General features: G+C 74.1%; 50 protein-coding genes, 1 tRNA gene and 2 pseudogenes (1 of these 53 running past the window's edge). 35 read left to right on the plus strand and 18 right to left on the minus strand.

Annotated elements, in window-relative coordinates; all coding sequences use genetic code 11:
- From G1H19_RS11745 to G1H19_RS11770, 7 genes and pseudogenes are all read left to right on the plus strand, one after another.
- Nucleotides 1-853, plus strand: an 853-nt coding sequence (locus G1H19_RS11745) for a zinc-ribbon domain-containing protein (RefSeq protein ID WP_163638816.1), incomplete at its 5' end; no start/stop codon positions are given.
- 157 nt (nt 854-1,010) lie between these two features.
- Complete coding sequence (locus tag G1H19_RS11750; protein ID WP_152731084.1) at nt 1,011-1,634, plus strand: hypothetical protein; 624 nt, start codon at nt 1,011-1,013, stop codon at nt 1,632-1,634.
- A gap of 162 nt (nt 1,635-1,796) precedes the next feature.
- Nucleotides 1,797-1,976, plus strand: a pseudogene (locus tag G1H19_RS24885) (DUF3375 family protein); the annotation flags it as partial.
- A 32-nt stretch (nt 1,977-2,008) separates the two neighbouring features.
- Nucleotides 2,009-3,325, plus strand: a pseudogene (locus G1H19_RS23225) (DUF3375 domain-containing protein); the annotation flags it as partial.
- Nucleotide 3,326: 1 nt separating this feature from the next.
- A complete protein-coding gene (locus G1H19_RS11760) occupies nt 3,327-3,956 on the plus strand; it encodes a DUF4194 domain-containing protein (protein ID WP_092201325.1) in 630 nt (209 codons plus the stop codon).
- Nucleotides 3,953-7,465, plus strand: a complete 3,513-nt coding sequence (locus G1H19_RS11765) for an ATP-binding protein (RefSeq protein WP_152731085.1) — start codon at nt 3,953-3,955, stop codon at nt 7,463-7,465. Before G1H19_RS11760 ends, G1H19_RS11765 begins: the two co-directional genes overlap by 4 nt.
- Nucleotides 7,462-8,673 (plus strand): Wadjet anti-phage system protein JetD domain-containing protein, encoded by a 1,212-nt coding sequence (locus G1H19_RS11770; RefSeq protein WP_152731086.1) that lies wholly within the window; start codon nt 7,462-7,464, stop codon nt 8,671-8,673. Before G1H19_RS11765 ends, G1H19_RS11770 begins: the two co-directional genes overlap by 4 nt.
- 38 nt (nt 8,674-8,711) lie before the next feature.
- On the opposite strand, the gene G1H19_RS11775 is transcribed toward G1H19_RS11770, so the two are convergent.
- The 4 genes from G1H19_RS11775 to G1H19_RS11790 all read right to left on the minus strand — a co-directional run bounded on the left by G1H19_RS11775 (nt 8,712) and on the right by G1H19_RS11790 (nt 12,254).
- Entirely contained in the window at nt 8,712-9,302 is a 591-nt protein-coding gene (locus G1H19_RS11775) for a hypothetical protein (RefSeq protein ID WP_152731087.1), read from the minus strand.
- 516 nt (nt 9,303-9,818) lie between these two features.
- Entirely contained in the window at nt 9,819-11,147 is a 1,329-nt protein-coding gene (locus G1H19_RS11780; protein WP_152731088.1) for a site-specific integrase, read from the minus strand.
- A gap of 63 nt (nt 11,148-11,210) precedes the next feature.
- Entirely contained in the window at nt 11,211-11,840 is a 630-nt protein-coding gene (locus tag G1H19_RS11785; RefSeq protein ID WP_152731089.1) for a hypothetical protein, read from the minus strand.
- A gap of 326 nt (nt 11,841-12,166) precedes the next feature.
- A tRNA-Leu gene (locus tag G1H19_RS11790) sits at nt 12,167-12,254 on the minus strand.
- A 115-nt stretch (nt 12,255-12,369) separates the two neighbouring features.
- On the opposite strand from G1H19_RS11790, the gene G1H19_RS11795 reads away from it, so the two are divergent.
- The 4 genes from G1H19_RS11795 to G1H19_RS11810 all read left to right on the plus strand — a co-directional run bounded on the left by G1H19_RS11795 (nt 12,370) and on the right by G1H19_RS11810 (nt 16,219).
- Complete coding sequence (locus G1H19_RS11795) at nt 12,370-13,698, plus strand: M20/M25/M40 family metallo-hydrolase (RefSeq protein WP_152731090.1); 1,329 nt, start codon at nt 12,370-12,372, stop codon at nt 13,696-13,698.
- A gap of 19 nt (nt 13,699-13,717) precedes the next feature.
- Entirely contained in the window at nt 13,718-14,524 is an 807-nt protein-coding gene (locus G1H19_RS11800) for an SDR family oxidoreductase (RefSeq protein WP_162392158.1), read from the plus strand.
- 192 nt (nt 14,525-14,716) lie between these two features.
- Nucleotides 14,717-15,220 (plus strand): hypothetical protein, encoded by a 504-nt coding sequence (locus tag G1H19_RS11805; protein ID WP_152731091.1) that lies wholly within the window; start codon nt 14,717-14,719, stop codon nt 15,218-15,220.
- Between the two features lie 42 nt (nt 15,221-15,262).
- Complete coding sequence (locus G1H19_RS11810; protein WP_152731092.1) at nt 15,263-16,219, plus strand: NADPH:quinone oxidoreductase family protein; 957 nt, start codon at nt 15,263-15,265, stop codon at nt 16,217-16,219.
- 10 nt (nt 16,220-16,229) lie between these two features.
- Here the strand turns inward: G1H19_RS11810 and G1H19_RS11815 are convergent, their stop codons facing one another.
- A complete protein-coding gene (locus G1H19_RS11815; protein ID WP_152731093.1) occupies nt 16,230-16,436 on the minus strand; it encodes a DUF5703 family protein in 207 nt (68 codons plus the stop codon).
- 150 nt (nt 16,437-16,586) lie between these two features.
- On the opposite strand from G1H19_RS11815, the gene G1H19_RS11820 reads away from it, so the two are divergent.
- Nucleotides 16,587-16,838, plus strand: a complete 252-nt coding sequence (locus G1H19_RS11820; protein ID WP_152731094.1) for a hypothetical protein — start codon at nt 16,587-16,589, stop codon at nt 16,836-16,838.
- Nucleotides 16,839-16,843: 5 nt separating this feature from the next.
- On the opposite strand, the gene G1H19_RS11825 is transcribed toward G1H19_RS11820, so the two are convergent.
- Together G1H19_RS11825 and G1H19_RS11830 are read right to left on the minus strand one after the other, a co-directional pair.
- Nucleotides 16,844-17,410 carry a dihydrofolate reductase family protein gene (locus G1H19_RS11825; RefSeq protein ID WP_162392156.1) on the minus strand — a complete coding sequence of 189 codons (567 nt, stop codon included), beginning with the start codon at nt 17,408-17,410 and terminating at the stop codon, nt 16,844-16,846.
- A gap of 18 nt (nt 17,411-17,428) precedes the next feature.
- A complete protein-coding gene (locus G1H19_RS11830) occupies nt 17,429-18,421 on the minus strand; it encodes a YncE family protein (RefSeq protein WP_152731095.1) in 993 nt (330 codons plus the stop codon).
- A 129-nt stretch (nt 18,422-18,550) separates the two neighbouring features.
- Here G1H19_RS11830 and G1H19_RS11835 point away from each other — a divergent pair, with 129 nt between their 5' ends.
- From G1H19_RS11835 to G1H19_RS11845, 3 genes are read left to right on the plus strand one after another with little or no spacing between them, the layout of a single operon-like run.
- Nucleotides 18,551-19,057, plus strand: coding sequence for a hypothetical protein (locus G1H19_RS11835; RefSeq protein ID WP_152731096.1), 507 nt, complete (start codon nt 18,551-18,553; stop codon nt 19,055-19,057).
- A 49-nt stretch (nt 19,058-19,106) separates the two neighbouring features.
- On the plus strand, nt 19,107-19,628 hold the full coding sequence (locus G1H19_RS11840; protein WP_152731097.1) for a hypothetical protein: 522 nt from the start codon (nt 19,107-19,109) through the stop codon (nt 19,626-19,628).
- 36 nt (nt 19,629-19,664) lie between these two features.
- Complete coding sequence (locus G1H19_RS11845) at nt 19,665-20,171, plus strand: hypothetical protein (RefSeq protein ID WP_152731098.1); 507 nt, start codon at nt 19,665-19,667, stop codon at nt 20,169-20,171.
- On the opposite strand, the gene rpsD is transcribed toward G1H19_RS11845, so the two are convergent.
- On the minus strand, nt 20,159-20,761 hold the full coding sequence (gene rpsD / locus G1H19_RS11850) for a 30S ribosomal protein S4 (RefSeq protein ID WP_162392155.1): 603 nt from the start codon (nt 20,759-20,761) through the stop codon (nt 20,159-20,161). The genes G1H19_RS11845 and rpsD overlap by 13 nt on opposite strands.
- A gap of 87 nt (nt 20,762-20,848) precedes the next feature.
- Between rpsD and G1H19_RS11855 the strand changes: the two genes are divergently transcribed.
- Entirely contained in the window at nt 20,849-21,610 is a 762-nt protein-coding gene (locus G1H19_RS11855) for a DUF2470 domain-containing protein (protein ID WP_152731100.1), read from the plus strand.
- A 38-nt stretch (nt 21,611-21,648) separates the two neighbouring features.
- On the opposite strand, the gene G1H19_RS11860 is transcribed toward G1H19_RS11855, so the two are convergent.
- Complete coding sequence (locus G1H19_RS11860; protein WP_162392154.1) at nt 21,649-23,613, minus strand: AAA family ATPase; 1,965 nt, start codon at nt 23,611-23,613, stop codon at nt 21,649-21,651.
- A complete protein-coding gene (locus G1H19_RS11865) occupies nt 23,610-24,605 on the minus strand; it encodes an aldo/keto reductase (RefSeq protein WP_162392153.1) in 996 nt (331 codons plus the stop codon). Before G1H19_RS11865 ends, G1H19_RS11860 begins: the two co-directional genes overlap by 4 nt.
- A gap of 178 nt (nt 24,606-24,783) precedes the next feature.
- Here G1H19_RS11865 and G1H19_RS11870 point away from each other — a divergent pair, with 178 nt between their 5' ends.
- From G1H19_RS11870 to G1H19_RS11895, 6 genes are all read left to right on the plus strand, one after another.
- A complete protein-coding gene (locus tag G1H19_RS11870; RefSeq protein WP_152731101.1) occupies nt 24,784-25,602 on the plus strand; it encodes an undecaprenyl-diphosphate phosphatase in 819 nt (272 codons plus the stop codon).
- Nucleotides 25,603-25,647: 45 nt separating this feature from the next.
- Entirely contained in the window at nt 25,648-26,346 is a 699-nt protein-coding gene (locus G1H19_RS11875; protein WP_162392152.1) for a histidine phosphatase family protein, read from the plus strand.
- Between the two features lie 44 nt (nt 26,347-26,390).
- Nucleotides 26,391-26,942: a DUF3090 family protein gene (locus G1H19_RS11880; protein ID WP_162392151.1), complete on the plus strand. Its 552-nt coding sequence runs from the start codon at nt 26,391-26,393 to the stop codon at nt 26,940-26,942.
- A gap of 19 nt (nt 26,943-26,961) precedes the next feature.
- Nucleotides 26,962-27,831: an SCO1664 family protein gene (locus G1H19_RS11885; RefSeq protein ID WP_235927847.1), complete on the plus strand. Its 870-nt coding sequence runs from the start codon at nt 26,962-26,964 to the stop codon at nt 27,829-27,831.
- Between the two features lie 79 nt (nt 27,832-27,910).
- Nucleotides 27,911-29,161 (plus strand): cysteine--1-D-myo-inosityl 2-amino-2-deoxy-alpha-D-glucopyranoside ligase, encoded by a 1,251-nt coding sequence (gene mshC, locus G1H19_RS11890; protein ID WP_162392150.1) that lies wholly within the window; start codon nt 27,911-27,913, stop codon nt 29,159-29,161.
- Nucleotides 29,162-29,186: 25 nt separating this feature from the next.
- Nucleotides 29,187-30,230, plus strand: coding sequence for an HD domain-containing protein (locus tag G1H19_RS11895; protein ID WP_162392149.1), 1,044 nt, complete (start codon nt 29,187-29,189; stop codon nt 30,228-30,230).
- 376 nt (nt 30,231-30,606) lie between these two features.
- On the opposite strand, the gene G1H19_RS11900 is transcribed toward G1H19_RS11895, so the two are convergent.
- Nucleotides 30,607-31,470 carry a PAC2 family protein gene (locus G1H19_RS11900; RefSeq protein ID WP_162392148.1) on the minus strand — a complete coding sequence of 288 codons (864 nt, stop codon included), beginning with the start codon at nt 31,468-31,470 and terminating at the stop codon, nt 30,607-30,609.
- 179 nt (nt 31,471-31,649) lie between these two features.
- On the opposite strand from G1H19_RS11900, the gene metH reads away from it, so the two are divergent.
- The gene (gene metH, locus G1H19_RS11905) at nt 31,650-35,447 is read left to right on the plus strand and encodes a methionine synthase (RefSeq protein ID WP_162392147.1); all 3,798 of its coding nucleotides are present in this window, start codon (nt 31,650-31,652) and stop codon (nt 35,445-35,447) included.
- 68 nt (nt 35,448-35,515) lie between these two features.
- Here metH and G1H19_RS11910 read toward each other — a convergent pair whose 3' ends face one another.
- Nucleotides 35,516-37,297 carry an alkaline phosphatase gene (locus G1H19_RS11910; protein WP_152731102.1) on the minus strand — a complete coding sequence of 594 codons (1,782 nt, stop codon included), beginning with the start codon at nt 37,295-37,297 and terminating at the stop codon, nt 35,516-35,518.
- 260 nt (nt 37,298-37,557) lie between these two features.
- Between G1H19_RS11910 and G1H19_RS11915 the strand changes: the two genes are divergently transcribed.
- Nucleotides 37,558-38,283: an HAD family hydrolase gene (locus G1H19_RS11915; RefSeq protein WP_235927846.1), complete on the plus strand. Its 726-nt coding sequence runs from the start codon at nt 37,558-37,560 to the stop codon at nt 38,281-38,283.
- Between the two features lie 45 nt (nt 38,284-38,328).
- On the opposite strand, the gene G1H19_RS11920 is transcribed toward G1H19_RS11915, so the two are convergent.
- A complete protein-coding gene (locus G1H19_RS11920) occupies nt 38,329-39,222 on the minus strand; it encodes a sensor histidine kinase (RefSeq protein WP_152731103.1) in 894 nt (297 codons plus the stop codon).
- A gap of 275 nt (nt 39,223-39,497) precedes the next feature.
- Nucleotides 39,498-40,490, minus strand: a complete 993-nt coding sequence (locus tag G1H19_RS11925; protein ID WP_152731104.1) for a RecB family exonuclease — start codon at nt 40,488-40,490, stop codon at nt 39,498-39,500.
- 86 nt (nt 40,491-40,576) lie between these two features.
- Between G1H19_RS11925 and G1H19_RS11930 the strand changes: the two genes are divergently transcribed.
- On the plus strand, nt 40,577-41,674 hold the full coding sequence (locus tag G1H19_RS11930) for a tRNA (adenine-N1)-methyltransferase (protein WP_407647064.1): 1,098 nt from the start codon (nt 40,577-40,579) through the stop codon (nt 41,672-41,674).
- Between the two features lie 138 nt (nt 41,675-41,812).
- Complete coding sequence (gene arc, locus G1H19_RS11935; protein WP_152731105.1) at nt 41,813-43,591, plus strand: proteasome ATPase; 1,779 nt, start codon at nt 41,813-41,815, stop codon at nt 43,589-43,591.
- Between the two features lie 48 nt (nt 43,592-43,639).
- Here arc and G1H19_RS11940 read toward each other — a convergent pair whose 3' ends face one another.
- Complete coding sequence (locus G1H19_RS11940) at nt 43,640-44,506, minus strand: hypothetical protein (RefSeq protein WP_152731106.1); 867 nt, start codon at nt 44,504-44,506, stop codon at nt 43,640-43,642.
- Between the two features lie 50 nt (nt 44,507-44,556).
- On the opposite strand from G1H19_RS11940, the gene dop reads away from it, so the two are divergent.
- From dop to prcA, 5 genes are all read left to right on the plus strand, one after another.
- Nucleotides 44,557-46,062: a depupylase/deamidase Dop gene (gene dop / locus G1H19_RS11945; protein WP_152731107.1), complete on the plus strand. Its 1,506-nt coding sequence runs from the start codon at nt 44,557-44,559 to the stop codon at nt 46,060-46,062.
- Nucleotides 46,063-46,165: 103 nt separating this feature from the next.
- Nucleotides 46,166-46,375 carry a ubiquitin-like protein Pup gene (locus G1H19_RS11950; protein WP_152731108.1) on the plus strand — a complete coding sequence of 70 codons (210 nt, stop codon included), beginning with the start codon at nt 46,166-46,168 and terminating at the stop codon, nt 46,373-46,375.
- Between the two features lie 30 nt (nt 46,376-46,405).
- Nucleotides 46,406-47,155, plus strand: coding sequence for an endonuclease VII domain-containing protein (locus G1H19_RS11955; RefSeq protein ID WP_152731109.1), 750 nt, complete (start codon nt 46,406-46,408; stop codon nt 47,153-47,155).
- Nucleotides 47,156-47,207: 52 nt separating this feature from the next.
- Nucleotides 47,208-48,053 (plus strand): proteasome subunit beta, encoded by an 846-nt coding sequence (gene prcB, locus G1H19_RS11960; protein WP_162392146.1) that lies wholly within the window; start codon nt 47,208-47,210, stop codon nt 48,051-48,053.
- Nucleotides 48,054-48,056: 3 nt separating this feature from the next.
- A complete protein-coding gene (gene prcA, locus G1H19_RS11965) occupies nt 48,057-48,980 on the plus strand; it encodes a proteasome subunit alpha (protein ID WP_152731110.1) in 924 nt (307 codons plus the stop codon).
- Nucleotides 48,981-49,104: 124 nt separating this feature from the next.
- Here prcA and G1H19_RS11970 read toward each other — a convergent pair whose 3' ends face one another.
- On the minus strand, nt 49,105-50,376 hold the full coding sequence (locus tag G1H19_RS11970) for an FAD-binding domain-containing protein (RefSeq protein ID WP_162392145.1): 1,272 nt from the start codon (nt 50,374-50,376) through the stop codon (nt 49,105-49,107).
- A gap of 76 nt (nt 50,377-50,452) precedes the next feature.
- A complete protein-coding gene (locus tag G1H19_RS11975) occupies nt 50,453-51,004 on the minus strand; it encodes a GNAT family N-acetyltransferase (protein WP_162392144.1) in 552 nt (183 codons plus the stop codon).
- Nucleotides 51,005-51,088: 84 nt separating this feature from the next.
- On the opposite strand from G1H19_RS11975, the gene pafA reads away from it, so the two are divergent.
- Entirely contained in the window at nt 51,089-52,447 is a 1,359-nt protein-coding gene (gene pafA, locus G1H19_RS11980; RefSeq protein WP_162392143.1) for a Pup--protein ligase, read from the plus strand.
- Between the two features lie 127 nt (nt 52,448-52,574).
- Nucleotides 52,575-53,657: a threonine aldolase family protein gene (locus G1H19_RS11985; protein ID WP_162392142.1), complete on the plus strand. Its 1,083-nt coding sequence runs from the start codon at nt 52,575-52,577 to the stop codon at nt 53,655-53,657.
- A gap of 857 nt (nt 53,658-54,514) precedes the next feature.
- Here the strand turns inward: G1H19_RS11985 and G1H19_RS11990 are convergent.
- A complete protein-coding gene (locus tag G1H19_RS11990) occupies nt 54,515-55,615 on the minus strand; it encodes a DUF3866 family protein (protein WP_202925708.1) in 1,101 nt (366 codons plus the stop codon).
- Between the two features lie 72 nt (nt 55,616-55,687).
- Here G1H19_RS11990 and G1H19_RS11995 point away from each other — a divergent pair, with 72 nt between their 5' ends.
- Both G1H19_RS11995 and G1H19_RS12000 read left to right on the plus strand, forming a co-directional pair.
- Entirely contained in the window at nt 55,688-56,686 is a 999-nt protein-coding gene (locus G1H19_RS11995; RefSeq protein ID WP_162392141.1) for a helix-turn-helix transcriptional regulator, read from the plus strand.
- Nucleotides 56,683-57,671: the 5' portion of a helix-turn-helix transcriptional regulator gene (locus G1H19_RS12000; protein ID WP_202925707.1), read on the plus strand. 13 nt of this gene lie beyond the right edge of the window; the window shows 989 of its 1,002 coding nt (coding positions 1-989); its start codon is at nt 56,683-56,685; its stop codon lies off the right edge, out of view. Before G1H19_RS11995 ends, G1H19_RS12000 begins: the two co-directional genes overlap by 4 nt.

The raw sequence follows: 57,671 nt of genomic DNA on the forward strand, positions 1-57,671 counted from the left end.
ACGCACTCCCGACCAGATCGTTGCCGGCACTCCCGAGAAGCTCTGGTGGACGTGTCCAGTCGCGCCCGACCACCGCTGGCAGGCATCCGGCGACAGCCGGGTGCGCATCGGCTCCGGCTGCCCGGCCTGCGCGGGACTGCAGGTCTCAGTGACCAACAGCCTCGCCCGGTTCCCGGAGCTGGCCGCGCAGTTCGACGTCGACGCCAACGACGGCCTGACCCCCGAGCAGGTCGTCGCGGGCACCAACCGCAAGCTGTGGTGGGCCTGCCCGGTCGCACCCGACCACCGTTGGGCCGCGTCCGGCGCCAACCGGCTCAAGGGCCGTGGCTGCCCAGCGTGCGCGTTGGTCGCCGTCTCCATCCGGGAGGTCCGGCTGGCCGCCGAGCTGGCCGCCGCTCTACCCGGGCTGGACGTCGAAGCGCGGCGCATTGTGATGCCCGGGAGTCGGGCCCTCGAGGCGGACATCCTCGACCGGGAGCGTCGCCTGGTTGTCGAGTATGACGGCAGCTACTGGCACGCCGGGGAGGACATGGAGCGCCGGGACCGGGTCAAGACCGCTCGGTTGACCGAGGCCGGGTACACCGTCATCCGGGTCCGGGAGGCGCCCCTGGCGCCCATCACCGCCGCCGATGTGACCTGCAGCGAAGAGGACCCGATCCACCTCGTCGCCGCCGCCGTCCTGGACCGCATCGCCGCGTTGCGCCCCGACCTGCTCGCCGTCCACGAGGCCGCCGTCTACCGACGGCACGGCCGTCCCCTCGGCAACGTGGACGCGGAAACCCGGCTGGCGGAGCTGCGCCGCCGAGCCGCCCGCACTGCAGCGGAGCTCGGCAGCGACCCGACCCTGTGGTGAGCAACGCTTCCGGGCGACGGGCTGCGGAAGGCCGTCGGTGGCGCTCCCGCCTCCCCTCTTGGAGGCAGCCGGCCCGCACACGCGACGGCGAAATGGTCCTACCGCGGCACGCTGACGACGGAGATCGCCGGCAGACGGCCGGCGCGAGGAAGGCAAGGTGAGTGCGCTGGCGCGGCAGACCTGGATCGACCAGCACGTCGACATCATGGTGAACGAGCTGGCGGAGCTCGGCCTCACGGCCCGCCGGGAACCGCTCGCTGACTTGCTGCGCGAGCGCGTCCGCAGCGTCGCCGCGCAGATGGGCGTCAGCGAGCAGACCGCCCGTGGCTACCTGACCACCGACCTGCTGCGTCAGCTCGCCCGAGAGATGGCGGTGCAGCTCGTCGACGAGCATCCCGGCGCCAACCTGCGCGCCCTGCGCCGCACCGTCTCCCTCGACCGGACCGGGCTCGGCCGCCTCCTACGTGGCCTCGCCACGTCGGCCCGCATCCTCGCCGCCGGCGAGGATCACGACCGCAGCGACGAGTGCCTGGGGCTGCTGTTCGACGTCGGGATCTTCGTCCCCGACACCCCCGCGGACGATTCCGCCGCAGTCCTCGTCCCGCCCGCCGCAATGACCCGGGCCGCCCGACTGCTGAACACCGCCGCCGACGCGCTGCTGACCGGCAGCAACCCGGACCAGCTGACCGCAGCCGAGGCTGCGGACCTCAGTGCCGGGATCACGGTGGACGTGCGGTGGATGAGGGAGCTGGCTGCGACCCAGTCGCAAGGCGACGTCTGACGCGAGGCGCACTGCAGCTCAGATGACTGCCCCGTGGCGTGGCATGCGCACCATTTGCGGGACCGGCGGCCGACGGCGTGTCGGTTCCGTCACAGGGTGACGACACACTACGCAGACACACCGGGTGCGGGGGCGCCCGACGAGACGGGGACGGGGAACGGCATGGACGTGGTGCAGCAGCACGACGACCTGCTCGCGCAACGCCGCAACCACTCCGCGTGGAAGCTGCTCGTGGCCGACAACGCGCCGCTCGTGATCGGCTTCCTCGACCGCGTGTTCCTCACCCCGAACGTGCGTCAGCTGCCGGGCCCGGAGCTCACCGAGGCGCTCGAGGACCACCTGCACCCGTTGCGTGGCGCGACACGGCCGCGTACCCGAAGGCCGCCGAGGCGTACCTGGCGGACTGGGCCGACGCCCGCAACGGCTGGCTGCGCCGGTTCTACCCGACGGGCAGCGACGTCGCCCACTACGCGCCGACCTCGGCGGTGGAGACGGCCGCGGCGTTCGTCCGCTCGCTGGGCCGCCGGGAGTTCCTCGGCACGGCGAGCCGGCTGCTCACCGTCCGCGACCTGCTCCGGCAGATCACCGCCGGTGCGGCCACGGACCCCGAGGTGCGGCTGGGCGCGCTGGAGCGGCAGCGGGCCGAGATCGACGCGCAGATCGAGGCCATACGCAGCGGCGCCGACACCGGCCTGGACGACACCGCCATCAGGGAGCGGTACGCGCAGGCGGTCACCACCGCCCGGGAGCTGCTGGCCGACCTGCGCGAGGTGGAGGAGAACTTCCGCGCACTCGACCGCGACGTCCGCCGGCGCGCCACCACTTGGGACGGGCCGCGCGGGGAGTTCCTCAAGACGGTGTTCGGCACTACCGCCGAGATCGGCGCGTCCGATCAGGGTCGCTCCTGGCGGGCGTTCTGGGAGCACATGCTCTCGGCCGCCCAGCAGGACGAGCTGGCCGAGCTCCTGGCTGCGGTGCGCTCGGTGCCGGCGCTGACCGGCGCCGGGGAACAGGTCACCCAGCTGCTGCGCGAGGAGCTGTTCGTCGCCGCCGAGGCCACCCAGCGCACCGTCGCCTCGCTGTCGGCACAGCTGCGTCGCTTCCTCGACGAACGCTCCTGGAGCGAAGGCCGTCGCATCCACGAGGTCATCCGCGGCACCCTCGCGGCGGCGCTGGCCGCGCACGACGGCGACGTTCGCGGTCTGGGCAGCGACCTGGCCGGCCTGCGCGCCGAGTTCGCCCTGCCGCTCGAGCGGCCGCTGTACACGCCGCGGACCGAGACCCGTCTGGAGTCGACCGCCGCCGAGGATCCCGGCGTCGACCCCGGCGGCGACGATGCCCTCGCCGACCTGCTCGACATCAGTCACATCGACCTCGATGCCCTGCGCGCCGCGGTCGGCAGCACCGTCGCCGCGCACGGGGGCCAGGCCACCCTCGGCCAGGTCGTCCGCGCCCATCCGCTCACCGAGGGCCTGGCCGAGCTCGTCGGGTACCTGCAGGTCTCCGACGACGGCGGCCTGGTGTTCCCGGACCACCGTGAACGCATCGGCTGGACCGATCCCGACGGTCGCCGCCGGCAGGCCGACGTCCCCCTCGTCCTCTTCGGCGACGCTCCGCGGTCGCCGGTGCCGAGCACCCCCGATCGCGCGTCGACGCCGCAGCCGCGCACCGCCGAGCAGGAGAGCCGCTGAGATGGCCGCCCCCGAACTGTCCATCGCCCTGGCCCACCTGCTCCGCGGGCCGGTTCACGCCGAGGACGTCCCGGCCGTCTGGACGTCCATCACCTCGCTGGGGCCGCAGCTACGCGAGCACCTGGAAGTTCTGGGCATGCGGCTGGTCGTCGACGACGTCGAGAACTACGCCTACCTCCGCCAGCTCGACGAGCTGCCCGAGGGCATGCCCCGCCTGGTCCGCCGGCACGCGCTGACCTTCACCGCGACCGTGCTCCTGATCCTGCTGCGCCAGCAGCTGGCCACCGCCGAGTCCGACGGCGACACGCCCCGCCTGATCGTGACCACCGAGGAGATGGTCGAGTCGATGCGGCTCTACCACCGCGACGGCACCAGCGACGAGAAGATCGCCTACGACATCACCGCGCTGGTCAACCTCGGCTACCTGCGGCGGCTGCGGGGCGAGACCGACGTGTTCGAGGTCCGCCGAATCATCAAGGCGCTGGTCACGGCCGACTGGATCGCCGAGTTCGGCGACCGGCTGCTACAGCTAATCCCGTCCGGCGAGAACGCCGCCGACCACGCCCCAGACCCCATGCCTGACGACGCGGACGCCCAGGCCGCCGCGGCCACCGAAGGAGCGCCGGCATGAGTGCCACGCCCGCCCGTCCGCCGGTCTCCCTGGCGCCGGACGAAGGGTTCCTGCCGCTGGAGGTGCCCGGCCGCCACGGCGTGCGCCTCGAGCAGTTCCAGATGCTCAACTGGGGCACCTTCGATACCACCGTCGCGCGCCTCGACGTCGATGGCAGCAACGCGCTGCTCACCGGCAACGTCGGCGCCGGCAAGTCGACCATCGTCGACGGTCTGACGACGCTGTTCGCCTCCGCGCACAAGGTCACCTACAACCGGGCCGCCGGGGCCGACCGCAGCGAGCGGACGCTGGCCACCTATGTGCTGGGCCACTACAGCAACGTCTACGACGAGGCCACCGGCAGCACCCGCCCTCAGTCACTGCGGGAGCGCAAGAGCGCCTACAGCGTGCTGCTGGCCCGCTTCACCGGGCTGCCCGGGCCGACCGGCACCCTCTCCGCGGGCGCGGTGTTCTGGTTCGAGGCCACCGGTGTGGTGCACCGCCTGTACTTCACCGCCCCGGCCGCGCTGGACATCGCCGAGCACCTGGCCGGCCACGGCGACACGAGAGCAGTCCGGGCGGCGCTGCGCGCGGCTGGCGGCGACCTGTTCGACGACAACTTCCGCAACTACCAGCGCTCCCTGTGCCGGCACCTCGGCATCAGCCCCGCCGCGCTGGACCTGCTGGTGCAGACGGTGTCGATGAAGTCCGTCGGCAACCTCACCGACTTCGTCCGCGCGCACATGCTCGACGCCGTCGACGCCCGTGAGCGCATCGGCAAGGTCCTCGACCACTACAGCGACCTCACCCGCGCGCATGAGCTGGTTCAGACCGCCCGCCGACAGCTGGACGCGCTCACACCGGTCGCCGAAGCGGCCGCCGCCTACGACCGCGCCGTGGCCCGCACCCAGGCCAGCACCGAAGCCGCTGCCGCCGTTCCGGCCCGCGTCGAGCAGCACCGGGTCACCCTGCTCGCCGCCGCGATCGCCGAGCTGGCCGGGCAGATGCCCGCCCGCGAGGCCGCGGTCAAGGCCAAGCGGAGCGAGTTGACCGGTCAGGAGACCCGGCGCACGCAGCTGGCCCTCGCCCTGCAGGCCGGCGGTGGCGCGGAGCTCACCGAGGCTCGGCTGCGCATGGAGGCCGCCGAGACGCGGCTCGGTGACGTCCGCCGCGCGCACGTCGAGCTCGTCGCCCTGGCCGCCCAGGCCGGCGTCTCTGCCCCGGAGCGCACCGCCGACCACCCGCGGTTCCTCACCGCTGTCAAGGACGTCGCCGCCCGGCTCGCCGCCGCGGAGCGGGATCTGCGCAAGCGTGACTTCGAGGCTCAGTCGAAGCTGGCCGGCGCCCGCGAGGAGCTGCGGACCCTGCGCGAGGAGCTCGCCGCGGCCGGCAGCCGCGACAGCAACGTCCCCCTTGACGACGCCCGGCTGCGCGGCCGCATCGCCGAGGCGCTCGGACTGGCCGCCGACACCCTGCCGTTCGCGGCCGAGCTCATCGCCGTGGCCCCGGAGTCGGCCGAGTGGGAGCCGGCGGCCGAACGCCTCGTCCGCCCGTTCGCGCTGTCCCTGCTCGTGCCCGAGGAGCACTACGCCCGCGTCGCCGCCTGGGTCGACCGCGAGCACCTCGGCCGCCGGCTGGTGTACTTCCGCGTGCCCAACGTGGTGGCCGCGCCCGGCGCGCCCCGCGCCGGAACGATGGCTGCGCACCTCCACATCCGCCCCGGCACCCCGGTGAGCGCATGGCTGCGCGCCGAGATCAACCGCCGCTTCGACCACGTGTGCGTCAACGACGCGACCGAGCTGAGCGGGCACACCCGGGCGGTCACCCGCGCCGGGCAGGTCAAGGACAACGCCCGGCACGAGAAGGACGACCGCCGGCGCGCCGACGACCGCCGCCACTACGTGCTCGGGTGGGACACCGCCGCCCGGCGTGCGCACCTGACCGCGGCCATCCCGGGCGCTCAGCGCGCCGTCGAGGAGGCCGAGCGCGCACAGGAGGCCGTCGGCAAGGAGCGGAGCGGCAACGGCGACCGGGAGTACGCCGTTCGCCAGCTCACCGAGCGGTTCACCGACCCTTCCACCGTGGACGTCACCACCGCGGTGCAGGGCGCTGCCGCCGCCCGCGAACTGCACGAGAAGCTCGCCTCCCGCCCGGACATCGCCGAGCTGCTGGACCAGCACGCCGACTGCGAGCAGCAGATCAGCACGCTGGGCAACGAGTTGTCCCGGCTGGACCGGGCCCTGGGCGCTGCCACGGAGCGGCTCGAGCAGCACCGCACCGCACACGACGCCGCCGAGCGGGCGCTGGCTGCCATGCCAGAGCCGGAGCTGTCCGAGGAGGCGACGGCAGCGCTCGCCGACGCCCTGCGGCAGGCCGGCGTCCCGCCTGCCAAAGCGACCGACTGCGACGCCTGGGGGCAGAAGGTCACCGAGGCGCTGCGCGCACGCGCCGCGTCGGCGTCGGCCACCCGGGAGCGCGCCGGCCGGGACCTGACCAACGCGATGAAGGATTTCGCGCACTCCTGGCCGCAGATGGTCGTCGACATCCCCAGCGACCCGGAATCCCGGGGCGAGTACCTGGCCATCCGGGACCGGCTGGCCACCGACGACCTGCCCAGCTACGAGCAGCAGTTCCGCGAGCAGCTGGAGACCAACGCCATCCACGAGCTGGTCGGGTTCAGCAACTTCCTCGACCGCGAGGCCGGCAAGATCACCGCGCGCATCGACACGATCAACGGGGCCCTGGCCGAGATCGACTACCGGCCTGGCACGTACATCCGGCTTGAGGTGGAGCGCAGCGCCGACCTGGAGGTGCGTGAGTTCCGTCAGCAGCTGCGCGACATCACCGCCAACACCCTCCTCGGCGACGACGACACCTACGCCGAGTCCCGGTTCCTCTTGGTCAAGGAGCTGCTCGACCGCTTCCAGGGCCGCGAGGGCAACGCCGCCGCCGACGAGCGGTGGACCGCGCGGGTCACCGACGTCCGCATCTGGTTCTCCTTCGCCGCCTCCGAGCGGACCCGCGAGGAGGACGCCCCGCTGGAGCACTACACCGACTCCGGCGGCAAGTCCGGCGGGCAGAAGGAGAAGCTCGCCTACACCATCCTGGCCGCGTCGCTCTCCTACCAGTACGGCCTCGCCGGCGGCAACGTCTCCGCGTTCCGCTTCGTGATGATCGACGAGGCGTTCGGCCGCGGTTCGGACGAGTCGACCCGCTTCGGGTTGGAGCTGTTCACCCGCCTGGGGCTGCAGCTGCTCGTCGTCACCCCGCTGCAGAAGATTAACACCATCGCGCCGTTCGTCGACGCGGTCGGCTACGTCCGCAACGACGACCCGCGCAGCCGGCTGGTCACCATGACCATCACCGAGTACCAGGAGCAGCGGGCCCGCCGCGCGGGTCAGCGCCTCGCCGAGCGCGCGGTCACCGTCCTGCCGCCCGCGGACGCCAACGAGAGCGAGGTCGACCCCGCAGTCGACGGGACGCCGGACGGTGGCGACGATGCGGTGGCCGCGGCCGGCGGCTCCTGGTGAGCCCTGCGCGTACCGCTGGCTGGGCCGGGCCGAGCACCGTCCGCGAGGCCCTGCGCGTCCGGTGGGACCGCGGCGACGTGCTGCGGGAGCTGCACACCGACCCCGCGGACCGGCGCGTGTTCCCGCTGCGCGTGCGGCTGCCCGGGCCCGGCCGCACGGAGCTGGCCGACCGGTACGCCGAGGCCACCACCTGGGCCCGCGGGCTGCGTGACGCCGCCGCCCGCGACGGCTGGACGCTCGAGGTCAGGCCGGTGCGCGCCGGCGGGCTCGGCACCCAGCCGATGCCGTACGCCGGAGTCGTCGACACCCCGGAGCTGGCGCTGCGGCTGCTCGGCCGCGACCGCGCCGGTGACGCCGCCCGCTTCGCGGCCGCGCTGCAGGCGGCCAACGCCCTCGACCCAGCGGCGCGGGATCTGGCACTGGGCCGCCCGCACGACGTGCTCGGAGCCGCCGGCGACTGGCCGCTGCTGCTGCAGCTCGCCGGCTGGATCCGCGACCATCCCCGGCCCGGCATCTACCCGCGGCAGATCCCTGTCGCCGGGGTGCACACGAAGGTCCTGGAGCGGAACACCAGGCTGCTCAGCCGCCTCCTCGACGCCCTCCTACCCGCCGAGGCGGTCGAGCCGGCCGCGCGCGGGTTCGCCGCCCGGTACGGCTTCGTTGAACCGGCCCGCCGCGCACGGGTCCGCGGCGCCGCTGCCGCGCTCGGCGTCCCCGTCGACGGCACCGCCGACGTCGAGTGGGACGTGGCCGCCCTCGCCGCGTTGAACCCGGCCAACTGCGGCATCACCGAGCTGCTCGTCTTGGAGAACAAGACGTCGTTCCTCACCGCCCCCACCGGCGCCGGCCGGCTCATCCTGTGGGGAGCCGGCTACGGCGCGGACGAGCTGCTCGCGGCACTGCCGTGGCGGACCGAGGTCGCCGTCCGCTACTGGGGCGACATCGACACCCACGGGTACGTGATCCTCGCCCGGGTCCGCGCGGTCGCGCCGCACGCCACCAGCGTCCTGATGGACACAGCGACGCTACTGGCTCACCGGCCGTACTGGTCGACCGAAGCCGCACCGCGGACCGATCCGCTGCCCCACCTGACGGCGACCGAGGCGGAGGTGTACGCCGCGTTGTGCGTGGGCACGCACGGCGTCGGCGTCCGGCTGGAGCAGGAGTTCGTCCGCTTCGATCTGGTCACGTCCGCGCTGATGTCGTAGGCGCCGGGAGGTGTCGAGGACTCCTGGCGGCCCGCGCCTCAGCCGAGCAGGGCCGGGGTGTAGTGGTGGAGCAGTAGGCGTGTCAGCTGCTCCCCGCGGGTGGTGACGGCGCCGAGGTCCTCGTCCTTCATCGCCTTGAAGTTCGTGGGGTATCCGTTCACGCGCTCCAGCGGCACCAGCCCAGGGGCGGCCATCGGCAGCTTGTCGTCCTTCTGGCCGAGGTAGGCGTGGACTACGCCCCGGAACTGCCCGGGGCCTGCGGAGTTGTGCAGCCGCGCCCGGGTGCCGTCCTGGGTCCCGCGGTAGGTGATGTCGAAGCTGCGCATGAGCCGGAACGGCAGCACCCGAGCGTTGGATTCGCCCGGCTCCTGGCGGCCGGCGTCGGACGCGATCACGTAGTCGACCGGGTACACGTGGTCGGTGAACGCCCGATCGCGCCCGGACTCGAGCACGGACAGCCCTAGGTTGTCGTAGACACCCCCGTCGGTCAGGGCGACCCGCTGGCGCTGTGTCCGGCCGCGGCACTCGAAGGTGTACGTCCTCTGCACCGCCGGCAGGAGCAGCGGGAAGGCGGCGCTGGCCGCGACGGCCTCCGCCACCCGGATGGGCTCCACGATGCGCCCGTACATCCAGCTGGCACTGACGTCGCTGCCGAAGCGGACCGCGCCCGGCCGGTGATCAGGTCGGTGGCCGAGAGCACCGTGGCCAGCCCGGGGTGGGTGACGTCGGGCAGGTGCCTGTCGCCGAAGGCGCGGTCGGCGAGCGCGGCGGCGAGCACATCGGTGCGATTCCGGCTGGCCCGTTCGCGGCCGCCGGGACCGGCGGCCGCGACGAGGTCGCCGGCCCTGCGGGCGAGGCGCGCAGGAGACAGGGTTCCTGTGGCGAGCTGCAACTGCAGGCCCCGCCGCAGGAGCGCCATGACGTGCTCGTCGAACTCATCGAACCGCGCGGGGCCGTAGGCCCACAGTGCGGCCAGCAGGCTTCCGCCGCTGATGCCGCTGATGCCGCTGATGCCGCTGATGCCGCTGACCTTGTGCAGGACGCCGGTGTCGTGAGTGGGGTCCGCGGGTCCATCGCGTGCCGCAGACTGGCCGAGAACCACCGCGGGCCCACCGGGGTACCGGTGGGCCCGCGACGGAGGTGGGCTACTGCTCGTCGTGCAGCGGGCGCTCGAAGAGCTGCTGCTTCAGCTTGGCCAGCTCGTCCAGGCGCTCCTTGAGGTAGTGGTCGGTGGAACTGCCCCCGTCGTGCGCCAGGTGGAGCTTGGCGGCCTGCTGGTCGGCCGCCTTGAACACCATGCGTCCGCTGGTGTGGCGGATGTCGTGGCAGCGGAGCTCGACGCGCTCCGTCCACGGCAGGTGGCGACGGACCCGGGCGAACAGCCCCTCGATGCGCTTGCGCGAGATGGGCCGGACCGTGCGCGAGACGAAGTAGCCGTGCTCGTCGAAGGTGTCGACGGGCCGGCCGTAGAAGACGGGGGAGGACCCCGTCAGTGCGGGGATGCCGTGCCGGCGGTCCTCCTCGGAGGCGTCCGGCGGCGCGGCGACACGGGGTCCGCGGGTGAGCGAGTGGATGACCAGGTCGGCCATGTGCGTGCTGGTGGTGGGCCGGTACCGCCAGGTCTTCTTCTTCTTGTCCCAGTAGCGGATGCGGCAGCCCTCGACGTCGAGCCCGCCGCAGGTCGTGTCCAGCAGCGCACCGCGGCGGACGGCCTGGATGAGCAGGTGCCGCAGGATGAGCCCGTCGAGCGCGGGGTCCTGGCCGGTGCTGACGGCGGTGCCGTAGACCTCGACGAACTCCTGGTCGGTCAGCGAGCGCGCTCCGGCCTCCTGTCGGGGCGGCAGCTTGACCTTCAGCGCCGGGTTGGTGGCGGCTTTCTCCTCGTCGACCAGCCACGTGACCATCCACCGGGTCGCCTGGATGAACTGCTCGCGGGCCCCGCGACCGTCGCTGTGCAGCAGGTTCCGGCCGGCTGCCTCGCGCTTGACGTTGCGGGCGACGGTGCGCTTCAGTCCGCGGCGCTGGGCCCACCAGGCGGCCTCGGCGATGACGCCGCGGGTCATCTCCTTGACCGCCAGGTCAGGCACGCCGAGGTAGCGGTCGGCGCAGTCGCCGTGCAGCTCGCCGTCGGGCATCGCGCACACCTCGGCGTGTCCGTCGTCACCGCCGGGGCAGGGGCACGGCCCGGTCGCGCACGCCGGGCAGGGGCACGGGCACACGTCGGGCAGCCCGTCGACGAGCAGCCGCAGGTAGGGCGCCCAGGTCTTCTCGCTGTCGGGCAGGTCCTGGCGCAGGGCGGTGGTCGCCTCGGCGACCGCCTGCCGCACTCGGTAGAGCTGGGCCTGGGCCGGGAGCATCGTCTCGACGACGGACGCGTCGAAGCCCTGCGCGAGCAGGGTCGCGCGCATGGCGTCGCGGGTGGCCTCGTGCACGGCGTCGTCCGAGCGCGTCGCGGGGGTGGGAATGGTGGTCATGCGGAGTTCTCCAGTCGTGGCGGCGGCACCGGTCGTGCCGCGGACGTGAAGGGACGGTGCGGGTCAGCGGACGATGCGCAGTCGCCCGCCGGCGTCGCCGGCAGCGGCCGGGGCCGAGGCGGCCGGCGCGACGCCGTCAGCACCGAACTGCTCGTCCCCGGGGGAGGCGGACGCGGTGGCCGCGGGGCGACGAAGCCCGTCGAGCAGGTCGCCGATGCCGGCCGACAGCCGGCTGGCGGCGGTCACGGTGATGACGCCGCGGTCGGTGTCGAGGACGGCCAGGACGTCGGCGCCGTCGGGGATGCCGGCCTCACGCCGGACCGCGGCGGTCAAGGTCAGCCGGCCGCGAGCATCCAGCGGAAGGGCGGCGACGGCGAAGCCCGGCCGCGGGCGCTCGGCGCTGCCGGGCAGGAACACGGTGAGCACCGCCCCGTCGCGCTCGGCCGGCGCGGGAGCCGCCGCAGCCAGCGTGAGCGGCAGCATGAGCCGGCCCTTGGCGTCGAGCATGCGGATGAGCGCGTTGCTGCGGGGTGCGGCCGGGTCGGCCGGCCGCACCCACATCCCGGAGAGGTCCACCGCCGGCCCGGTGCCGGCATCGCCGCCGGTACCGGTGGCCAGCCGCAGCGCGTCGGCCGGCGCCCGCTCGCCAACAGCGGCCAGAAGCGGGCCGACCCCGGCCCACGAGGCGGGCACCCCGGACAGCGCGGGAGCGGCCGCGGGTGTGGCTACGGCGGTGACGGGCGACGTGGCACGCGCGGGAATCGGAGTCGGCGCCGCCGCAGTGCGGACGCGCGCCATCGGCGGGAGCGGGGGAGCTGCGTTGGGCATGCGCAGACCGGTGCTGAGGTCCCGACGATCGGCAGTCGCCAGCACGGCGCGCAGGGCAGCGGCGTCAGATTCACCCATTCCGGGTGTCGCCGCGGGGGAGATGGTGGCCGCATCGGTCCGAGAGGGGACCGTGCGTTCCGGCCGGGGAGAGCCCGGCTCTGGGCTTGGAAGGTGGGAGAACTCCCACTCCATGGTGTCCGAGGGGGGACTTGAACCCCCACGCCCGATAAAGGGCACTAGCACCTCAAGCTAGCGCGTCTGCCATTCCGCCACCCGGACAGGTGGGCCGCACGCACGCGTCGTGGGCCGTGGAAGAGCATACAGAGCGTTGCGGTCCCTCCTGGCAGGGGCTCGCGGGCGGGCCGGTGTCCGGGGCCGGTGGCAGGATCGTCGCATGGCCGAGAACACCCCGCAGCCCCTCGCCGGCGCCCAGAGCGAGGTCGCGGACCTGCTGTCCGACCTCATCCGCATCGACACCACCAACACCGGTGACACCTCGACGAGCGCGGGGGAGCGGCAGGCCGCGGAGTGGGTGGCCGGCAAGCTCGACGAGGTCGGCATCTCCAGCGTCATCCACGAGAGCGAGCCCGGCCGGGCCAGCCTGGTCGCCCGGATCGAGGGCCGCGACCGCTCCCGGCCGGCCCTGCTGGTGCACGGCCACCTGGACGTCGTCCCGGCCGACGCCGCCGAGTGGAGCGTGCACCCGTTCTCCGGTGAGCAGCGCGACGGCTACGTGTGGGGCCGGGGCGCCGTCGACATGAAGGACATGGACGCGATGACCCTCGCGCTCGTCCGCGACTGGGCCCGCACCGGCGTGCGACCCGAGCGGGACATCGTGCTCGCCTACGTCGCCGACGAGGAGGCCGGCGGGACGTACGGCGCGCACTTCATGGTCGACGAGCACGCCGACCTGTTCGAGGGCTGCACCGAGGCGATCAGCGAGGTCGGCGGGTTCAGCATCACCGTCCGCGACGACCTGCGCCTGTACCTCGTGCAGACCGCCGAGAAGGGCCTGGCCTGGATGCGGCTCACCGCCACCGGCAAGCCCGGGCACGGCTCCTTCGTGCACGACGACAACGCCGTCACCCGGCTCTGCGAGGCCGTCGCCCGGATCGGCTCCGCCCGGCTGCCCACCGTGCTCACGCCGCCGATGCGCCAGTTCCTGGACGCGGTCAGCGACGCCTACGGCATCGAGATCGACGCCGACCACCCCGAGGAGGCGCTGAGCCGCCTGGGGTCGATCAGCCGCATGATCGGTGCCGCGCTGCGCAACACCGTCAACCCCACCATGGTCGACGCCGGCTACAAGGCCAACGTCATCCCCGGCACCGCCACCGCCACCATCGACGGTCGCTTCCTCTACGGCCAGGAGGAGGCGTTCGAGAGCCAGCTCGCCTCGCTGATCGGGGAGGGGATCCAGCGGGAGTGGATCACGCACGACCAGGCCGTGGAGACCACCTTCGACGGCCCGCTGGTCGACCAGATGGTCACCGCCCTCAAGGCCGAGGACGACGGCGCCCGCCCGGTCCCGTTCACCATGAGCGGCGGTACCGACGCCAAGAGCTTCGAGACCCTCGGCATGCGCTGCTTCGGCTTCTCCCCGCTTCGGCTGCCCGCCGACCTGGACTTCGCCGGCCTCTTCCACGGCATCGACGAGCGGGTGCCCGTCGAGTCGCTGCAGTTCGGCATCCGGGTGCTGGACCGGTTCCTGAGGGCCGCCTGACCCGTGATCTGATCGGGGCGTGACCGAGCCCACTGCCGTGCCCGCCGCAGGTTCCGTAGCACTCATCACCGGGGGGACGGGCGGCTTCGGCCGGGCCCTCGCCGCCCGGCTGCGCGACGCCGACGTCCGCGTCGTGCTCGCCGACCTCGACTCCGAGCGCGCCCGCGCCACCGCCACCGACCTCGGAGCCGGGTTCGCCGTCCTCGACGTCACCGACCACGCGGCCAACCAGCGCGTCGTTGCCGACGTCGAGGCCGAGTTCGGCCGGCTGGACGCCGTCTACCTCAACGCCGGGATCGCCGGCAGCGGGAAGGTCGACGCCCTCGACGTCGAGGAGTACCTGCGCGTGGTCGCCATCGACCTGCACGGCGTGGTCTACGGCGCCGACGCCGCCCGGCCCGCGCTGCGCCGCGCCGGCGGGGGCTCCATCGTGGTCACCGCGTCGCTGGCCGGGCTCACCCCGATGCCCACCGACCCGGCGTACAGCGTGGCCAAGGCCGGAGCGGTGGCCTACGTGCGCTCGGCCGCGCCGGTGCTGGCCGCGGAGGGCATCACCATCACCACGGTCTGCCCCGGGTTCGCCGACACCGCCATCATCGACCCGCTGCGCGACGCCTTCACCGGCGCGCAGTTCCCGGTGCTCACCGCCGACGAGGTCGCCCAGGCCATGGTCGCGGCCTGGACCTCCGGGGAGCCCGGGGCCGCCTACATCGTGCAGGCCGGCGTGGGCGTCGTGCGCTACCAGTTCAAGGGCGTGCCCTCGGCCAAGACCAGCTCCGGGGAGCGCGCGCTGGTGCCCGACGCGCTCAACCCCTTCCCCGGCTGACCCGGACGGCGTGTCGGTGGGCGTCGTCGACGGGGTGTTCGCGGACGTCACCTAGCAGGTGCTCGCCCGGCACCCGGAGGACGAGCAGGCCCAGATGCTGCACGCGCCAGGCCCGTCCTGCCGGACGGGCTCGGCGACCGGCGCTTGCCGGTACGACCTGCGGGGACGCCCGGCGCGGCACATGATCGGCAGGTGCTGATCGCGCTGACCGTCCTGCTGGTCGTCGGTGGCGGCACCCTGCTGGTGTGGTGGGTCGGGCGGGACCGGTCCCCCCGCGACCCGGATCCCGAGGGCACGTTCCGCCGGGAGCACGGGCTGACCCCGCTGCAGATGGAGGCCGTGCGGCAGGCCCGCGGGCGCTTCCGGCCGCCGGAGGACCCGGTGGTCCGCCGGGCCGTCGTCGAGCTGCTCCGCGCCGAGCTGGCCGCGCCGGACGGCTGGCGCCTGCGGGACCTCCGGCACCTGGTGATCAGCCTGGGCACCGCCGTCTCCTTCGGCGCCCTGATGGTGGTGGTCTTCCTGCTCCAGGGCCGCGCGGCCCCGGCCGACGGCCTCGTCGTGGGGGCGACGTACGCGGGGATGGGGATCGTGATGATCTGGCTGATGCCGCTGATCGTGCGCACCCGAGCGCGGTGGGACCTGCGGCGCGCGGAGTCGCACCTGGCCGCACGGCAGGACAGCGATCCGGCCGGCTGACCCGGTGACGCCGGTCACCGGGCGTCTGGCAAGGTCGGGCACATGCGTGCATGGCGAGTCCACGAACTCGGGAACCCGGCGGACGTCCTCAGGCTCGACGACATCGAGCAGCCCGTGGCCGGCGAGGGCCAGCTGCTGGTCAAGGTGCGGGCGGCGGCGCTGAACTTCCCCGACGTCCTGATGGCGCACGGCATGTACCAGGAGCGCCCACCGCTGCCCTACGTGCCCGGTGTCGAGCTGTGCGGTGAGGTCGTGGACACCGGCCAGCGGGTGATCGGCGGCCCGTCCGGCGGGCCGGGCGCCTTCGCCGAGTACGCCCTGATGGACGCCGACAACGCCTGGCCGGTGCCGGACGAGATGCCCGACGAGCAGGCCGCGGCGCTGTACCTGACCTACCAGACCGGGCACGTCGGCCTGCACCGGCGGGCCGGGCTGCAGGCCGGTGAGGTGCTGCTGGTGCACGCCGGCGCGGGCGGGGTCGGCTCGGCCGCCATCCAGCTGGGCAAGGCCGCCGGGGCGACCGTGATCGCCACCGCCGGCGGCCCGCGCAAGACCGAGGTGTGCACCGAGCTCGGCGCCGACCACGTCGTCGACTACACCGCCGACGACTTCGTGGCCGCGGTCAAGGACCTCACCGGCGGCCGCGGCGCCGACGTGGTCTACGACCCGGTCGGCGGCGAGGTGTTCGACAAGTCCCGCAAGTGCATCGCCTTCGAGGGCCGGATCGTCGTGGTCGGCTTCACCAGCGGCACCATCCCGCAGGCCCCGGCCAACCACCTGCTGGTCAAGAACTACAGCGTGTTGGGCCTGCACTGGGGCCTGTACCGCACCAAGGACCCGGCCCGGATCGGCACCGTGCACGAGGACCTGATGCGGCTCTATGCCGAGGGCGCGATCCAGCCCCTGGTCAGCCAGGCCCTGCCGCTGGACCAGGCCCCGGAGGCGCTCACCGCGCTGGCCGACCGCAGCACCGTCGGCAAGGTCGTCCTCGTCCCGTAGTGCCCCAGCGTCAGACGACGGGACCCGGGAGGTAGGACAGCCGCATCCGGCGGCGCATGACCACCTTGCGGGTGCCGTCGGCGTGCAGCGCCAGGTGGGCCAGCTCCCAGCCCCCGACGTCGGACTGCAGCGCCATCATCGTCGCCGCGGCCGACCGGGACGTGCCGGACGGGATGCGCAGCGGTGCGTACTCGTACTCGCTCCCGGTTCCTGTCACGGCCCCGATTGTGCCTGCTGGACGCCTCCCGGTCACCTGAGCGTCGCCCAGCTCACCGGCCGGGCCGGGTGTCGGGGGCGCCGCCGGCGGGCAGGCGAGCGAGCGTGCCGGGGCACCCGCGCCCGGCCACGCACGACGAGAGGAGCACCGATGACCGACCCGGCCACCGACGCCGACCGCGCCGAGCAGGTCGCCGCCGTCCAGCCCGACGGCCCCGGCACGCACGCCCGGACCGCTCCGCCCGCCGACGACGTCCCCGTCGCCGACGCCGTGGAGCAGCAGCTCACCGTCGTCCCCTCCGACGGCGCCCGCCCGGTCTCGCTGCCCGCGGAGGCCGACGAGTACGACGTCCTGGAGCAGATGGCCGCCGTCCCGCTGGACGACGACGACCACCGCGACTGACCGGCTCACCCCTCCGGCAGCACCACGCGGTAGACCTGCAGGGTCACGCCGGAGGGGTACCGGGTCAGCTCGGTGAGCTCGACGTCGGTGCGGTGCCGCTCCTCGCCGAACAGCCGCAGCCCGCCGCCCACCGCGACCGGGAACACCATCAGCCGCAGCTCGTCGACCAGGTCGTGGGCCAGCAGGGTGCGCACCAGGGTGGCGCTGCCGTTGACCAGCACCGGGTCGCCGTCGCCGGCCTTGATCTCGCGCACCGCCGCCGGCACGTCCCCGCCGATCGCCGTGGCCTGCCAGCGCAGCCCGGGCCGGGAGGTGACCACGTGCTTGGGCATGCCGTTGATCCGGTCGGCGAACTCGCCCTCCCGGGCGGGCCAGGCCCCGGCGAAGCTCTCGTAGGTGGTGCGCCCGAGCAGCAGGGAGCCGGCGTCCAGCACCTCCTCCAGCTTGTACTGGAACAGCTCGCCGCTCACGTGCGGCCCGGCCCAGCCGGTGTGCGGGTGGGTGGGCTCCCCGCCGGGGGCCTCCACGACGCCGTCGAGGGTGACGAACTCCGAGACGATCAGCGTGCGCACGAGCTGTCTCCAGGTGGATCAGGGGTCGATGAGCTGCAGCTGGCCGGTGGCCCGGCTGCCGACGAACACCCGGCCGGTGCCGGGGTCCACGGCCACCGTGTTCGGCTGCCGGACGGTCGGGAAGCGGGCCACCTCGGTGAGCTGGTCGCCGTCGGTGGCGAGGCCCACCACCTCGTTGCGAGCGGTCAGCGTCACCCACAGCACCTGCCCCGTGCCGTCGTACGCCAGGCCGTACGGGGTGCCCGGCAGGTCCAGCTGCTGCTCCTGGCGCAGCGTGTCCGCCCGGAAGACCAGCAGCGCGTTCCCGCGGGTGTCGGCCACCACGAACCGGCCCCGGCCGTCGGCCACCACGTGGGTGGGGCCCTCCCCGGCGTCCACCACCCGGCCCAGCTCGCCGCCGGGCACGTCGTAGGAGGTCAGGGTGAAGGCGGCGACGTCCACCACACCGGCCAGGTCGCCCACCACGGCGATGCCCCCGGGCTGGGTCTGGGAGTCGAAGGTCTGCGTCACCGCACCGTCGGTGACCACCGACAGCGTGCCGCCCAGCTCGTCGGCGACCAGCACCTGACCGCTGGCCACCTGCGCCGCGTCGTGCGGGTACTCACCGACCGGCACGCTGGTGGTCGCGCCGTCCGGCAGCGCCACCGTCACCAGCGTGTCCGAGTCCTCCGCGGGCACCAGCACCGGCCCGCCGGGGGCGGCCAGCTGCAGGTGTCGCGCATGGCCGGGCAACGGCACCTCGCGGACGACGGCACCGGTCGCGCCGTCGGCCAGCACCAGCCGGTCCGGGTCGCGCACCGCCACCGCCAGCAGCCCGGTGACCGGGTCGAACACCATGCCCTCGGCGTCCGGGTCCAGGTCGACGACGGTGCCGGCGGGGTCGGTGGTCAGCTCGGGGGAGCGGCCGGGCTCCGCGGCACCGGGACGCCCGGGGCCGTCGTCGGACGCCGAGCACGCGGTGACCGCGAGGACGAGCAGCAGGGGGAGGGCGGCGGCCCGGCGTCGTCGCATGAGGGCGATCATCCCCGTCGCCCATCCCCGTCGCCGCGGACGGCGGGACCACCCCCGTCGCAGCGGTGTGGCGCCGGTCACCCCGATCGGATGATGGTCGTGGGCGATCCTGTCGTGCATGCTGGCTCCATGATGGTCGCGATGATGACGATGTGTCTCGTCTCGCTCGGCCTCCCGCTGCTCGGGTGGTGGGTCGGCGGGCGCTCGATGGCGCTGCGCGTGCTCACCCGCGACCAGGCCGGCGCCTGCAGCGAGGCCGTGCAGGGCTGCTCGCTCACCCCGGCCCAGCAGGCCAACGTGCGCCGAGCCATGAGCAGCGGCCGCCGGCTGGACGACCCGGCCGAGCGCGCCGCCGTCGTCGGCTGGGCGCAGGCCACCATCGACCGGGACGCCGCTCGCGCCCGCCGCCGCCCGGTCGCCCACCGGGCGCTGCGCGTGGCCCTGGTGCTCTGGGGCGCGGCGATGCTCGTCGGCACCGTCTACGTCGTCGCCCACTCGCACGTGGAGGACGTCCCGGTCTTCCCGCTGGCCTGGTACGCGCTGTTCGCCGCACTGACCCTGCACCACCGGGCCACCCTGCGCCGCGTCGTCCGCAACAACTCCGACGTCGAGGTCCGCCAGCCCGTCGCTGCCTGACCGCGGGCCGTGACGAGCGCCCGGCGCCGTCTCGGCGGATGATCGGGTCGTGACCGCTGTCCTCACCCTCGCGGTGCTGCTGGTGGGCCTGCCCCTGCTGGCGTTCTGGCTGGGCGGTCGGCCGTTCTGGGGCCGGTTGCGCCTGCGCCAGGACCGGGACCTGTACGGCGACGTCGTCCGCCGGCACCGGTTGACCCCCACGCAGACCGCGCGGGTCGAGTCCGCCGTCGCCTGGGGCCGGGAGCTGGCCGACCCGGTCGAGCGGGCCGCCGCCGTCGACTGGGCGCAGGGGCTGATCGCCGACACCCGGCAGCGCGCCCGCGAGCACCCGCTGCGCCGCCGCCTGCTGCTGGCGCTGCTCGGTGCCTGGGTGCTGCTGGTGCTGGGCCGGGCCGTCGTCGCCGTGGTCGAGAGCGGCCTGGCCGGTTTCAACTGGTACGGCGTGGTGACCGGGACCGTGGTCGTCGCGCTGGTGGTCCAGTCGGGCCGGGCCCCGCGCCGCGCGGTGCTGCTCAACGCCGGCCCGCCGTCGATCGAGGTCCGCGGGCGGCGGGCCCAGCCGGGCACCTGACCAGCGCGCCCACCGTCCCGGGGGCATGATCACCGGGTGAGCGTCGGGTGGGCAGCCGTGCTGCTGATCCTGCTGGGGCTGCCGCTGCTGTCGGTCTGGGTCGCCCGGCGCCCGGCGTGGGGGCGGCTGCGGCCCGGCCGCGACCGGGACGAGTTCGCCGACGCCTCGGCCCGCTACGGGATCAGCAGCGCGCAGGTGGCCCGGGTGGAGCACGCGCTGGCGGCCGGCACTGCGCTGAGCGACCCCGCCGAGCGCGCCGCCGCGGCCGACTGGGCGCACCGCCAGCTGGCCGCGATGCGGCTGCCGGCCGACCTGCGCCGGCGCCCCGGCCTGCTCCTGCTGCTCGTGGGCTGCGCCGCGTTCTACGTCGCCTTCGCCGTGCACGTGGTCCGCTCGGTGCTGGACGACGACCTCGGGCCGCTGTTCTCCTGGACGATGATCTACCTCGTCGGGGGCCTCGGGTGGGGCTGGCGCCGCCGCCGGGTGCTGCGCCGGGCGGTCCGGTTGAACACCGACCCGCCCGGCACCGTTCAGCGGGAGTAGTGCTCCACGACGAGCTGCTCCTGGCAGACCACCGGCACCTCCTCCCGGGCCGGCACCCGGTCGACCCGGCACACCAGGTCGGCCAGCGACACCGTCAGGTAGGACGGCGCCGCCGCGTGCGCACCGGACGCCGCCACCAGGAAGGGCTCCTTGCGCCGGCTGCGGTCGGCGATCGCCACGACGTCCCCGGGCACGAGCCGGTAGGAGGGCCGGTCGACCCGGCGCCCGTTCACCGTGACGTGCTGGTGGGTCACCGTCTGGCGGGCCTGGTAGATCGTGCGGGCGAAGCCGGCGCGCAGCACGGTGGCGTCCAGCCGCGCCTCCAGGTCCTGCACCAGGGCCTCGCCGGTCTTGCCGCCGCTGCGCCGGGCCCGGTCGAAGGCGCGCCGCAGCTGGGTCTCGCTGATGTCGTACTGCGCGCGCAGTCGCTGCTTCTCCATCAGGCGGGTCGAGTAGTCGCTCGCCGTCCGGCGCTTGCGGCCGTGCTCGCCCGGCGGGTAGGGACGCTTCTCGAAGTACGCCACGCACTTGGGCGTCAGCGGGATCCCGAGGGCCCGGCTGCGGCGGACCTTGGGGCGTGAGGTGTTCACGGAGCTCCTCTGTTGCTCGACCGACTCTTTGGTTAGGCTCACCTTACCCATCCGGTCACCAGGTCCCACAGCCCCGAGGTGCAGCACATGACCCGCTCCGTCGTCCCCCCGGCCGTCCGCCCCACCGCAGCCGAGCGGGCCCGCACCGTGTCCCGCCGACCCTCGGCCGCCGTCTGCGCCGCGGGCATCTCCGGCTCGCGCGTGCTGGCGCACACCACCACCGCCGACGGCCGGGTGCTGCTCGTCGTGCCCACCGACGGCGAGCTCGCCCAGGCGGTGCTCGGCTCCGCCGACGGCGACCTGGCCGCGCTGCTCATGGTCACCGACCACGCCCCGGTCACCCTGCGCGACCCGGTGCGGGCCCAGCTGTGGCTGTCCGGCTGGCTGGCGCCGCTGCACCCGGCCACGCAGCAGGAGGCGCTGCTGGCCTTCGCCGACGCGTACCCGGCCGGGGCGCTGCTCGACGTCGGCCGGACGGCGACCCTGCTGCGCCTGGACCTCGCCGAGGTGGTGCTGGGCGAGGACGGGCACACCGCGGAGATCACGCCCGAGGAGTTCGCCGCCGCGGTGCCCGACCCGCTGGTGGCCGTCGAGGCCGGCTGCCTGCAGCACCTGGACGCCGACCACCCCGACCAGCTGGCCCTGTTCCGCTCCCGCATCCCCGGCGACTGGCTGACCGACGGCGACGTCGTGCGGCCGCTGGGGCTGGACCGCTGGGGCCTGCGGCTGCGCATCGAGCGCCCGCGCGGTCACACCGACGTCCGGCTGCCGTTCCCGGCACCGGTCGCCGACGTGCAGGAGTTGAAGCCGGCGATGGCCCGGCTGCTGTGCGCCGCCCGCCGCTGCTGACGGACCTCGCCCCTCCCCACGACACGCTCCGCGGGCCCCTAGGCCTGGCCCTCCACGGACTCGGCGAGCAGCTGGGCCAGCCGGGTCCGCCGGGGGCGCACGTCGACCTCGCGCACCGCGCGGGCCAGTGCGGCACCACTGGCGTGCACGATCGACAGGTGCTTCTGCGCGCGGGTGAGCGCGGTGTAGACCAGCGGCCGGGACAGCATGCCGCCGGCCTCCGGCGGCAGGACGACGACGACCCCGGCCCACTCCGAGCCCTGCGCGCGGTGCACGGTGATCGCCCAACCGTGCTTGAGGTCCGACAGTGCCGAGCCGGTGACCTTGACGGGCCCGGACGCGAACGCGATGTCCAGCGCCCCGTCGCCGGTGCCGGTGACCACGCCCACCTCGCCGTTGGCGAACCCGATCGGCTCCAGGTCCAGGTGGTTGGCCGTGGCCACCACCCGGTCGCCCACGTCGAAACCGAACACCGTGCCGTCACCGGGGTTCAGTGCGGCCTTGAGCGCCTTGTTCAGCTCGATGGTGCCGGCCGGCCCGCGGTGCACCGGGGTCACCACCTGCACCGAGCCCGGGTCGATGCCCAGGGCCCGGGGGATGGAGTCGGTGATCAGCTGCACCACCCGCTTCGCGGCCTCCGCGCTGCCGGTGGCCGGCACGATCACCACCTCCCGGTCGGGGGAGTCGACCGCGGGCAGCTCACCGGCCCGCACCCCGGTGGCCAGCCGGGCGATCGCGCCACCGGCGGCCTGCCGGTGCAGCGTGGTCAGCTCGGTCACCGGGACGACGCCGGAGTCGATCAGGTCGCCCAGCACGTGCCCGGGCCCGATCGAGGGCAGCTGCGCCGGGTCGCCGACCAGCAGCAGGTGGGTGCCGTCCGAGCACGCCTCCAGCAGTGCCGCGGTCAGCTCCACGTCCAGCATGGAGGCCTCGTCCACCACGACGACGTCGGCGTCCAGCGGCCACTCCTCGTTGCGGGCGAAGCCACCGGTGGTGCCCTGCGCGCCGAGCAGCCGGTGCACGGTCACCGCCGGGTGGTCGGTGAGCTCCTCCAGCCGCTTGGCCGCCCGCCCGGTGGGCGCGGCCAGCGCCACGTCGGTGCCGCGTGCCTGCAGCAGTTTCACCACCGAGGCCACGGTGCGGCTCTTGCCGGTGCCGGGCCCGCCGGTGAGCAGCGACACCCCGGCGCCCAGCACCTGGGCGACGGCGGCCTGCTGCGCGGGGTCCAGGCCCTTGGCCACCGAGCGCACCGACGCCGGGTCGGCGATCCGCTCGCTGGTGGCGGCCAGCCGGGCCACGTTCTCGGCCACCGCCTCCTCGGCCATCCCGTACCGGGACAGCGACAGTGTCCTCAGTGCCGGGTCCGGCTCGGGCAGCTCGTCGGCGTCGTCGTCGGGTTCGGTGAACGGGGGTTCGTGCTCCAGCACGTCGCCGCTCTCCACCGCGGCCAGCACCGCGGCGGCCGGGTCCTCGATGCCCTCCGCGCGCAGCGCGGCCACCACGAGGTCGACCGGCAGCACGGTGTGCCCGTCCCGGGTGGCGGTGCGCAGCGTCATCGACACCACGGCCCGCCCGCGCCGGCTGTCCTGCCGGTCGGCGCCGGGCAGCACCGCGATGGCCAGCCGGTCGGCGTCGGCGATGGTGACGCCGGTGAGCCCCAGCAGCGCCCACGGGTCGTCCCGCAGCCGGCGCGCGGCGTCCGGGCCCAGGGCGGTGGCCGCCGAGGAGGCCAGCTTGGCCGCGAGCCCGGCGCCCACCAGCAGCTCCACGACGTCGTAGGTGGGCTGGGCGGCCAGGAACGAGGAGAACAGCCGCTCGGCGCGCTGCCGGCCCACCCGCGGCAGCTTGAGCAGCCGGTCGGCCGACACGTGCTCGGGGGAGGTGATGCCCACCCCGGGCAGCTCGGCCGCCGAGCGCTTGCCCAGCCCGGGCCAGAGCCCGGCCGCGCAGAACGCCGCGAAGACCGGGTCGGGGGCGGTGCCGGTGGCGGTCGGGGTGCTCACGGCTGGGGGGCCATCGGCAGCGGCCGCCGCTCGGGGTAGGAGGTGTGCGGGGAGGAGACGTCGTCCAGGGCGGTCTGGATCGCCCGGGGCAGCCGCAGCGACTCCGCCTCCAGCGACGCCTGCAGCTGCGCGGCCGTGCGGGCACCCACGACCGGCGCGACGACGCCGGGGCGGTCGCGCACCCAGGCCAGCGCCACCGCCAGCGGGGTGGTGTTCAGCCCCTGCGCGGCGGTGATCACCGCCTCCACGATCCGGTCGGACGTCGAGGACCGCAGCCCGTCGATGAAACCCTGCCACTGCGGGGACGCCCCGCGGGAGTCGGTCGGCACCGCGTGCCGGTACTTGCCGGTGAGCAGCCCCCGGCCCAGCGGCGACCACGGCAGCAGCCCGATCCCGAGTGCCTCGGCGGCGGGCACCACCTCGCGCTCCACCCCGCGCTGCAGCAGCGAGTACTCCATCTGGGTGCTCACCACCGGCGCCCGGCCCGGCCAGGACCGCTGCCAGGTGACCGCCTGTGCGGTCTGCCAGCCGGTGAAGTTGCTCACCCCCACGTAGCGCACCTTGCCGGCGGCGACGGCGGCGTCCAGGGCGGCCAGCGTCTCCTCCAGCGGGGTGCCGTCGTCCCAGGAGTGCAGCTGCCACAGGTCGACGTGGTCGACCCCGAGGCGCTCCAGCGATGCGTCCAGCGCGGCGAGCAGGTGCCCGCGGGAGGCGCCGCGGCCCATCGGTCCGGGCCCGGTGCGGCCCACGGCCTTGGTGGCCACCAGCACGTCCGAGCGCGGCACCACGTCGCTGAGCAGCCGGCCCAGCGTGCGCTCGCTCTCCCCGTCGACGTACACGTCGGCGGTGTCGACCAGCGTGCCGCCGGCGTCGACGAAGGCGGTGAGCTGCATCGCCGCCTCGTCCTCGTCGGTGTCCCGGCCCCACGTCATGGTGCCCAGGGCGAGCCGGGAGACGACCAGGCCGCTGCGCCCGAGCGCCCGCTGTTCCACGAGGGGTCAACCTACCGGTGCCCCCGGGGCGGGGCCCGGCGCGTGAGCGACGTCGCGCCGGGTGTCCCTCGACAGCGGTGGTGGCCGTCCTAGGGTCGCTCCGTGCACCCGTCGTCCGCCCCCGTCCTGGCCGTGCCGCCGGCCGCCGCGCTCTCCCGGTCCAAGGGCTGATCCGGCGATGGGCTGGATCGAGGCGATCGTGCTCGGGCTGGTGCAAGGGCTCACGGAGTTCCTGCCCATCTCCTCCAGCGCGCACCTGCGCATCGTCGGCGAGCTGTTCGGCTGGGACGACCCGGGTGCGGCGTTCACCGCGATCACGCAGATCGGCACCGAGATCGCCGTCCTGCTGTACTTCCGGGAGGACATCACCCGGATCGTGGTCACCTGGCTGCGCTCGCTGCGCGACCGGGAGCTGCGCAGCAACGCCGACGCCCGGATGGGCTGGCTGATCATCGTCGGCAGCATCCCGATCGTGGTGCTGGGCCTGCTGTTCCAGGACCAGATCGAGACGACGTTCCGCGACCTGCGGATCATCGCGATCGCGCTGGTCGCGTTCTCGCTGGTGCTCTACTACGCCGACCGGGTGGGCAGCAAGCAGCGCCAGTTGGCCGACCTCACCCCGCAGCACGGCATCGCCTACGGGTTCGCCCAGGCCCTCGCCCTGGTCCCGGGGGTGTCGCGCTCGGGCGGCACGATCACCATGGGCCTGTTCCTGGGTTACTCGCGGGAGGCCGCAGCGCGCTACTCGTTCCTGCTGGCGGTGCCCGCGGTGCTGGGCTCCGGCTTCTACCAGGTCTACGAGTCCCTGGACAGCGGCATCGAGTGGGGCCCGACCCTGCTGGCCACGGTGATCGCCTTCGGGGTGGGGCTCGCGGTCATCACCTGGCTGCTGCGCTACCTGGCGCACGGCAGCTTCACGCCGTTCGTCGTCTACCGGATCGTGCTGGGCCTGCTGCTGCTCGTGCTGGTGGGCACCGGGGTGCTCAGCCCCAGCTGACGCCACGGAGCGGGACCGCCGTGTCACCGTGACTACATTCGTCCCGTGACCACGGTGATCTTCCTGAGGCACGGTCGCAGCACGGCGAACACCGCGGGCGTACTGGCCGGCTGGACCCCGGGCGTGCAGCTCGACGAGACCGGGCTGGCCCAGGTCGCCGCGGTCGGTGAGCGGCTGTCCCGGGTCCCGCTCGCCGCGATCGTGGCCAGCCCGCTGGCCCGCTGCCAGCAGACCGCCGGTGCCGTCGCGGCGGGCCGCGACCTCGTCGTGGAGAGCGACGACCGGCTCGGCGAGTGCCGCTACGGCGACTGGACGGGACGGCCGATCAAGGAGCTGCTCAAGGAGCCGATGTGGAAGGTGGTGCAGCAGCACCCCTCCGCCGCGGTGTTCCCCGGCCCGGAGGGGGAGGGGCTGGCGCAGACGCAGGCCCGCGCGGTCGCTGCCGTCCGGGAGTGGAACGCCCGGCTGGGCCCGGACGCCGTCTGGCTGGCCTGCAGCCACGGTGACGTGATCAAGGCCGTCCTCGCCGACGCGCTGGGCGTGCACCTGGACCAGTTCCAGCGGATCGTGGTCGACCCGGCGTCCATCTCGGTGGTCAGCTACACCGAGACCCGCCCGTTCGTGGCCCGGGTCAACGACAGCGGCGGCGACGTGTCCGCGCTGGTCCCGCCACCGAAGCGGCGCCGCCGGAAGGCCGCCTCGTCCGACGCCGTGGTGGGTGGCGGGGCCGGTCCCGGGGCGTGAGCGGCGCCCGCCCCGGCGTTCGCGTACCCGCGTAACCTGATCCCGTGCCCCGTCAGGTCCATCACTTCGAACGTCCCTCCCGCTTCGTGGCAGGCACGGTCGGCCAGCCCGGGGACCGCACCTTCTACCTCCAGGCCGCCGACGAGGCCGGCCGGGTGGTCAGCGTCGCCCTGGAGAAGTCGCAGGTGCAGGTGCTCGCCGAGCGGATGAGCGAGCTGCTCGACGAGGTCGCCACCCGGGACACCACCGCCGTCCCGGTCGAGGCCGACGTCGACGACCTGGACCCGCTCACCGCACCGGTCGACGAGGAGTTCCGCGTCGCCGCGATGGGCCTGGCCTGGGACGGCGAGGCCGAGGCCGTCGTCGTCGAGGCGGTCGCCGCGGGCGAGGAGCCGATCGACGAGGAGGCCATCCTCTCCGACAGCGACGAGGGCCCCGACGCGCTGCGGGTCACCATCACCCCCGGCGCGGCCCGGGCGTTCGTCGCCCGCGCCCGCCGGGTCATCGCCGCCGGCCGCCCCGCCTGCCCGCTGTGCTCGCTGCCGCTGGACCCGGCGGGCCACGTGTGCCCGCGGCAGAACGGGTACCGGCGCTGACCAGGCCACGGCGCCCCCGGTGAGCGAGTCCCGGTCCGGCCCGGACCCGGTCGTGCCCGACGACGTCGAGCTGCTCGACCTCGACGAGGACGGGTACGGCTTCGACGACGACGCCGAGGAGGGCGACGTGCGGGAGCTCGACGTGGCCGCCTTCGACCACGGCGACCGCCGCCCCCCGGCCGACGACGACGAGGCCCGCACGCTGCTGCTCGACGGCGTCATCGACCTCGAGGGCCGGCTGATGGACGCCAGCAACGTCACCTGCATCGGGGCGATCCGCACCGACACCCTGGCCGGGGAGTGCGTCTACAAGCCGGTGGCCGGCGAGCGCCCGCTCTGGGACTTCCCGGACGGCACCCTGGCCGGCCGGGAGATCGGCGCGTACCTGGTGTCCGAGGCCCTGGGCTGGCGGGTCGTGCCGCCCACGGTGCTGCGCGACGGCCCCTTCGGCACCGGCATGGTCCAGCTGTGGAAGAACGCCGACCCCGAGGTCGACCTGACCGAGTTCGTCCGCCGGGACGACCCGGGCCTGCGCCGGATGGCCGTGTTCGACGCGGTGGTGAACAACGCCGACCGCAAGGGAGGCCACATCATCCCGATGGCCGACGGCCACGTGTACGGCGTCGACCACGGCATCTGCTTCTCCCACGAGCCCAAGCTGCGCACGCTGCTGTGGCGGTGGGCAGGGCAGCCGCTGACCGAGGAGGCCCTCGCTGCGCTGGAGGCGCTGACCGGGGACCTGCTCGGTGACCTGGGCGAGCAGCTGCACCAGCACCTGACCCGCCGCGAGGTCCGCCGCACCCAGCAGCGGGTCGCCGACCTGCTGCGCACCGGCCGGCACCCGCAGCCCAGCGGCGACTGGCCCGCGCTGCCCTGGCCGCCCTTCTGAGGCCGTGCCCACCGTCGCCCCCCGGGCCCCCACCGCGACCAGGAGCAGGCCTGTCAGACGGCGGCCTTAGGCTCGTGGGGTGCTCGCCTGGCCCGCTCCTCTGCTGCCCTCACTCCCGGGTCCCGGCCCTGTCCTGCGGTTGTTCGACACCGCGCGCGGGGAGGTGGTCGAGACGACCCCCGGTCCGACCGCGCGGATGTACGTCTGCGGCATCACGCCCTACGACGCCACCCACCTCGGCCACGCGGCCACCTACCTCGCCTTCGACCTGGTGAACCGGGTGTGGCGCGACGGCGGGCACGCGGTGCACTACGTGCAGAACGTGACCGACGTCGACGACCCGCTGCTGGAGCGCGCCGACCGGGACGGCGAGGACTGGATCGTGCTGGCCATGCGGGAGACCGCACTGTTCCGTGAGGACATGGCGGCACTGCGGGTGCTCCCGCCGGAGGACTACGTCGGCGCGGTCGAGTCGATCCCGATGATCGTGGCGCACGTGGAGACCCTGCTGGACGCGGGCCTGGCCTACGCGCTGGACGACGGCACCGGCGACGTCTACCAGGACGTCGCCCAGGCGCCGGGCTTCGGTACCGAGTCCGGCTACGACGAGGCCACCATGCTGCGGCTGTCGGCCGAACGCGGGGGCGACCCCGACCGGGCGGGCAAGCGCAACCGGCTGGACCCGATGCTGTGGCGCGGCGAGCGACCGGGGGAGCCGTCCTGGCCGGGTCCGCGCGGCACGGCCGGGCGCCCCGGCTGGCACATCGAGTGCGCCGCGATCGCCCTGGACCGGATCGGCATGGGCTTCGACGTGCAGGGCGGCGGCAGCGACCTGGTGTTCCCGCACCACGAGTTCTCGGCCGTGCACGCCGAGGCCCTGACCGGCACCAAGCCCTTCGCCCGGGCCTACGTGCACGCGGCGATGATCTCCCTGGACGGGGAGAAGATGAGCAAGAGCCGCGGGAACCTGGTGTTCGTCTCCAAGCTGCGCGGCTCGGACGTGGACTCCATGGCGGTGCGGCTGGCGCTGCTGTCCGGGCACTACCGCACCGACCGGGCCTGGACCCCGCAGCTGCTGTCCGCCGCCGAGCAGCGGCTGTCGACCTGGCGCGCCGCGGTGGCGCTGCCCGCCGGCGCCCCCGCCGCACCGTTGCTCACCGCCCTGCGGGAGCGGCTGGCCGACGACCTGGACTCACCCGGGGCGATCGCCGCCGTCGACGCCTGGGCCGAGCGCACACTGGCCACCGCCGCCGAGTCCGACGGGCAGGAGGAGCACGCTCCGGACATCGCCCGGGACGCCGTCGACGCGCTGCTCGGCATCGCGCTGTGACCGGGCACCCGGGGGAGGCGGTGACGTGACCGGGCCCGGGTTCCGGCTGGCCGACCGGGCCGCCCGTGAGCTCGCCGAGCAGGCCCTCGCGCCGGCGGCGGCGCGGGCCGCGGACACCCGCGGCCGGGCCCGGCCGGAGCCGGAGGACGCGCTGCGCACCGCCTACGAGCGCGACCGGGACCGCATCCTGCACGCCAAGGCGTTCCGGCGGCTCAAGCACAAGACGCAGGTGTTCCTGCACCCCGACGGGGACCACTTCGTCACCCGGCTCACCCACACCCTGCAGGTCACCCAGGTGGCCCGCTCGCTGGCCGCTGCGCTCAGCCTGAACGAGACGCTGGCCGAGGCGATCGCGCTGGCCCACGACGTCGGCCACTCGCCGTTCGGGCACCTGGGCGAGGACGCCCTGGAGCCCTACGTCCCCGGCGGCTGGCACCACGCGGCGCAGGGCGTGCGGATCGTGGAGGTGCTGGAGGACCTCAACCTCACCTGGGAGGTGCGCGACGGCGTGCGCGCGCACAGCTGGAAGATCGACCCGCCACCGGCCACCCGGGAGGCCGAGTGCGTGCGCTACGCCGACCGGATCGGCTACCTGTCGCACGACGCCCTGGACGCCGTCCGGGCGGGCGTGCTGCGGGTCAGCGACCTGCCGGCGCGGGCCCGGGACGTCTTCGGCGAGCCCGGCAGCCAGATGGTCGGCTCGATGATCGACGCGGTGCTGGCCGGCAGCCTGTCCGCGGACAACACCGCCGGTGCCGTGGTGATGGCCCCCGACGAGCTGTCGGCGATGCACGAGCTGCGGGCGTTCATGTTCGAGCGGGTGTACGCCTCCGAGACCGCCGCCGGCCAGAAGCACGTGGCCATCGACGTCATCCGCCGGCTGGTCGACCACCACCTGGCCCACCCCGGCCTGATCCCGGCCACCTACCGGGACACCGACGCCGACCCGGTCACCCAGGTCGTCGACTACGTGTCCGGCATGACCGACCGCTTCGCCCTGGCCACGCACGACCGGCTCTTCGACGCCGACGCGGGTTCGCAGATGACCCGCCTGCTGCACACCAGCTGACCCGCCCGGCCCCCGGGCTGCCGCAGGCCCGGGACCCGGGCATGCCCGGGCGCCCTGACCCGGTGCGCGCCCGCCGGGCGCCCTGACCCGGTGCGCGCCCGCGCGGGACCGTGTGTCGCAGCCGCGCCACTGCGCGGGCGCCGAGTGCGGAGTCGTGGTCGCCGACCAGGGGCGACCCGCCGGGCAGCCCGACCACACCTGCACAGTCGCACCAGGCGGCCGTTATCCCCAACACCTGCGTCGACACCGCCGCACGACCACGAGCGGCGATGACGGGGGAGGGGCGGTGTGAGGACCAGGCGGCGGACGGCGGCAGCGCGCGTCGGGGCGGCGGGAGCACGGACCCGCCGCGCGCCCACCGCCCGACCCGGTGGGTCTAGGAGCCGGCGGGGCCGCGGCGGCGCAGGTACCGCTCGAACTCGCGGGCGATCTGGTCGCCGCTGGCCTGGGAGAGGTCGGTCTCGGTGGCCCGCTCCTCCAGGGACCGGACGTACTCCACGACCTCGTCGTCCTCGCCGGCCATCTCGTCGACGGTGGTGACCCACTCCTCGGCCTGCTGGGGCAGCGCGCCCAGCGGCACGGACACCTCCAGCACCTCTTCCACCCGCTGCAGCAGCGCCATGGTGGCCCGGGGCGAGGGCGGCTGCGACACGTAGTGCGGCACTGCGGCCCAGAAGCTCACCGCGGGCAGACCGGCCTGCACGCAGGCGTCCTGGAAGACGCCGAGGATGCCGGTGGGGCCCTCGTAGCGGGAGGTCTCCAGGCCCCAGCGGGTCGCCGACTCGGTGTCGTACGCGGAGCCGGTGACCGGGGTGGGGCGGGTGTGCGGGGTGTCGGCGAGCAGGGCGCCCAGGGCCACCACGGTGTGCACGTCCAGCTCCTGGAGCAGGGCGATCAGCTCCGCGCAGAACCCGCGCCAGCGCATGTTGGGCTCGATCCCGCGGATGAGCACGACGTCCCGGTCGCCGTCCGGCGGGCGGGCCACGGAGATGCGCGTCGTCGGCCACTCGATGCGGCGGCTCACGCCGCCGACGAGGGTGACCGTGGGGCGGTTGACCTGGAAGTCGTAGTAGTCCTCGGGGTCCAGGGCGGCCAGCGGGCGCGCGTCCCAGATGAGCTCCAGGTGCTCCAGCGCCCCGGTGGCAGCGTCGCCGGCGTCGTTCCAGCCCTCGAACGCGACGACCACCACGGGATCGGTCAGCTCGGGCAGCTCGTCCGCTGCGGTGTCAGGATCGCTCACCCGGTCGAGCCTACGTCTCGGCGGGCCCCGTCGCGGGCACGGCTCCGGCGCCGTCCCACCGTCTGGTGAGACGATGGGACGGCGTCCGATGAGGTCCGCGGTCCCCACGAGGGTGCCGCAGCGTCCCCGGCCGTGCGCCCCGCTCGACCCACAGCCGTTCCCCAGCCCCGAGGAAGCCCGTGACCGAGTCCCCGTCGTCCCTGCGTCCGGATGCCACGGCCGAGCTGACCGCCCTGCTCGGGCAGCGGATCCTGGTGCTGGACGGTGCCATGGGCACCGCCATCCAGCGCGACCGGCCGGACGAGGCGGGCTACCGGGGTGAGCGGTTCGCCGACTGGCCCAGCGACGTGCAGGGCAACAACGACCTGCTCAGCATCACCGCGCCGGAGATCATCTCCGGCATCCACCGGGAGTACCTCGACGCCGGCGCGGACCTGATCGAGACCAACACCTTCAACGCCACGAGCATCTCGCTGGCCGACTACGGCATGAGCGACCTCGCCTACGAGCTGAACCTGGCCTCGGCGCGGCTGGCCCGCGCGGCCTGCGACGCGGTGAGCACCCCGGAGAAGCCCCGCTACGTCGTCGGCGCCATCGGCCCCACCAGCCGCACGGCGTCCATCTCACCCGACGTCAACGACCCCGGTGCCCGCAACGTCACCTACGACGAGCTGGTGACGGCCTACCGGGAGCAGGCCGACGGACTGGTCGACGGCGGCTCGGACGTGCTGCTCATCGAGACGGTCTTCGACACGCTCAACGCGAAGGCGGCGGTCTTCGCGCTGGAGACGCTGTTCGAGGAGCGTGGGCGTCGCTGGCCGGTGATGCTCTCCGGCACGATCACCGACGCCTCCGGCCGGACGCTGTCCGGCCAGGTGACCGAGGCGTTCTGGCACTCCGTGCGGCACGTGCGGCCGCTGCTGGTGGGGCTGAACTGTGCGCTGGGGGCCGCCGAGATGCGGCCCTACATCGCGGAGATGTCCCGGATCGCGGACACGTTCGTGTCCTGCTACCCCAACGCCGGGCTGCCCAACGCGTTCGGGGAGTACGACGAGTCGCCGGAGGAGACCGCGGCGATCGTGGGCGAGTTCGCCGCCAGCGGCTTCGTCAACCTCGTCGGCGGCTGCTGCGGCACCACCCCCGACCACATCGCCGCGATCGCCCGCGCCGTCGCCGGCAGCGCCCCGCGCACCCCGGTCAGCGTGCCCCCGGCGCTGCGGCTGTCCGGGCTGGAGCCGGTGACGATCACCGCGGACACGCTGTTCGTCAACGTCGGCGAGCGCACGAACATCACCGGGTCGGCCCGCTTCCGCAACCTGGTCAAGGCCGGTGACTACACCAGCGCGCTGGCCGTCGCCCGCCAGCAGGTCGAGGCCGGCGCGCAGGTCATCGACATCAACATGGACGAGGGGATGATCGACGGCGTCGAGGCGATGGACCGCTTCACCAAGCTGGTCGCCACCGAGCCCGACATCTGCCGCGTGCCCACGATGATCGACTCCTCCAAGTGGGAGGTCATCGAGGCCGGCCTGAAGTGCGTGCAGGGCAAGTCGATCGTCAACTCGATCTCGCTCAAGGGCGGCGAGCAGGAGTTCGTCCGGCAGGCCCGGCTGTGCCGCAAGTACGGGGCCGCGGTGGTGGTCATGGCCTTCGACGAGGACGGCCAGGCCGACACGCTGCAGCGGCGCAAGGACATCTGCCGGCGGGCCTACGACGTGCTCACCCGGCAGGTGGGCTTCCCGGCCGAGGACATCATCTTCGACCCCAACGTGTTCGCCGTGGCCACCGGCATCGAGGAGCACGCCGACTACGGCGTCGACTTCATCGAGGCCACCCGCTGGATCAAGCAGAACCTGCCCGGCGCCCTGGTGTCCGGCGGCGTGTCCAACGTGTCCTTCTCCTTCCGGGGCAACAACCCGGTGCGGGAGGCCATCCACGCGGTGTTCCTCTACCACGCGATCGCCGCCGGCATGGACATGGGCATCGTGAACGCGGGCGCCCTGGAAGTCTACGACGAGGTACCCGAGCTGCTCCGCGAGCGCATAGAGGACGTCGTGCTCAACCGCCGCCCGGACTCCACCGAGCGGCTGCTGGAGATCGCCGCCGACTTCGCCGGCGACGGCGTGGCCAAGGAGGTCGCCACCGAGGAGTGGCGGTCGCTGCCGGTCGGCGAGCGGATCACCCACGCGCTGGTCAAGGGCATCGACGAGTTCGTCCAGCCCGACACCGAGGAGCTGCGGGCGGAGATCAGCGCCCGCGGCGGGCGGCCCATCGAGGTCATCGAGGGCCCGCTGATGGACGGCATGAACGTCGTCGGCGACCTGTTCGGGCAGGGCAAGATGTTCCTGCCGCAGGTGGTCAAGTCGGCCCGGGTGATGAAGAAGGCCGTCGCCTACCTCATCCCGTTCATCGAGGCGGAGAAGAAGCCCGGGGACGTCGAGCGGAGCATCGGCAAGGTGGTCATGGCCACCGTCAAGGGCGACGTGCACGACATCGGCAAGAACATCGTCGGCGTCGTCCTGCAGTGCAACAACTACGACGTCGTCGACCTCGGCGTCATGGTGCCCGCGCAGAAGATCCTGGACGCCGCCAAGGCCGAGGGCGCCGACGTGATCGGGCTGTCCGGGCTGATCACCCCGTCGCTGGACGAGATGGTCAACCTGGCCGCCGAGATGGAACGCCAGGGCTTCGACATCCCGCTGATGATCGGTGGCGCCACCACCTCCCGGGCGCACACCGCGGTCAAGGTGGCGCAGCAGTACCACGGCCCGGTGATCTGGGTGAAGGACGCCTCGCGCTCGGTGCCGGTGGTCGCCGCGCTGCTCTCCGACGAGCAGCGGCCCCGGCTGCTGGCCGAGACCGACGCCGACTACGCCGCGCTGCGCGAGCGGCACGCCGCCCGCCAGGACACCCGATCGCTGCTGCCGCTGGCCACCGCCCGGGCACAGGCGACGCCGGTGGACTGGACCGGCTACCGCCCGCCGCGGCCGCGGATGCTGGCGCAGCAGGGTCGCGACCTGTGCACCGGCCCCGGCTGCGACCACCGGCACGGCCGGACCAGCCAGTTCGTGCGCACCTTCGCCGACTACCCGCTGGCCGAGCTGCGCGAGTACATCGACTGGCAGCCGTTCTTCAACGCGTGGGAGATGCGCGGGCGGTTCCCCGACATCCTGCACAACCCGACGACCGGCGAGACCGCCCGGCGGCTCTACGAGGACGCCCAGGCGATGCTCGACCGGGTGGTGGAGGAGCGCTGGCTGCGCGCGGCCGGCGTCTTCGGGCTGTTCCCGGCCGCGCAGGTCGGCAGCGACGACATCGAGGTCTACACCGACGAGTCGCGCAGCCAGGTGCTGACCACGCTGCACCAGCTGCGGCAGCAGACCGAGGGGCGTGACGGGTCGGCCCGCAAGTCGCTGGCCGACTTCGTCGCACCGAAGGAGACCGGCCTGCCCGACCACGTCGGCGCGTTCGCCGTCACCGCCGGGCTGGGCTCCGCCGAGCGGGTCGCGGCCTTCAAGGCCGACCACGACGACTACAACGCGATCCTGCTGGAGTCACTGGCCGACCGGCTCGCCGAGGCCTTCGCCGAGCGGCTGCACGAGCGGGTCCGCACCGAGTTCTGGGGCTACGCACCGGACGAGCACCTGGACCCCGACGCGCTGATCGCCGAGAAGTACCACGGCATCCGCCCCGCGCCGGGCTACCCGGCGTGCCCGGAGCACACCGAGAAGCAGACGATCTGGGAGCTGCTCGACGTGGAGGCCGCGACCGGCATCCAGCTCACCGAGAGCATGGCGATGTGGCCGGGTGCCGCGGTCAGCGGGCTGTACTTCTCCCATCCGCAGTCCCAGTACTTCGTGCTCGGCCGGGTGGGCCGCGACCAGGTGGAGGACTACGCCCGGCGCAAGGGCTGGACCCTCGCCGAGGCGGAGAAGTGGCTCTCGCCCAACCTCGGCTACCGCACGCAGGACGAATGACGTGTGGCCGGGACCCCGGGCGGGGGTCCCGGCCACACGGTCGGGTGGTGCGTCAGCCGGTCAGCCGGTCAGCCGGCATAGCCGCTGAGGACGTCGGTGACGACGTCCTCGTCCGGTCGGCCCGGGGTGGTGCCCTGGGGCGCCGGCCGGGTCGGGGCCACCTCGCCCTCGGGGTACTCCAGGGCCTTCCCGAACAGGGTCAGGTAGGCCACCCGGTAGACGTCGTTGTTCTCGAACCGGGCAGAGAACACCTCGTCCACCAGGTCGGCGTTCAGTCCCTCGGCCCGGGTGACGACGCCACCGGTGATGTCGTTGGTGGTCGTCCAGGCGATACCGAAGGGCAGCTCCTGCCCGAACTGGTCGGGTGCGGACAGGAACGGCTCGGTGCCGCGCCCGTACCGGCCGTCCAGCGGGTTCTGCGGGACCTCGGGCTCCTCGCCACCGGTGACCAGCTCCTCGCCCGGGTTGACCGGGATCGACTCGACCGCCGGGGGCAGCTCCTCGTCCACGTTGTACGGGGACGCCTGGATGCCGCCGGCGGTGCCGTCGGCCGCGGTGAGCACCGTGGTCGCGGGCTCGGCCTCGACGAAGTCGCGGGCGACGCCGATCATCTCGTCGGCGTACCGGGCCTCCAGCAGCGTGCCGGAGGCGTTGTCGATGTTGGCCATGTTGTCGGTGCCCTCGACCTCCCACACGGTCGCGAAGGGCTTGCCGGCCTCCTCGCTGTGCGCGTCGAGGACGGTGGTGGCCACCGCGGCCATCTCCGGAGCCGTCGGCGGCCGGTAACCCGGCGTGCCGGGCTCGGAGCCGTAGAGCACCAGGTTGGTCTCCTTGGCGTCGGCCGGGACGCTCGGGTCGACCAGACCCGCGGCGATCAGCTGCTCCTCGGCGACGGCGTTGAAGATGTCCTGGCTGGCGAACAGGGCCAGCACCTTCGCCTCGGCCGGGTCGACGTCGCCGGACTCGATGGCCGCGGCCAGCGCCTCGAACTCGGCTCGGGTGCGGATCACCGTGTAGCCCTCGTCGGCGGCGGCCTGGGCCAGGTTCAGCCCGTCGGTGCGCAGCCCGCCGGTGGCCGAGGGACCGTCCTCGTCCAGGGTGTCGCCGGGTGCCCGGTGCACGACGCAGTCCAGCGGGATGGTCGGCACCGCGGTGTCCTCGGCCAGGGCGGCGTCGATCACCTCGGGGGAGCAGATCGGGGTCTCGGTCGGGAAGAACAGGTCCTCGCCGCCGCCCATGATCACGGCCGGGTCGGCGTCGGCGGCGTCGAAGCCCGGCCGGCCCTGCACGAGCTGGCGGGCGATCTCCAGCGCCGAGGCGTCCGAGCGCTCGGTCACCTCGGTGAGGAACGCCGCCGTGCCGGGCTCGGCGACGTCCCCGTCGTTGACCACGCCGATGGGCAGGCCGGCGTTGCCGGCCTCCCGCAGCCAGCTGCCCGCGTAACCGGACAGCGCGTTGATCGTGCGGGGCTCCTCGGCGTCACCGGCCAGCACGTCCTCGGCACCGGAATCGGTGCCGAAGGAGTCGGGCGCGTCGGTCTTGAAGCCGAAGGCGTGCGTGGTGGCGCCCCCGTTGGACGACGTCGTCAGGATGTCCGACGCGTGCCCCCGGTAGGGCACCGCAGCCTCCAGCTGGTCCCAGTTGCTCACCGCGTCCGGGCCGTACCAGTAGATGCGGGCCAGCTCCCACATGGCGACGTCGGAGCCGTCGGGGTGGATGAAGATCATGTTGCCGGTCTCGTGCGTGCCGGACGAGGCGGTGTCGTCGCTGCCCTGGGCTGCCGTCGGTACGACGGCCAGGGCTCCCGCGATCGGGATGGCGACGGCAGCAGTCCATTGCCTACCGCGCATGCGTGGGTCCTCCGTGGTCCTGCCGGGGGACCCACGACGGCCCCCCGGTCCGGGCGGAGCGTCATCGCGGGTCCTGCACGTCCAGCGGCCCCCACTCGACGCTCCGGTTGCCGCCGGATGAACACGAGGTGTCCCCGGCTGTGTCGTCGCTGTGCGCTGGGTGTGGGGTCGCGCCACGTGACGATCGGTCGATCACGACGCCGCGCTGGGGTCGACCGGCCCGCCGGCCACGGACGGCACCCGTGCCCGATCATGGTCGGGTGTCCGAGACGCTGACCGAGCCGAGGCCGGGTGGTCACCCGGGTGCCCTGGCTGCCGTCCTGTTCGACATGGACGGCACGCTGGTCGACACCGAGGTGCACTGGGACGTCGCCCTGGAGGAGCTCGCGCAGCGGCTCGGCGACACCCTGTCCGCCCCGGCGCGCGCGGAGATCACCGGCTCCAGCGTGCCCACCGCCCTGGGCATCCTGTACCGCGACGTGGGCGTCACCCGGGGCGCCGGCCAGCAGGCCGCCGACGACGCCTGGCTGCAGGCCCGGGTGGCCGAGCTGATGCAGACCTCGGTGCCGTGGCGGCCAGGCGCCCCCGAGCTGCTGCGGGCGGTGCGGGACAGCGGCCTGCGCACCGCGCTGGTCACCACCACGTTCCGGGCCATCGCCGACATCGCGCTGGGGCACATCGGCAGGCACTTCTTCGACGTCACCGTGTGCGGGGACGAGGTGCCGGCCACCAAGCCCTCGCCGGCCCCGTACCTGCAGGCCATGGACGCCCTCGGCGTCGCCGCCGCGGCCTGCGTCGTCATCGAGGACTCGGTCACCGGGGTGACGGCCGGGCTGGCCGCCGGGGCCGCCGTGCTGGGCGTGCCGTCGCTGTCGCCGTTCACCCCCGCACCCGGGCTCACCGTCCGCGGCTCGCTGACCGGGGTGAGGGTCGCCGACCTGCAGGCGGTCCTGGCCGCCCGGCCGGTCGCCGACGTGCCCGGCTGAGCACCCCAGTCGACAGCACCCCGACCAGCAGCGCCCCGCACAGGGTCAGCCACAGCGCCCGGGCCAGCAGCCAGCCGGGCGCCGATCGGCCTGCTGGTCCTCGGCGCGGAGCACGCCGAGCAGCTGCTGCAGCTCGGTGAGTGCCCGGCGCGCGGTGGACGCGGTCGCGGCCAGCTCCTCCCGTGCCTCGGGTGACAGCCCGGCCACCCGGTAGGGCGCGGTCTCGGCCCGCACGGCGATCGCGGAGAGCTCGTGCGCCACCACGTCGTGCATCTCCCGGGCGATCCGGGCCCGCTCGGCCAGCGCGCCGCGCTGGGCCAGCGCCTCCTCGGTGCGCTGCTGCTCCACGGCCAGCGCCCGGCCGGCGTCCCAGCGCACGCCCAGGCTGATGCCCACCAGCACGACGAGCGCCACGCCCAGCAGCGACACCTGCAGGTGGCCGGGGGTGATCTCCACCGGGGCGCCGAACCGCAGCAGGACGACGACCAGCAGGGACCCGGCGCCCACCAGGAGGCCGGTGCGGCGCGGGCGGGCCCAGCCCACCGCCAGCAGGGTCGGCACCCAGAGGCACCAGCCCCATGCCTCGACCACCGGCGCCCCGCCGCCCGGCCGCTGGAGCAGGAACGGCGTCATCACCAGGCACGCGGTGACCAGCGCCCACCCGGCCACCGGTGCACGGACCGTCAGCACGGTGCCGGCGGCCGCGGGCACGGCGAGCAGCAGGAACGGCGAGGCAGGCAGCTGCTGGTCCGTCGCGACGACGTCGGAGGCGGCCAGCAGCACCAGCACGACGTACAGGACGGCGACACCGGTGAGCAGCCAGGTGTGCCGACAGCCGCGTCGGCCACGGGCAGCGGCCCAGGGCAGGGGTGCGCCGCCGGACGGGCGGGTGTCCCGCCGGTCGGCCGGCGCCTGCCCGGTGGACGGCGGGGCGGTCATGGCCGGGGGAGCGGGACGACCGGGGGCCCGCCGGCCTGCGAGGAGGGCGCACACGTCATCCCGGCAACCTAGGGCGGCAGGTGACCTCGTGGCGTCACCCTGGGGGACCGTCCTGCCCTGGCTCCCCGGTAGGGGGTCCGCCGGCGCACGCGGCCTCCGCAGGCCACGCCCGGCGCCTCCCGGCCGAGACCGCCCCGCGGACAGCCCGCCCGGTCGGCGCTAGCGCTCGGCCGGGGAACGCGGGACTGCCCGGCCGTGGCAGGCGACGGGGTCGGTCAGCTGACCACGGCCAGGGTGGTGCGCCAGCCCGCGGCCGCTGCGGCCTCGGCGGGGAACGGCGGGGGAGTGCCGCCGAAGGAGGGGCAGAACGCCTGGTGGTCGCACCAGCTGCACAGCCGGCCGGGGCTGGGCCGGAAGTCCCCGGTGGACACCGCCCGCTCGATGGCCGACCAGATCGCCTGCAGGGTGCGCTCGAAGCGCAGCAGCTCGGCCTCGTCCGGGGCGTAGGTGAGCGCGTCGCCGTCCTTGAGGTAGAGCAGCTTCAGCTGCGCCGCGACCACGCCGCGGGTGCGCCACAGCACGAGTGCGTAGAACTTCATCTGGAACAGCGCGGCGGCCTCGAAGGCCTCCCGCGGCACGCCACCGGTCTTGTAGTCGACGACCCGCAGGGCGCCGGTGGGGGCGACGTCGAGCCGGTCGACGTAGCCGCGCAGCCGCAGCCCGTCGGGCAGCGTGACCTCGACCAGCTCCTCGCGGCCGGCGGGCTGGATCCGGGTCGGGTCCTCCAGGCGGAAGTAGGTCTCCAGCAGCGTGCCCGCCGAGGCCAGCCAGGACTCGAGCTCGCCGGCACCGGCGGCAGCGGGCGCGGGGGAGCCGGCGGGCTCCGGGGAGCCGGCGAACAGCTCGGCGACGCCCTCCTCCTGGCGCAGCTCCGCCCACGCCGGCCCGATCAGCTCGCGCGCGGCGGCCACGGTGCGCTGCGCCGGCGGCAGGTCGTACAGCTTCTCCAGCACCGCGTGCACCAGGGTGCCGCGCACCGCGGCCCGCGACCTCTTCTCCGGCAGCCGGTCGATGGTGCGGAACCGGTACAGAAGCGGGCAGCTCTTGAAGTCCGCCGCCCGCGACGGCGACAGCGAGGGCCGCCGGGGCGCGGTGTCGGCGGCGGCCGTGCGCGTGTCGGCCGGGTGCCCGTCGGAGGGCCGGGTGGGCCCGCTCGCGGCAGGCGCGGCGGAGTGGGCGGGGTCGGCAGCCAGGGTCGTCGCCGTCATGCACCCGAGGCTAGGGCCCCCCTCCGACAGTCCCGCCGCTGCGCGCCGGAGGGGCCGCCGGGGCGTCGTCCGTAGGCTCGACCCCCGTGGACGACCAGCTGCACCCGACCGACGACGTGAGCCCTGCGCCCACCCTCCCTCTCGACTTCCCTGCTGTGGACGACGCCGCGCCAGACGTCCCCGCCGTGGACGACCCCGCCGTGGTGGACGCCGGCCCGGACGCGACCGCCGTCCCGGAGCCCTCCGGCGGCGAGCCGTCCGCACAGCCGGTGGACCCCGCCGGACAGCCCGCCGACGCCGGGGCCGACGAGCCCCCCGCGGAGCTGCCGCTGGGGCTGCCGGCCCGGTCCGGGGAGCCGGTCGACGGCGCCTTCGTCGCCGGCGACCGGGTGCAGCTGACCGACCCCAAGGGCCGGCTGCACACCGTCGTCCTGGTGCCGGGCAAGGAGTTCCACACCCACCGTGGGGCGATCGCCCACGACGACCTGATCGGGGCCCCGGAGGGGTCGGTGGTGCTGTCCACGGCGAACACCGGCTACCTGGCGCTGCGGCCGCTGCTGGCCGACTTCGTGCTCTCCATGCCGCGCGGCGCCCAGGTCATCTACCCCAAGGACGCCGCCCAGATCGTCGGCTTCGGCGACATCGGCCCGGGCATGCGGGTGCTGGAGGCCGGGGTGGGCTCCGGTGCGCTGGCCTGCTCGCTGCTGCGGGCCGTCGGCACCACCGGCACGCTGACCAGCTACGAGCGGCGCGAGGACTTCGCCGACATCGCCCGCGGCAACGTCGAGGCGTTCCTGGGCACCGTGCCGGAGAACTGGTCGCTGCGGCTGGGCGATCTCGCCGAGCACCCCGCGGAGGAGACCGTCGACCGGGTGGTGCTGGACATGCTCGAGCCGTGGGCGGTGCTGCCCACCGTCGCGGCGGCCCTGCGCCCGGGCGGGGTGCTGGTCGGCTACGTGGCCACCACCACCCAGCTGTCGGTGTACGTGGAGGCGCTGCGCGAGCAGGGCGTGTGGACCGAGCCGTACTCCTGGGAGTCGCTCATGCGGCCCTGGCACGCGGTCGGTCTGGCGGTGCGCCCGGAGCACCGGATGGTGGCGCACACCGCCTTCCTGGTGACTGCCCGGCGGCTCGCCGAGGGCACCGTGGCACCGGTCCGGCAGCGGCGCCGCAAGCCCGTCTGAGGCACCGCCCGCCGGTGCCGTTGGGCTCGTGCGGCGGGTGTACGTGACGGGCAGCACAGCGGCGGGACGATCCGACGCGGCGTCGGCGGGCGTGGTTAGAGTGACGTCCTGGCACCACCGAGTGTGCGGAGGTACGCGATGGGCCTGGACCCGGAAGAGACGCGGGCGCGGCGGGAACGTGACGTCGCCTCCCTGGTCAGCCAGATCTCCTACCTCGAGGAGGAGATCGGTCTGCTGCGGCGGAAGGTCGCCGACAGCCCGCGCCAGGTGCGCGCGCTGGAGGAGCGGATCGCCGAGGCGGAGGGGCGGGCCGCGTTCCTGTCCGAGCGCAACGACAAGCTCGCCGGCACGCTGCGCGACGCCCGCGACCAGCTGGTCACGCTCAAGGAGGAGGTCGAGCGCCTCGGGCAGCCGCCGTCCGGCTACGGCGTGTTCCTGGTGCGCCACGAGGACGACACGGTCGACGTCTTCACCGCCGGCCGCAAGATGCGCGTCTCGGTGTCCCCGTCGGTGGAGGTCGCCGAGCTGCGGCACGGCCAGGAGGTCATGCTCAACGAGGCGATGAACGTCGTCCAGGCGCGCGGGTTCGAGCGCACCGGCGACGTCGTGATGCTCAAGGAGCTGCTGGAGCCGGTCGAGGGCATCCCGCGCCGGGGCCTGGTCATCGGGCACACCGACGAGGAGCGCGTGGTCTTCCTCGCCGACTCCCTCACCGACCAGCCGCTGCGCAGCGGTGACTCGCTGCTGCTGGAGACCCGCTCGGGCTACGTCTACGAGCGGATCCCCAAGAGCGAGGTCGAGGAGCTGGTCCTCGAGGAGGTGCCGGACATCGACTACGAGGACATCGGTGGGCTCTCCCGGCAGATCGAGCAGATCCGGGACGCCGTGGAGCTGCCGTTCCTGCATGCCGACCTGTTCCGCGAGTACGAGCTGCGCCCGCCCAAGGGCATCCTGCTGTACGGCCCGCCCGGGTGCGGGAAGACGCTGATCGCCAAGGCCGTTGCCAACTCGCTGGCCAAGAAGGTCGCCGCCCTGCGGGGCGACGCCGACACCAGCCAGGGCAAGTCGTTCTTCCTCAACATCAAGGGCCCCGAGCTGCTCAACAAGTACGTCGGGGAGACCGAGCGGCACATCCGCCTGGTGTTCCAGCGTGCCCGGGAGAAGGCCAGCGAGGGCACCCCGGTCATCGTGTTCTTCGACGAGATGGACTCGATCTTCCGCACCCGTGGCTCGGGCGTGTCCTCCGACGTGGAGTCCACGATCGTGCCGCAGCTGCTCAGCGAGATCGACGGCGTCGAGGGCCTGGAGAACGTCATCGTGATCGGTGCCTCCAACCGGGAGGACATGATCGACCCGGCCATCCTGCGTCCCGGCCGGCTCGACGTGAAGATCAAGATCGAGCGCCCGGACGCCGAGGCCGCCCGGGACATCTTCAGCAAGTACCTGACGACGACGCTGCCGATCAACGCCGACGACCTGGCGGTGCACGGCGGCAGCCGCGAGGCCACCATCGCCGGGATGATCCAGAGCACCGTCGAGCGGATGTACACCGAGACCGAGGAGAACCGCTTCCTCGAGGTGACCTACGCCAACGGTGACAAGGAGGTCCTGTACTTCAAGGACTTCAACTCCGGCGCCATGCTGCAGAACATCGTCGACCGGGCGAAGAAGATGGCCATCAAGGACCGTCTGGAGACCGGTGTCGGCGGCCTGCGGGTGGGTCACCTGATGGCGGCCTGCGTGGACGAGTTCAAGGAGAACGAGGACCTCCCGAACACGACCAACCCCGACGACTGGGCGCGGATCTCGGGCAAGAAGGGCGAGCGGATCGTCTACATCCGCACCCTGATCAGCGGCAAGGGCAGCGAGAGCGGCCGGGCCATCGACACCGCGTCGAACACCGGGCAGTACCTCTAGCAGTCGCGTCCCGGTCCCGGCTCGCCGGGACCGGGGGCCGGTGGGCGGTCAGGTCAGCTGCTCGACCAGGGTCCGCAGGTGGGCAGCACCGGCCGCGTCGTCGACCAGTCCGGGCAGCGTGTGCACCCGGTACGGCCGCTCCGCCGGCGTCCCGGCCGGTCGCACGTCCACGTGCACCACGTCGTGGCCGAGGGCGTGCAGCTGGTCGGCCATCGCGTAGTCGGTGGCCGAGTCGCCCATCGTGTGCCACCGGGTGGGCAGGTCCCCGTCGGCGGCCAGCAGCTCCAGGGCGCGCCGGGCCCCGAGGTCCTTGCCGGTGCGGGTGGACTCGACGTCGGTCGCGATCACCGAGGGGTCGATCCGCCACGGCACGCGGCCCTCGGCGTCCGGGTGGTCCGCCTCGTCCAGCCGCACGCCCAGCCCGGCCTCGCGCAGCCCGGCCAGCAGGTCCCGGCACAGGAACGGCTGCGCGACGGTGAAGGCGCCCGGCTCCAGGTCGGTGCGTGCCTCCACGGTCACCATGGAGCGCTTGCTGCGGTCGAGGAAGCCGACGCCGCCGTACTCGCCGTCCAGCAGCGCCGTGACGACGGCGGTGCCCACCGCGGGCACGGCCAGCCCCGGGTCGACGTGCACCGGGCCGAGCCCGCCCGGGCCGGCGGTGGCCCAGACGGCGCCCTTCTCGCACACCGCGTGCAGCCGTGCGCCGGCCGGCAGCCCCGCGGCCAGCAGCGGCGCGACGACCTGCTCGGCGACGAAGTCGGCGGACCGGCCGGTGTTGAGCACCACCGGCACCCCGGCGGCCAGCAGCGTCACCAGGTCGGCGACCAGGCCGGGTGCGGACAGGGAGCGGGTGACCGGGCTGGCCAGCGGCCCGTCGACGTCCAGCAGGAGCCCGGGTGGGGGTGGGGTGTGCACCTGCCCATGGTGTCGGCCGGGGTGTCCGGGCCGCCGCCTAGGGTTGGCCCATGAGCGTGCGGCGGGTCATGGGGACCGAGTTGGAGTACGGCATCTCGGTGCCCGGGCAGCCGGGGGCGAACCCGACGACGCTGTCCAGCCAGGTGGTGAACGCCTGGGCGGTGGCCGACGCCCCGAGCCGCCGGCGGCCCCGCTGGGACTACGAGGAGGAGTCGCCGCTGCGCGACGCCCGCGGCTTCGACCTCTCCCCGGCGAACGCGCTGGACCACACCGAGCGCGACGAGGACGCCGGGATGGCCAACGTCATCCTCACCAACGGCGCCCGGCTCTACGTCGACCACGCGCACCCCGAGTACTCCACGCCCGAGGTCACCAGCCCCCGCGACATCGTGCTGTGGGACAAGGCGGGGGAGAAGGTGATGGCCGAGGCGTCCCGGCGGGCGGCGCAGGTGCCGGGCACCCAGCCCATCCAGCTCTACAAGAACAACACCGACAACAAGGGCCAGTCCTACGGGGCCCACGAGAACTACCTGATGGACCGCCGGACGCCGTTCCTGGACATCGTGCGCGGGCTGATCCCGTTCTTCGTCACCCGCCAGGTGGTCACCGGTGCCGGCCGGGTGGGCATCGGCGTCGACGGCCGCACGCACGGCTTCCAGCTGTCGCAGCGGGCGGACTTCTTCGAGGTCGAGGTCGGCCTGGAGACCACGCTGAAGCGCCCGATCATCAACACCCGCGACGAGCCGCACGCCGACGCCGACAAGTACCGCCGGCTGCACGTGATCATCGGCGACGCCAACCTCGCCGAGCTCTCCACCTACCTCAAGGTCGGGACGACGTCGCTTGTGCTGGCGATGATCGAGGCGAAGGCGCTGCGCCAGGACCTGACCATCGAGGACTCGGTCGAGGCGCTGCAGGCGATCAGCCACGACGCGACGCTCACCCACCGGGTGCGGCTGCGCGACGGGCGCCGGCTGACCGCCATCGAGGTGCAGCGCGAGTACCTGGCGCAGGCGCAGCGGTTCGTCGCCGACACCGGGGACAGCGACGAGCAGACCCACGACGTGCTGCGCCGCTGGGCCGAGGTGCTCGACGACCTGGAGGTCGACCCGATGCGGCTGGCCGACCGGCTGGACTGGCCGGCCAAGCTGCGGCTGCTGCAGGGCTACCGCAAGCGCGACGGCCTGGAGTGGGGTGACGCGCGGCTGCAGCTGGTCGACCTGCAGTACTCCGACGTGCGCCCGGACAAGGGGCTCTACCACCGGCTGGTGGCGCGCGGCTCGATGCAGCGCCTGCTCACCGACGAGGAGGTCACGCACGCGATGACGCACCCACCGACCGACACCCGCGCCTACTTCCGCGGCGAGTGCCTGCGCCGGTACCCGACCGCGGTGGCCGCGGCGTCCTGGGACTCGGTGGTGTTCGACCTGGGCCGGGAGAACCTGGTGCGCATCCCGACCATGGAGCCGCTGCGGGGCACCCGCGAGCACGTGGGCGCGCTGTTCGAGGACTCACCCACGGCGCAGGAGCTGGTCGACACCATCACCGGCGGCTGAGCCGGCCGAGCGCGGCCGATGACGTGGGACCGTCACAGGTCGGGGGTAGTTTCAGCCCCAGCACGCGGCACCATCCCAGAGCAGTCGACCACCGGAGGGTGAGATGGCAACCAGGGACACAGGCGGACAGCAGAAGGCCACGCGCTCGCGCGAGGAGACCGACGAGGTCGAGGCCTCCGTCGACACCGAGGGCGCCGAGCGCCGCGCCGAGATGAGCGAGGACGTCGACTCGATCCTGGACGAGATCGACGAGGTGCTCGAGTCCAATGCCGAGGAGTTCGTGCGTGCCTACGTACAAAAAGGGGGGGAGTGAACAAGATCATCTTGGTCGGAACGAACGAACATGGACACCAAGTTCTGTCGTGACTGCGGGTACCACCGACCCGTCGCCGACTTCTCCGTGAACAAGCGATCTCGCGATGGGCTGGCCTTCTACTGCCGCCAGCATCTCGCCGAGAGGTCGCTGAAGAGTCGGGAAGCCCGCCGGGTCAAGCCGAGGACTCATCGGTTCGCCCCGCAGGGCACGGTCGTCCCGGAGGGCCACAAGTGGTGCCCCGACTGCGGCAGCGTGAAACGCCTGGATGCCTTCCCTCGGACGCGGGCATCGTCCAGTGGGCGCGCGACCTACTGCCTGCCCTGTCACAACGAGCGCGGCAAGCGCAGTCGTGAGGCAGTCGGCGGCAGCCGCACCTACCACCTGACCCGTCGGTACGGGATCACAGCGGAGGAGGCGGACGCCATGTCGGCCCAGCAGGACGGTCGCTGTGCCATCTGTCGCACTGCGCCGGCGGCTCACGTCGACCACGACCACGAGACCGGCCGTGTGCGGGAACTCCTCTGCTTCGGCTGCAACGGCGGGTTGGGGCAGTTCAAGGACGCCCCGGACGTCCTCAGGCGCGCCGCGACGTACGTCGAGGAGCACGCTCTCCGTGGCGCCGGGGAGCCGACCGAGGCCACCAGCGGACCAGCGTCCGGGTCGACCGCCGAGCTGGTGCACCGCAGGGTGCTCTGGCTGCTCGACGAGTTCCGCGCGGCCGTGGACCGTCCGCCTGCGGCCAGCGGCCCACCGGAGTGGCTCGTGCCCCGCCGGTAGGGTCGGTGACGGGATCGACCCACCGCGGGTCGCAGGTGAGAGAGGCGGGCGCGTGAGCGAGTCGGCAACCGGTCGGAGCGGGTTCAGCCCCGCGTACCTGGACAGGGTGGGGTCCTCGTTCACCGAGTTCCTCGGCGCCACCGCACCCGACCTGCTGCCCGGCCGGCGCAGTCTCCCGGCGGTGGCCGCGGCGGACCTCAGCCCGCACGCCACCACCATCGTCGCGGTCAGCTACGACGGCGGCGTGCTGATGGGCGGTGACCGGCGGGCGACCATGGGCAACCTCATCGCCTCCCGGGACATCGAGAAGGTCTACGCCGCCGACTCCTGGTCGGTCATCGGCATCGCCGGCACCGCAGGCCTGGGCATCGAGATGATCCGGCTCTACCAGGTCGAGCTGGAGCACTACGAGAAGATCGAGGGCGTCACGATGAGCCTGGACGGCAAGGCCAACCGGCTGGCCACGATGGTCCGCGGCAACCTCGGCACCGCGATGCAGGGCCTGGCCGTCGTCCCGCTGTTCGCTGGGTACGACCTCGATGCCGTCGAGGGCACCAGCCCGGGGCGGATCTTCAGCTACGACGTCACCGGCGGCAACTACGAGGAGCGCGGCTACTCGGCCATCGGCTCCGGATCGCTGTTCGCCAAGAGCTCGCTGAAGAAGACCTGGCGGCCCGGCATGAGAGCCGCCGAGGCCACCCGCACCATCGTCGAGGCGCTCTACGACGCCGCCGACGACGACTCCGCCACCGGCGGCCCGGACACCGTCCGCCGCCTGTACCCGATCCTCTACCGGGTCGACGCCGAGGGTGCGGTGAAGCTGCCGGACACCGAGGTGGCCGAGATCGCCGGCTCGATCATCGGCGCCCGCACCACCGACGCCGCTCGGGAGGCCTGAGCCATGACGATGCCCTACTACGCCTCCGCCGAGCAGGTCATGCGCGACCGCTCGGAGTACGCCCGCAAGGGCATCTCCCGCGGCCGCAGCGTCGCCGTGCTCACCTACGCCGACGGCGTGCTGTTCATCGCCGAGAACCCCAGCTCGACCCTGCACAAGATGGGCGAGATCTACGACAAGATCGGGTTCGCCGCGGTCGGCCGGTACTCCGAGTTCGAGAGCCTGCGGGTCGCCGGCGTCCGGCTGGCCGACATGCGCGGCTACAGCTACAACCGCCGCGACGTCACCGGCCGGGTCATCGCCAACGCCTACGCCCAGACCCTCGGCTCGATCTTCACCGAGCAGATGAAGCCCTTCGAGGTCGAGCTGTGCGTGGCCGAAGTCGGCCCCACCGCCGACCGCGACCAGCTGTACCGGCTGACCTTCGACGGCTCGGTCGTCGACGAGCCCGACTTCGTGGTGATGGGCGGGCAGGCCGACGCCGTCGCCAGCAGTCTCAAGGCCACCTTCCAGCGGGGCATGTCGCTCACCGCGGCGCTCGCCGTCGGGGTGGCGGCGCTGTCCACGGTCAGCTCGGCGACCTCGGCCAACGGCGGCGGGCACGACCAGCTGCCCGCCGAGCAGCTCGAGGTGGCGGTGCTGGACCGCAAGCGCCCCAAGCGGGCCTTCCGGCGGATCACCGGTGCCGCCCTGCGCACGCTCCTCGCCCCGGGTGACGCCGAGCCGGCCCTGGACGACGCCGCGCCCACCGGCACGCACGCGCCCAGCCACCCCGAGCCCGGCACGCCGCCGGGCCTCGGCGACCCCGCAGCCGTCGACACCGCCGGCGGTCCGGCCGGCGCGGCGGCCACCCCGCCGGTGGACGACGGGGTGGGCGGCGGCACCGACGGCGCCGACCCGCACGCCGAGGACGACGCCAGCAGCTGACCGGTCCGGCCCCGACGCCCGCCCGCCACCCCGGCCGGCGGGCGTCGGCGTCCGCGGGACCGGGGTCGGCGGTGCCGGGGGAGCGGGTCCGACGCCCGCGGGGCACTGGCTCACGATGGACAGGTCAGCGCGGCACCGCGCGGCCGCTGTCCCGCCGCCAGGCGCTGAACGAGCGCACCGAGGTGGTGCCGGGCCGCACCAGCCACCGCCACGGGTGCAGCTCCACCGGCGCGAGGTGCGCCGCGATCCGCGACCAGCCCGGCACCGGCGTCCAGGTGGCGGCGAGCGGGCGGCCGGCCAGCTCCTCGGCGACCACCCCGCGGCGCACCTCGACCGGCCGCTGCGCCGCCAGCTCGCCGAGGGTCTCGGCCAGGAACACCAGCCGCTTGCCCGACAGCCGCAGCCGGCGCAGCAGGGGCTCGTCGAACACGAACACCGCGGGCCGGTCGTCGTCGGCGGCCAGGGCGGGGTCGCCGGTGCCGAGGGACTCGGCGGTCAGCCACACCAGCTCCGCGCCACCCGGGCCCTCGACCGTCTCCGGGCCGGCCGGCACCGGTGCCCGGCCCAGGTCGGGGCCGGGCACCGCGCGGCCCAGGTCGGAGTCCGGCCACGCCTCGATCGGGCAGGCGCGGGCCAGGGCGCACCCCCGGCACAGCTCCGGTGCCCGCTTCTCCACCTGCCACCGGCTGAACCCGTAGGCCTTGCCGCTGCCGGTGCCGACGGTCCACTGCCAGCCCAGCCGGTTGGCCGCCCGGGAACCGTCCAGCAGGTGGGCGTACATCTCCGACTCCCCGACCCGCCAGTCCGCCCCGGCCCGCACGCCCCACTGGGAGGCCAGCCACATGCGGGTCTGGTTCACCAGCCAGCCGTCGGTGTGCAGCTCCTCGACCACCGTGGCGGTGCAGTTCATCGACTCCGGCCACGGGTCACCGGCCCACGGACCGCGGCCGGTGGGCGCCGGTGCCCGCTGCGCCCGCTGCAGGTCCTGGCCCAGCTCCCGGCCGACCCGCGCGTACAGGTGCCGGGCGAACTCCTGCCAGAGCAGCTCGTCCCGGTACTTCCCGCGGTCCCGGGCCGGTGCGTCGGCCACCGCGGCCCAGACGTCGGGCAGGGAGAGCAGGCCGTGCCGGATGTAGGGCGACATCCGGCTCGCGCCGCGCCGGTGCACCGGCAGCACCGTGCTGCGGTCGCGGGCGTACCCGGTGACGTCCAGCGCGGCCAGGGCCGCGTCCGCAGCGGCCTGGCCGCCGCGGAACGCCCCGGCAGCCACGCCGTCCGGTCCCTCCCGGGTGAGGTCGCCCAGGTGGGCGGCGACCCAGCTGGTGACGTCGTCGGTGGAGGCGCCGTCGGTGGAGGCGCCGTCGGCAGGGGAGGGGGGAGCAGGGAGCAGGGGCACGTCCACCACTGTCCCTGCCGGCTCCGACAGTCCGGCGGCTCGGCGCCGTCGTGCCGGGCGCCGCGGCCGCCGGGCCTCACCAGAGGTCGCCGTCGCGCCAGTCGCAGGTGAGCTCCCCGGCCGGGTCCACCGGTACGCCGACCGGGAGCACGTGCAGCGAGTCCTCGTCCGGGGTGGGCCGCACCCCGTCCGGGGTCAGCGCCGACGCCGGGCCGGTCCAGGGCAGCCAGCCGCGGCCGCGGTAGAACGCCAGCGCCTCGGCCGATGCGCTCAGCGCACCCAGGTCGTAGCCGCCGCGCACCACCCGCTCCGCCGCGGCCATCAGCGTGCCGCCGTGGCCGCGCCGGCGGTGCGACCGGTGCACGGCCACGCCCTCCACGTACCCGGTGCGCAGCGCCCGTCCCGCGTGCAGCAGCCGCCGCGCGACGACGGCCGCGTGCCCGACCAGCCCGTCGTCCCCGGTGACCAGGCCGTTGTCCCCGGTGAGCAGCACGTGCACACCGCCCCGGGCGTGGTCCCAGTCGTCGTCGCCGAACGCGCCGTCGAAGACGTCGTCCAGCAGGGCCCGCACCGCCCGGAGGGCGGCGACGTCCAGATCGGCGGTGTGCGCCAGGGTCAGGGTGAGCACGCCTCATCCTGCTCGTGCGTCCCGGGCGTGGGCTCCCGGAACGGGACACGAGCCTTCCCGGGCGGGTACGCCTAGGCTCGGGTCGTGGAGCGACGGATCTTCGGCATCGAGACCGAGTACGGCGTCACGTGCACCTTCAAGGGGCAGCGTCGGCTGTCCCCGGACGAGGTCGCGCGCTACCTGTTCCGCCGGGTGGTGTCCTGGGGGCGCAGCTCGAACGTGTTCCTGCGCAACGGCTCCCGGCTCTACCTCGACGTCGGCAGCCACCCCGAGTACGCCACCGCCGAGTGCGACGACCTCACCGAGCTGGTCGTGCACGACAAGGCCGGTGAGCGCATCCTCGAGGGCCTGCTCGTCGACGCCGAGCAGCGGCTGAACGAGGAGGGTGTCAGCGGCGACATCTACCTGTTCAAGAACAACACCGACTCCGCCGGCAACAGCTACGGCTGCCACGAGAACTACCTGGTCAGCCGGCACGGCGAGTTCGCGAGGCTGGCCGACGTGCTCATCCCGTTCCTGGTCAGCCGGCAGGTCGTCGTCGGTGCGGGGAAGGTGCTGCAGACCCCGCGCGGTGCGGTCTACTGCGTGAGCCAGCGCGCCGAGCACATCTGGGAGGGCGTCTCCTCGGCCACCACCCGCTCCCGGCCGATCATCAACACCCGGGACGAGCCGCACGCCGACGCCGAGCGCTACCGCCGCCTGCACGTGATCGTCGGCGACTCCAACATGAGCGAGACGACGACGCTGCTCAAGGTGGCGATGACCGACCTCGTGCTGCAGATGATCGAGGCCGGTGTCGTCCTGCGGGACATGACGCTGGAGAACCCGATCCGGGCGATCCGCGAGATCAGCCACGACATGACCGGACGGCGCAAGGTGCGCCTGGCCAACGGCCGGGAGATGTCGGCGCTGGAGATCCAGACCGAGTACCACGACCGGGCAGCCGAGTTCGTAGACCGCGAGGGCCTGGGCCCGGTGCACCGGCAGATGCTGGAGCTGTGGGGTCGCGTGCTCAAGGCCGTCGACACCCAGGACCTCAGCCTGATCGACCGGGAGATCGACTGGGCGATCAAGTACCAGCTGATCGAGCGGTACCGCGCCAAGCGCGACCTGCCGCTGTCCAGCCCCCGGGTCGCCCAGCTGGACCTGGCCTACCACGACATCAGCCGCAAGCGGGGGCTGTACTACCTGCTGGAGCGGGCCGGCCAGGTCGAGCGGGTGGCCACCGACCCGCTGGTGTTCGAGGCGAAGAACGTGCCGCCGCAGACCACCCGGGCCAAGCTGCGCGGGGAGTTCATCCGCAAGGCCCAGGAGAAGCGCCGCGACTTCACCGTCGACTGGGTGCACCTGAAGCTCAACGACCAGGCCCAGCGCACCGTGCTGTGCAAGGACCCCTTCAAGGCCGTCGACGAGCGGGTCGACAAGCTCATCGCCAGCATGTGACATCCGTGCCGGGCCCCGCGGGGGTCCGGCGGACCTGGTGCAGCGCTGCCGCCGCCCGCCCGGGGGGCCCGATCCGGCGGGCCACCCGACGCGCGGGTCGGTCGAGCCGGGTGGGCAGGATGCTGCCGTGGACGAGCAGACCCGGCAGCGTCGTGATGCCTGCACCCGGTTCCTGGTCGGGGACGGACCCGTGTCACCGGCCCGGCACCTGGCGGCGCTGGACTCCGAGACGGTGGCCGACGTCTACGGCGACGGGGGAGTGGTCGCCGAGCTGGAGACCCGGGTGGCGGATCTGCTGGGCACCGAGGCCGCCGTCTTCCTGCCCAGCGGCACGATGGCCCAAGGCGCCGCGCTGCGGGTGCACGCCGACGCCCGCACCAGCCGCACGGTGCTGTGGCACCCCACCTGCCACCTGGAGCTCTACGAGCTGCAGGCACACGCGCAGCTGCACCGGCTGACCGGTCGCCGGGTCGGCGCCGCCGACCGGCTGATGACCCTGACCGACCTGGCGGCGGTGGCCGAGCCCTACGCCGCGCTGCTGGTCGAGCTGCCGCAGCGGGAGATCGGCGGTCAGCTGCCCGACTGGGCGGAGCTGCAGGCCCTGGTGGCCCACGCGCGTGGCCGCGGCGCGGCGGTGCACTGCGACGGCGCGCGGCTGTGGGAGGCCGCGGCGGGGTACGGGCGCGACCCGGCGGACCTGGCGGCCCTGTTCGACACCGTCTACGTCTCCTTCTACAAGGGCATCGGCGCGCTGCCCGGGTGCTGCCTGGCCGGGTCGACCGGTGATGTCGCCCAGGTGCGGGAGTGGCGACGCCGGCTGGGCGGGACCCTGCACGGCCTGTGGCCGCTGGCCGCCTCGGCCCTGGCCCTGCTGCCCGAACGGCTGGCGGAGATGCCCGCACGGCAGGCGGCCGCCGTCCGGATCGCGGCGGCCCTGCAGGCGGTGGACGGCGTGACCGTCGTGCCGGCGGTGCCCCAGACGCCGATGATGCACCTGCTGCTGCGCACCTCCGTGGCCGACTACCGGGCCGCCGCCGAGCGGCTGGCCACCGAGGACGGTGTCTGGGTGTGGCCGGAGGCGCGGCCCACTGCCGACCCCGGCGTGGTGCTCGTGGAGCTGTCCGTAGGGCGGGCGACCGTTGCCTGGGACGCCGCGGACGTCGCCCACGTGCTCGGCCGGCTCGCCGGCCCGGTGGCCGCCGCCGGCTGAGCGGTCCTCGCTCCGAGCGGCTGGGCCCTCGTCGACGGGGACGGTGCACCGGCGGGGCTCGTCGTGTCGACCAGGTGCACTCGCACGATCACGTCGCCAGTTGACCGTTATCCCCAACAATGAACGCGCACCCGCAACGGCACGACGAACAGCAGCGACAGCGCGGGAGCCCGTCGCGCGCCGCGGGTCGCGGCGGACGACGACCTCGGCGCGACCGGCGCACGGTGTGGGTCCGGCGGTCGTGTCACCTCGGGGTGTCAGTTCTGCTGCCCCTGCGCTCGGCGGGGGCGTTGGCGCGGGGTGATGAGCTGGCCGGCGCCCGCATCGAGGGGTGATGTCGCCGTGGATGCCGTGGATGCCGTGGATGCCGGGGCGCGCTGGCACGCACTGCCCGCCGGGCGGGAGGACTCGTCGAGCTCTTGCCCGCCGAGTGGAGGAGTGCGGCGGGCAACTCGCCGCCTGACGCCACGGGGAGTGCGGTCGGCAGCTGACCCCGACGCCGTGCGGGAAACGCAGCTGGGGCCCGACGCCGCGGGGGAGTGCGGCCTCGGAGCCGCGACGTCGGAGCGGGGCTCGGGGCGATGTCGCCGCACCGCCGACCGCGAGACGCGAGGTCAGCCGGCCCGGACCACCCAGTCCGGACCACCAAGTCCGGACCACCCAGTCCGGACCACCCAGTCCGGACCACCCAGTCCGGACCACCCAGTCCGCCCCTGGGGACCCGCCATGGCGACCCGGCCGCTGCGGACCATCACGTGGACCGGGCCCGAGAGCGGACGGGGGTCCGGCAGGACCACCCTCATTCGACCGTTATCCCGAACAAATTCGACGACAAGCGAAAGGAAGACCCGCGCCGATCACGCGGGGCGGACGCTCCTGGCCGCGTACCGACCGGCCGCAGCCGCGGCCAGGAAGTACGCCCGCTCCTCGGCCAGCCCACGTCCCATGGTCGACAACGTCACCGGACTCGCCGCCAGAGCGTCGTCCAGACCCTGGGTGTCCACCCAGACGACGGGGTTGCGCTCGGGCTGCCCGGCGAGGTCCTCCTCGACCTGGCCGGCGAGCTCGGGGGAGAGGCCCAGCGGGGCCACCAGGGTGACCCCGCCGAGCGCGACCCGGCCGAAGGCGGTGAGGGAGTGGTGGGAGACACCGCGGTGCCGCGGCCGCGGGTCGGCGTCGGAGATGCGCAGCGCGCCCACCGGCAGTCCGCCGAGCACGGTGACCGCGTTGCAGGCGTCGCCGGCGGCCACGCCGGAGAACCCCCACGGCGTCCCGGTGCCCAGGTTGCCCGGCCCCTGGGTGACCACGGTGACGTCGGCGTGCAGCACGTGCCGGGCGGCCAGCAGCCCGGTGTGCACGCTGACCGCCTCCAGGTCACCGCCGAAGGCCTGCCCGGTCGTCACCACCCCGGCCAAGGTGCCCGCGAGCGCGTCCAGGGTGCGGGAGAACGCCGCTGGCAGGGCACCGCCGTCGGTCATCACGTAGGCGACCCGCAGCTCGCGGGACTCGGCGTGCACGCCGGCCAGCACGGCCGGCAGCGCCGAGTGCAGGTCTGCGACGACGACCGGCATGCCGTCGACGTCGTCGGCGTCGGCGATGGTGCGGTGGTGCGGGGTGTCCTGCTCGTCCACGCCCTGCACGGTCACCTGCAGGCCGGTGTAGCGGGCCTTGACCAGGTGCCCGGCCACCTCGGGGTCCGGCGGCAGCCGGTCGGGCACGGCGACGACCAGCGCGTAGCCGCCGGTGCCCAGCCGCTGCGCCCAGGCCGTGGTGTTCAGCAGCACCTCGTCGCCGACCTGCGGGGTGCCCACGACCGACGGGTGTGCCAGGGCGCGCACCGCCCCGTCCTGCGGCACCTCGACGGTCAGCTCGAGGGCGTCGCCCCACGTCCGGCCGGTCGCCGTGACCCGGCCCCGCCGCCAGCGCACCCGGTGTCCCGTTCCCCCTGAAGCCGCCACCGCCGCAGGCTAGAGGCAGCGCCGGTCCTTCCCCGAGGCGCCCCGCCACAGCGGGCGGCTAGCCTGCTCACCGTGTCGGCCAAGCGAGCGGAACGGCTGGTGAACCTGGTCTTCGCCCTCCTCGGCACCCGGCAGTACGTGTCGGCGGCGCGGATCCGGGCGACGGTGCCCGGTTACGAGGCCGAGGACGGCACGGCGCGCGCCGACGAGGCGTTCAAGCGGATGTTCGAGCGGGACAAGGCCGAGCTGCGCGAGATCGGTGTGCCGCTGGAGACCGGGCGGAACAGCTTCTTCGACACCGAGGACGGCTACCGGATCGCGCGCACCGACTACGAGCTGCCCGAGATCACCCTGACCGGTGAGGAGGCCGCGGCCGTGGGCCTGGCGCTGCGGCTGTGGCAGTCCGCGCAGCTGGCCGGGGCCGCGCAGGGCGCGCTGGTCAAGCTGCGGGCCGCCGGCGTGGAGGTCGACGTCGGCCGGGCGTTGCCGCTGCAGCCGCGGCTGGACGCCGGGGAACCGGCCTTCGAGCCCTGCTACGTCGCCGCCCGCGATCGCCGCGAGCTGTCCTTCGACTACGCCCGCCCCGACGAGGACCAGCCCGTGCGCCGCCACGTGCAGCCGTGGGGCGTCGTCGCCTGGCACGGCCGCTGGTACCTGGTGGGCCACGACCTGGACCGGCACGCCCCCCGGGTGTTCCGGCTGTCCCGGGTCACCGGCTCCCCGCGGGCCAGCGGCCCGGCCGGCGCCTTCGAGCCACCCGCGGACCTCGACCTCGCCGCCGTCGTCGCCGGCCAGGTCGACGGCGAGGAGCAGCTGGTGCTGGTCGCGGCCCGCCCCGGTGCCGCCGTGGGCCTGCGGCGGCGCGCCACCGTCGTCGGCACGACCGCCGACGGTGACGACCGGCTGCAGCTGCGCACCACCGACCTGACCGCGCTGGTCGACGAGCTGGCGGCCTACGGTCCCGACGTGCTCGTGGAGGCGCCGGCCGAGGCGCGGCAGGGTGTGGTCGAGCGGCTGACCCGGCTGGCCGGCATGGCGCCCGGCGGCTCGGTCCCGGGGGACGCCCGGTGAGCGCGCCCACCGCCGACCGGATGGTGCGGCTGCTGGCCCTGGTGCCCTACCTGCAGGCCCGCCCGGACGGCGTCCGGCTGGCCGAGGCGGCCCGGGACTTCGGCACCACCGAGGCCCAGCTGCGTCGTGACCTGGACCTGTTGTGGGTGTGCGGGCTCCCCGGGCACGGGCCGGGGGACCTGGTCGACCTCTCCTTCGAGGGCGACCGGGTGCGGGTGACCTTCACCGCCGGCCTGGTGCGCCCGCTGCGGCTGACCACCGACGAGGCGGTCGCGCTGATCGTCGCGCTGCGCACGCTGCTGGAGCTGCCCGGCCTGGCCGAGGGCGAGGCGGTGAGCCGCGCGCTGGCCAAGGTGTCGGCGGCCACCGGTCAGCCGGCCGACCGGGTCGCCGCCGTCGCGGTCAGCGTCGACGCCCGGGAGCAGGCCCTGTCCGTGGTCCGGGACGGGCTGGAGCGGCACCGCGCCCTGCACCTGCACTACTACGTGCCCACCCGGGACGAGCGCACCGAGCGCAGCGTCGACCCGATGCGGCTGCTGCTCGTCGACGGGCACTGGTACCTGGAGGCCTGGTGCCGCGGAGCCGAGGGGGTGCGGCTGTTCCGGCTGGACCGGGTGGACGACGTCGTCGTCCTCGACGAGCCGGCCGCCCCGCCGCCGCAGGCCGAGGAGCGCGACGTGCAGGCCGGTGTCTACCAGCCCGACGCGGCCGCGCCGGTGGTGCGGCTGCGGCTGGCCCGGACCGCCCGGTGGGTGGCTGACTACTACCCGGTCGAGCGGGTCGAGCCGGTCGATGACCCGCCGGGTGGTCTCTCGGTCACGGTGCGCACCGCCGACCCCGCGTGGGCCCGCCGGCTGGTGGCGTCCCTGGGCGGTGCCGCGGTCATCGACGAGCCGGTCGCGCTCGCCGAGCAGGTCGCCGCCGACGCCCGGGCGGCCCTGGCCCGGTACGGCGACCGAACCGGTGGTGAGCAGGACGGGGCCCC

Origin of the sequence: Goekera deserti (assembly GCF_010685995.1) — a bacterium.
GTDB lineage: Bacteria > Actinomycetota > Actinomycetes > Mycobacteriales > Geodermatophilaceae > Goekera > Goekera deserti.

Bases quoted from the DNA above. Each gene is read 5' to 3' on its own strand.
- G1H19_RS11760 (WP_092201325.1), top strand. From the start codon at position 3,327: ATGGCCGCCCCCGAACTGTCCATCGCCCTGGCCCACCTGCTCCGCGGG.
- G1H19_RS11765 (WP_152731085.1), top strand. From the start codon at position 3,953: ATGAGTGCCACGCCCGCCCGTCCGCCGGTCTCCCTGGCGCCGGACGAA.
- G1H19_RS11775 (WP_152731087.1), bottom strand. From the start codon at position 9,302: ATGTACGGGCGCATCGTGGAGCCCATCCGGGTGGCGGAGGCCGTCGCG.
- G1H19_RS11780 (WP_152731088.1), bottom strand. From the start codon at position 11,147: ATGACCACCATTCCCACCCCCGCGACGCGCTCGGACGACGCCGTGCAC.
- G1H19_RS11795 (WP_152731090.1), top strand. From the start codon at position 12,370: ATGGCCGAGAACACCCCGCAGCCCCTCGCCGGCGCCCAGAGCGAGGTC.
- G1H19_RS11810 (WP_152731092.1), top strand. From the start codon at position 15,263: ATGCGTGCATGGCGAGTCCACGAACTCGGGAACCCGGCGGACGTCCTC.
- G1H19_RS11820 (WP_152731094.1), top strand. From the start codon at position 16,587: ATGACCGACCCGGCCACCGACGCCGACCGCGCCGAGCAGGTCGCCGCC.
- G1H19_RS11830 (WP_152731095.1), bottom strand. From the start codon at position 18,421: ATGCGACGACGCCGGGCCGCCGCCCTCCCCCTGCTGCTCGTCCTCGCG.
- G1H19_RS11835 (WP_152731096.1), top strand. From the start codon at position 18,551: ATGATGGTCGCGATGATGACGATGTGTCTCGTCTCGCTCGGCCTCCCG.
- G1H19_RS11855 (WP_152731100.1), top strand. From the start codon at position 20,849: ATGACCCGCTCCGTCGTCCCCCCGGCCGTCCGCCCCACCGCAGCCGAG.
- G1H19_RS11870 (WP_152731101.1), top strand. From the start codon at position 24,784: ATGGGCTGGATCGAGGCGATCGTGCTCGGGCTGGTGCAAGGGCTCACG.
- G1H19_RS11910 (WP_152731102.1), bottom strand. From the start codon at position 37,297: ATGCGCGGTAGGCAATGGACTGCTGCCGTCGCCATCCCGATCGCGGGA.
- G1H19_RS11920 (WP_152731103.1), bottom strand. From the start codon at position 39,222: ATGACCGCCCCGCCGTCCACCGGGCAGGCGCCGGCCGACCGGCGGGAC.
- G1H19_RS11925 (WP_152731104.1), bottom strand. From the start codon at position 40,490: ATGACGGCGACGACCCTGGCTGCCGACCCCGCCCACTCCGCCGCGCCT.
- arc (WP_152731105.1), top strand. From the start codon at position 41,813: ATGGGCCTGGACCCGGAAGAGACGCGGGCGCGGCGGGAACGTGACGTC.
- dop (WP_152731107.1), top strand. From the start codon at position 44,557: ATGAGCGTGCGGCGGGTCATGGGGACCGAGTTGGAGTACGGCATCTCG.
- G1H19_RS11950 (WP_152731108.1), top strand. From the start codon at position 46,166: ATGGCAACCAGGGACACAGGCGGACAGCAGAAGGCCACGCGCTCGCGC.
- G1H19_RS11955 (WP_152731109.1), top strand. From the start codon at position 46,406: ATGGACACCAAGTTCTGTCGTGACTGCGGGTACCACCGACCCGTCGCC.
- prcA (WP_152731110.1), top strand. From the start codon at position 48,057: ATGACGATGCCCTACTACGCCTCCGCCGAGCAGGTCATGCGCGACCGC.